Origin of the sequence: Roseomonas aerilata DSM 19363, assembly GCF_000711725.1 — a bacterium.
GTDB lineage: Bacteria > Pseudomonadota > Alphaproteobacteria > Acetobacterales > Acetobacteraceae > Roseomonas > Roseomonas aerilata.
Genome location: NZ_JONP01000011.1, coordinates 55,882 through 113,552 on the forward strand (window position 1 = coordinate 55,882; position 57,671 = coordinate 113,552).

Below are 57,671 nucleotides of genomic sequence, written 5' to 3' on the forward strand. Positions count from 1 at the left end.
GCGCCGTCCCTCCCTACCCCTCCTCCTGGCCCCGCTCCTTCTGACCGGCACGCTGCTGACGGCCGCGACGCCGACCCTCGCGCAGGGCGTCGGGCGCAGCGCGCCGCCGCCGAGCGCGGGCCCCGCCAGCCGGCCGCCCCCGCCGGCCCTGCCCGGCCTCGCCGCCCGCCGCGCGCCGGAGCCCATCCCGGCCGAGACGCCCGCGACCAGCCTTTCCCCCAACGCCGCGCTATTCGACGCCATCACCCGCGGCGACCTTCCCGCCGCGCGGGAGGCCATGGCACGGGGCGCGGACCTGAACGCGCGCAACCAGCTCGGCCTCAGCCCGATCGATGCGGCGGTGGACCAGGGGCGGAACGAGATCGCCTTCTATCTTCTCTCCGCCCGCGGCAGCGTCGGCGGGGGCCCCACGACCGAGCCGGCCGAGCCGGCGCCGCCCGCCGCGGCACGGCGCGGACGGGGCGGGCGCGAGGTTCCCGCCGCCCGCGCCCCGGCGCTGGACGAGGAGGCGCCGCCCACCCGCGCCGCCGGGCTGCTCTCCGATCCGCCGCGCCGCGGCGCGCCCACCGCCCCCGTTGCCCTGCGCGCCCGGCTTTTCGCGGGGGATGGCGGCTCACCGCGGCCGGAAGTCGGCTTCCTCGGCTTCGATGCCGGCCGGCCCGACGGCGCCGAGCCGCTGCCGGAGGGCGTGCAGCGGCAGTCGACCGGCGGTGCGCGCCACCGGACCGTCCGCGGCCGCCACTGAGGCCCGGCCGCCGCACAGCGCGCCCGCCCGAAGCCGTCGAACACCGATGACGCCGCCCTCCGCCGCCGGCCTGGTGCTCTTCGCCACCGGAGGCGCCGTCTGCGCCCTGCCGCGCGAATGCGTCCGCGCCCTGCTGCCCCTACCGCGGCTCGATGCCCCGCCAGGCCTGCCCGGGCCGCTGGCCGGGTTCCTTAACCTCGGCGGAACGGCGGTGCCGGTGGTGGAGCTCGCCCGGCTTCTCGACACCCCCCCGGGCAAGCCCCATCCCTACCGGCACCTGATCCTCCTGAACGAGGACGCGGGCCGCGGAGGCGATCCTCTCGCGCTGCTCGTGGACCGGGTGCTGGACGTGCTGCCGCCCGGCGCGCCGCTCCGGCCGGTGGCGCCGGAGAGCTCGCTCAACGGGCTCATCCTCGGCAACCTGGAGGTGGGGGACCTCACCGCCTCCCTTCTGGACCCCGACCGCCTGCTGCTGGCGGAGGAGGCGGCGGTGCTCGGCGCGGTCACTGCCCAGGCGCGGGCGCGGCTGGCGCGCTGGGCCGTTCCCGGGACCGAGGGCGGTCCCACGAGCGGCACGTGAGGCTTGGCGGACAAAGCCGCTTGAGCGCGCATCCATGAGCGCCCCCCGCGAGCGCGCGCCCCTGGGCAAGGCGCCCCTGGACGGTGCCTTTCCCGCGCTGAAGCGCCTCGTCATCGCGCGCACCGGCCATGCCTATTACGAGGACAAGGATGGTGCCCTCTGGGAACGCCTGCGGCGGCGCATCCGGGCGACGGGCACGGGCGATTCGGCCGGCTATCTGGCCCTGCTGGAAGCGGACGAGGGCGAGTGGGCCGTCCTCGAATCCGAGGTGACGATAGGGGAGACCTTCTTCTTCCGCGACGCCGCCCAGTTCGAGGCGCTGCGGGAGGTCATCCTCCCCGGCCTCATCCGGCGCCGGGCGGCGGAGCGGCGGCTGCGCATCTGGTCCGCCGGCTGCTCCACGGGGGCGGAGGCCTATTCGGTCTCGATCCTGCTGCGCCGCCTGCTGGGACCCGCCTATCCGCAATGGGCCATCGGCATCCTCGGCACCGACATCAGCGAGGCGGCGCTGGAGGCGGCGCGCGCCGCCCGCTTCAGCCCCTGGGCGCTGCGCGGCATGCCAGCCGTCGAGCGCGAGCGGGACTTCCTGGCCATGGAGGAGGGCCGCGCCTTCCAGCTCCGCCGCGAGCACCGGAGCGGCGTGCGCTTCGAGTACGGCAATCTTCTCTCGCTCCTCGACGGCACCATGCCGCTCGGCATGAGCGACTACGACCTCATCCTCTGCCGCAACGTGCTCATCTATTTCGACCGCGCGGCGGTGCCGTCCATCGTGCGCGCCCTCGGCGAGAGGATGGCGCCGCACGGCTGGATGCTGCTCGGCCATTCCGAGCCCGACCCCAGCTTCGGCAGCTTCCTGCAGCCGGTTTCCCTCCCCGGGACAACGGCCTGGCGGCCCCTTCCCCTCCTCCTGGGCAAGTTGCCCGAGCCGCCCCCCTCACCGGCCGCACCGGCGGCGGCCGAGACCGCCCCGCTCCAACAGGCGCCGGAGGAGGAGTCAAAGATGCCGACGGAACCCGACTCGCCGCCGGAGGGCGGCACCCCGCGCCTCGCGGCCGACCGGGCCCGTGCCGAGGCCGATGCGGGTGCGCTGGAGGCGGCGCGGGCTACGCTGCGCGCCGGGCTGCGCGACCATCCGATGAATGCCGCCCTGCACCACCTGGACGGGCTGGTCGCGCGCGGCATGGGGGAGGATACCGCGGCGGAGGCGGCGCTGCGGCGCGCGGTCTATCTCGACAGCGGTTTCGTCGCGGCGCACTACCATCTCGGCCTGCTGCTGCTCGACCGTGGCGCGGTGGAGGCCGGGCGGCGCAGCATCGCCAACGCAGCCCGCCTCGCCCGCGCCCTGCCCGGCGAGACAATCCTTGAGGAGGGCGACGGCATGACGGCGGAAACCCTGCTCGGCCTGGCAGGGCAGCACCTGGCGGAGGGCCGGGGCTGATGGCCCTGCGCTTCCTGCCCGACCCCGGCATCCTCGGTCAGCTCGGCGAGACCCGCGCGGCGCGCCTGCTGGAGGAGCGCACGCGCCTTCTTGCCCGCCGTGGGAAGGGCCCGTCCGCGCCCCCGGCGGCGCCCGTGTTGGTGGTCGCCCTGGGCGAGGAGCTGCTCGGCTTGCCGCTCGCGCGCGTCGCCGCGGTGCTGCCGGCCGAAGCGGCAAGCCCCCTGCCCGGCAGCCCGGCCGAGGTGCTGGGCCTCCGCGCGCGCGCCGGGCGGATCCATGCCGTGCTCGACCTCGCCTGGATGCTCGGGCTGGAGGGCGAGGCGGGCGAGCACGACGTGCTGCTGCGGCCGCTGCCGACCGCCGGAGCCCCCTCCACGGGTGGGCGCCGGCTGGCGCTTCGCGTCGGCCGCGCTCTCTCGGCCGTGGCGCCCCTGCCGCTTCCGCCCGAACTCGGCCCACAGGGCGCCGCCGGGGTCATCGCCTTCCGAGCGACCATCCCCGGCGCCGGGGCCGAGGATGCTCGCCGCATGGTCGGGGTGCTCGACCTTGACCGCCTCCTGCTGCCCTACGCCGCCCCCTTGCCCGGAGCCTGAACCCGCGTGTCGATCACCAACCGCGCCCTGCTGGGCTTCGTGACGCTGACGCTTCTGACCATCGCGCTCGGCCTATGGTCGCTCGACCAATTCGAGACGGTCCGTAACGCGAGCCAGTCCGTTGCCACCCGTGATATTTCCGTCTCGCGTCAGGTGGGGCAGGTGCGCGATGCGCAGGCCGCGATGCGCGACGTGCGGGCGCGGATCATGATCAGCTATCTCGGGCGCCACGCCGTGCCGGGCGCGGCCGTCTCGCCCCCGCTCACGCCGGAATGGCAGCGGGAGAGCGCGCGCATGGCGACGGCCCTCGGCCAGGCAACGGCCTCGGCGCAGGGCTTCTCGGCCCAGGCCATCCATCCCTCCCGACGGGAGGGCTGGATGCGCGTCCTGGCCGGGCTGAACGAGGTCGGCAGCCTGCTGGCCCGGCACCGCGACCGGGTGGAGGCGAAGCTCCGCCTCATGGAAGTCGACGACCTGCCGAGCGTGATGGCGGCCGAGCCGGGCGTCGCCTCCAGCGCCAACGAGCTGGACGCGGCGGTGAGCCGGGTGGAGCGCGCGATGGAGCAGCTCGCGGCCGCCGGGCAGCAGCGGGTGGATGATGTGTCGAACAACGCGCGCACCCTCATCCTCTCTGGCATGGGGGTGGCGGTGCTGCTCGCGATCGGCGTCTCGGTGCTCGTCCGCCGCGCGTTGGCGCGGCCGCTGGAAACGATGATGGAATTCGTGCAGCGCATCGGGCGCGGCGAGCTGGCCGGCGCCCCCGCCCGCGAGGGGCGCGATGAGTTCGGCCGCCTGGGCGCCACGCTGAACGTCATGGTGGAGGGCCTGCGCGAGCTGGCCGTGCAGAGCCGGGACGCGACGCACCAGCTCGATGCTGCGACGGCCGAGATCCGCGCGAGCACGCAGCAGCAGGCCGCGAGCGTCGAGGAGCAGCTCGCCGCCGTGCAGGAGACGGCGGCGACGGTGGACGAGATCACCCATTCCGGCAGCCAGATCGGCAAGCGCGCGCAGGAGGTGATCGCCGCCGCGCAGGCGACCGTCCGCACCAGCGGCGAGGGGTTGCGCGCGGTGGCCGAGACGGTGGCCGCCATGGACAAGATCCGCGAGCAGGCGGAGCGCGTGGCGGAGAACATCGTGGCGCTGAGCGAGCGCACGCAGGCGATCGGCGAAATCACCGCGACGGTGAACGACATCTCCGAGCGCAGCCACCTGCTGGCGCTGAACGCCGCCATCGAGGCGGCGGCGGCGGGCGAGGCCGGGCGCAGCTTCGCCGTGGTGGCGGCCGAGCTGAAGTCCCTGGCCGACCAGGCGAAGGAGGCGACGGCGCAGGTGCGCGCCAATCTCGGTGACATCCAGCGCGGCATCAACGCCTCCGTCATGCTGACGGAGGAGGCGGTGAAGCGGGCCGCGACGGGCCGCGAGCGCACGACGGCCAGCCAGGAGACGATCCGCGAGATCACCGCGCGCGTGCAGGAGGCGGTGCAGACCTTCCAGCAGATCGTCGCCAGCACGAACCAGCAGCAGCTGGGCATCGAGCAGGTGATGGGCGCGCTGACCAATATCCGCCAGGCGAGCGAGCAGACGGCCTCCGGCACGCGCCAGCTCGACCAGGCGGCGGCCAACATGGCGGGGCTGAGCCAGGGGCTGGTGCGCCTGGCCGACCGCTACCGCCTCTAGCCCCGCCCGCGGCGCCCCCTGGCGATGCCCGACTTCCGCGCGGAGCTGCTGGCGGCCTTCGCGGCCGAGTATCGCGAGCATCTCTCGGCCATGCGCGCCGCCCTCTCGGCGGAGGATGCGAGCGGGGCGGTGACGCTGGAGCCGGCCGCGCTGCGCGAGGTGTTCCGCCGCGCCCATTCCCTGAAGGGGGCCGCGCGCGCGGTGGACCTCGCGGGCGTGGAGGCCCTGGCGCACCGGCTGGAGGGACTGCTGGCGCGCGAGACGGACGCGGCCGCCGGGGGCGAGGCCCGCCTGCCGGCACCGCTGGTAGCCCTGTTGCAACGTGGCTTCGATGCCATCGAGGCCCAGGCGGCCGCCATGGCCGCGGGCGCGCCCCTGCCGCCGCTGGACGCCGTGCTGACCGCGCTGGACGCAACGCCCGGAGGGGACGGCGCCCCGCCAGCGCCGGCAGCCGCGCCTCCCCCGGCGCCGCCCGCCGCGCCCGAGACGCCCGCCCCGGCCGAGGGCTACCTTCGCGTGGAGGCCGCGCGGGTGGAGCGGCTCTCGGCCGCCAACCTCCGGCTGAAGGCGCTTCTCGGGCGCGGCGGCACGGCGGCCGGGCTGCGCGGCATGGAGGCCGAGTTGCGCGCGCTTCGCCGCGGCTGGGAGGGATTGCGCACCGCCCTGCCCGCCGATCCTGCCCTCGCCCCCCGCCTGCGCGGCTTCGAGGCGGCGCTGGGGGAGGTCACGCGCCGCGTCGCCGCCCTCGCGCGCGAGGGGCGCGAGACCGCGGACGCGCTCGACCGCGCCTCCAACGCCCTGCGCGAGGAGGTGGAGGCCATCGCCCTCGTCCCCGTCGGCAGCGTGCTCGGGCCGCTCGCCGCCGCGCTACGGGAGATGGCGCGCGAGGCCGGGCGGGAGGTGACGGTCCGGACCGAGGGCATGGAGGCCCAGGCAGAGCGCCGCGTGCTCCAGGCGCTGAAGGATCCGGTGCTGCACCTTCTCCGCAACGCCCTCGGCCACGGCGCCCCGCGGGACGGGGGCCGGGCGGAGATCCTTCTCCGCGTGGAGGCGACGGAGGCGGGGCTGACCGTCACGGTGCGGGACAACGGGCCCGGCCCCGACCTTGCGGCCATCGAGGCTGCGGCCTTGCGGGCGAAACTCCTGGTGCCCCGGCCGTCGGGCGCGCCACCGGTTCCGGCGGACGACCTCCTCGCCCTCGTCTTCGCGCCCGGCTTCTCGACGGCGGGGGCGGTGGACAACCTCTCGGGGCGAGGAATGGGCCTTTCGGTCGTGGCGGAGGCCGCCATGGCCCTGCACGGCGCCGCCGCGTTGCGCCCCGCGCCAGGGGGCGGCGCCGAGGTGGTGATCGCCCTTCCCCCCTCCACCGGACGCCGGCCGCTGCTGCTGGTGGAGGCGGGCGGGCAGGTGCTCGGCCTTCCCGGCAGTACGGCGCTCATCACGGTGGGGCCGGCGCTGCGCCTCGATCCCTCCGCCATGACGACGGCGGAGGGCCGGGCGGTCGCGCGGCTGGCCCTACCGGGCGGGGAGGGGCTGGTGCCCGTCGTGCCGCTCGCGGCCCTGCTCGGCCGGGAGGCGGAGCCGGCAGGGCCGGGGCCTCGGCCGGCGGTGCTGCTCGGGCGGGGGACGGCGCGGCTTCTCCTCACTGTGGCGGCGCTGCACGACGCCCGCAGCCTCGTCGTGACCGAGGTGGATGCGCCCGGCCTCGACGCCGGGCTCGTCTCAGGCGCCGCGCTGATGGAGGACGACGCGGTCGCACTCGTGCTGCGGCCGGGGGGGCTGCTGGATCGTGGGCTGCGCGAGGCGTCGCGCATCGGCCCCGCCACCGTGCCCGCGCCTGCCGCCACCGCCCGGCGGCACGTGCTGGTGGTGGACGACAGCATCACGACACGCACGCTGGAACGCAGCATCCTCGAATCCGGGGGCTACCGCGTGACCCTTGCGGTGGATGGGGCGGATGCGCTCAACTCTCTGCGCGCGCCGGGTGCAGTGGTTGACCTCGTGCTCGCGGACGTTGAAATGCCGGTCATGGACGGGTTCGGCCTGCTCGAGGCGATCAGGGCGGATCCGTCGTTCACGGGGCTTCCCGTGATCCTGATGACCTCCCGCGACAGTCCCGGCGACGTGCAGCGCGGCATGGAGCTGGGCGCGAGCGCCTACCTGACAAAGCAGGGCTTCGACCAGCAGGCGTTGCTGGCGACGATCGCCCAGCTCGTCTGATCCCGCGCGTGAGAGTTTGCCGGTGACAAGCCCTGAGGCACGCCCCGTGCGCGTGATGATCGTCGAGGACAGCGCGGTGGTGCGGCACCTGCTCGCGCATCTCGTCTCCCGCGACCCGCGGCTGGAGCTCGCCGCCGCCGTCGCCTCGGCCGAGGAGGCGTTGGCCGAGATCGAGCGCGTCCGGCCCGATGTTATCTCGATGGACATCCGCCTGCCGGGCCTCGACGGGCTGGAGGCGACGCGGCGGATCATGGCGGAGCACCCCACCCCGATCGTCGTGATCGCCGATGCCGTGGAGGAGCGCGGGCTGCGCATCTCCATGAATGCGCTGCGCGCCGGCGCCCTCACGGTGGTGGAGAAGCCGCTGGGACCGGGGCGCGAGGGCTGGGAGGCCGTGGCCGAGGCGATCTGCACGCAGCTCTTCATCATGAGCCAGGTGCCGGTGATCCGGCAGCGCGGCATCGGCGGGATGGGCGCGGGCCCCGGCCGCGCCGCCTCCGCCCGCGCCGGCGTGCCGCCATTCTCGCGTCCCTCGATGGTCGGCATCGCCGCCTCGACGGGCGGTCCTCCGGCCATCGCGCGGGTGCTCGGCGCCTTGCCTGCCGATTTCGCCGCGCCCATCCTCCTCGTCCAGCACATGGGGGCGTCCTTCATGGAAGGCTTCGCCGCCTGGCTGGACGGGCTGGTGGCGCCCCGCGTGCTCATCGCCCGGGATGGGATGCGGCCGCAGCCGGGGCAGGTGCACGTCGCCCCCGGCAACCGCCACCTCTCGCTGACCCCGGCCGGGCTGTTGCGGGTGACCGATACGCCGCCCGTGGGCGGGCAGCGCCCGGCAGCGGACGTTCTGTTCGACAGCATGGCCCGTGCGCTCGGCCCGCGCGCGATGGGCATCCTGCTGACCGGAATGGGCGAGGACGGGGCGCGCGGCCTCGTCGCAATTAATTCCGCCGGCGGAATTACTCTCGCGGAGGACGAGACGACCGCTATCGTCTATGGCATGCCCGCGGCGGCGGTTCGTCTCGGTGGCGTGAGCGCCTCTCTGCCGCTGGATGGAATCGGCCCGCGGCTCCTCAGGGCGATCGGGGGGACATTGGAGGCGACAGGCGGGCAGTGAGCGCGGAAACGGCATGGCAGGCGACCGGCGCATCACCGCGCATCCTGCTCGTCGAGGATTCCGAGACACAGGCCCTCCAGCTCCGCCGGATGCTGGAAACGGAGGGATTCCTGGTCAGCCGCGCCGGCAGCGCCGAGGCCGCGCTGGAGGCGCTGAACGGCCCCCTGCCCGCGCTGGTGATCGCCGACTACCACCTGCCGGGCATCAACGGGGACGAGCTGGTCCGCCGCATCCGGCTGAACGTTCGTGCCCGCGCGCTGCCCGTGCTCATGCTGACCGATGCCCAGGGCGGTGACCTCGAGCGCCAGGGGCTGGAGAGCGGCGCCGACGCCTATGCCCCGAAATCCGCCGGGCGGGAGTTGATCCTGCTGCGCCTGCGGGCGCTGCTGCGGCGGGGAGAGGGCGAGACCGATCAGGGTTCCGAGTCGCCCGGAGCCGGCTTCCGCCCCGCCCGCCTGTTGCTCGTCGATGACGGACCCACCCATCGCCTCTGGCTCGCCAGCCTGCTGGCGGCCGACGGGGACCGGGTTGAGACGATCGGCAGCGCCGGCGCGGAGTTCACCGCGCGGACGGATGGCCCCTGGGATGGGGTATTGGTGAACCTCGCCGGCATGCCCACGGGGGGCCTGGACCTGCTCCGCCAGTTGGAGGCGCTGCGCCAGGCAGGCGCCGGATTCCGGATCGTCGCGCTGGAAGGGAACCGCCCTGCGGCCGCCTTCGAGGCCGGCGCCGACGACGTGCTGCCGGCGGAGGCCGGGGCAGAGGTGATCCGGCTGCGCGTGCGCGCCCTCGTGCGGCGCAAGCTGCTGCGCGAGGAGAACCGGCGGATCGAGAACGCCATGCGCGAGCGGCTGCGCGAGGTGGAGCGGGCGCGGGCGGAGGCGGCCTCGGCCGAGGCGCGGGCGGCCCTTTCCGGCGCGCTCGCCCGGGCGAATGCCGAACTGGAATCGACCAACCAGGCATTGCGCGACACCCAGGGCAAGCTCGTTCAGGCCGCGAAGATGGCCTCGCTGGGCGAGCTGGTGGCGGGCATCGCGCACGAGATCAACAACCCGCTCGCCTTCATTCTCGCCCACCAGGGCACCGTCTCGCGCCTGCTGGCGCAGGTTGCGCCGCGCGTGGCCGGTGACGAGGAGGCGGCACGGCTGCTGGACAAGGCGACCGCCCGGGCGGACTCCATGTCCATGGGACTTCGCCGAATCCAGGATCTCGTGGGCAACCTGCGGAAGTTCTCCCGCCTGGACGAGGCGGGGGCGCAGGAGGTTGACGTGCCGGAGGCGATCGGCACCGTCCTCGTGCTGCTGACCCACAAGCTGTCGGACCGCATCCTGGTGGAGCGCGACCTCGCGGCACCGCGCATCCTTCGCTGCTCCCCAGCCCTGCTGAACCAGGTGGTGATGAACGTGGTCGGCAATGCCGCGGACGCGATCGAGGGGCAGGGCCGCATCCGCCTCGCCACCTTCACGGAGGGTGGCGAGTACGTGATCGCGGTGAGCGACAGCGGGCCCGGCGTGCCGGAGGCCATCCGCAGCCGCATCTTCGAGCCCTTCTTCACCACCAAGCCGATCGGCGCGGGCACCGGTCTCGGCCTTTCCATCGCCTATGCGGTGGTGGAGGCCCATGGCGGCAGCATCGCGGTGGACGACGCGCCCTGGGAGGGCGGCGGCGCGCGCTTCACCATCCGCGTCCCGCTGGAGGGCGCGGCGTGAACGACGGCCTCAGCGATGCCGCCGGCGAGCGCGGGGACGGGTTCCGGGCGGGCGGGCGCGCTGCGATCCTTCTCGTGGACGACGAGGCGGAAATCCTCACCGCCCTGACGGACCTGCTGGAGGACGGCTTCGAGGTCACCACCACCACCCGGCCGGAGGAGGCGCTGGCGCTCCTCGCGGGCGGGCTGCGCCCGGCGGTCATCCTGTCCGACCAGCGCATGCCGGGGCTGACCGGCGACGCCTTCCTGGAGCGCGCGCGCGCCTATTCGGACGCCGAGGCGCTGCTTCTGACCGGCTATGCCGAGTTGGACGCGGTAGTGGGCGCGCTGAACCGCGGGCGGATCGCGGGCTATGCCGCCAAGCCCTGGGAACCCGCGGCGCTGCTGGCGATGGTGGCCGCGGCGCGGGACCGGCACGAGTTGCGCCGCGCGCTCGAAACCGAGCGCGCGCTGATGCGGGGCCTGCTGGAGAACCTGCCGGAGCAGCTCTCCTTCAAGGACGCGGCGGGACGCTTCATCCGCCTCAACGCCGCCAAGGCCGCGGCGCTGGGATCGAGCGTGGCCGCCTGCCTCGGCCGGCGAGAGGAGGAGTTCCTGCAGCCGGAGGAGGCTGCGCGCCTGGCCGAGGCGGAGCGAGCGGCCCTCGCCGAGGGAACGGTATCGGAGGTGACCGAGACGGCCGCGGGCCCCGACGGGCTGCCGCGCTGGCTCCATGTCAGCCGGGTCGCGCTCGGCGGCGGCGTGCTCGTCACCATCGCGCGGGACGTGACGGAAGCGCGGCGCCTGGAGGCGCGGCTGCGCCAGGCCGACAAGATGCAGGCGCTGGGCACCATGGCGGGCGGAGTCGCGCACGACTTCAACAACCTGCTGACCGCCATCCTCGGCAGCCTGCATCTGGCCGGGAAGCGAGTGCAGGACGAGCCGGGGCTGCAGCGGCTGATGCGCAACGCCACCATGGCCGCCGAGCGCGGATCGGCCCTCACCCGGCGGCTGCTCTCCTTCTCCAGGCAGAACGAGCTCGCGCCGCGCAGCGTGGCGGTGAACCGCCTCATCCTCGGGATGGGGGACCTGCTGGCGCGGACGCTGGGCACCACGTCAGGCGGCACGCTGGAACTGCGGCGGGACCTGCGCGCCAACCCCGGCACCACCCGCGTGGACCCGGACCAGCTTGAATTGGCCCTGCTCAACCTCTGCATCAACGCGCGGGACGCCATGCCCGGCGGCGGCACGATCACCCTGGCCACCACGGAGGTCAGGGTGGGAGCGGACGAGGTGCCGGAACTTTCGGCCGGGCACTATGTCCGCATCTGCGTCACCGACACGGGCAGCGGCATGTCGCCGGAGGTGCTCGCGCGCGTGCTCGAGCCCTTCTTCACCACCAAGGAGGTCGGCAAGGGCACCGGGCTCGGCCTGCCGATGGTGTATGGGCTGGTGCGGCAGTCCGGCGGCGGGCTGACGATCGAGAGCGCGCCAGGCCAGGGAACGCGCGTCGCGCTTTTTCTTCCGGCCGATGCCGGGGAGGGTGATGCCGAGGCTCCGGAGGCGGGCGATGCCGCCCAGGCGCGCGCGCCGGCGCGGGTGCTGGTGGTGGACGACGACGTCACCGTGCGCGAGGTGACGGCCGGCTTCCTCTCTGATCTCGGGCACCAGGTGATCGAGGCGCCCGACGGGGAGGCCGCGCTCCGGATGCTGGAAGGCGATGCGGCCGTGAACCTCATGGTGGCGGACTTCGCCATGCCGCGGATGAACGGGGCGGAGCTGGCCGAGCGGGCAAGGACGCTTCGGCCGGGGCTCGCGGTTCTGCTCGTTACCGGCTACGCGGAACTGGGGACGATCTCGCCCGACATCCCGGTGCTGCAGAAGCCGTACCGTCAGGTGGAGCTGGCAGATCGGGTGGCGGCGTTGCTGGGCTGAGGCAGCCGCTTCAGCGGGCCATCCCGCTGGCGCCGGCCTCTGCCATGCCATAAGGCAGGCGGGCGGATTGCGCTTCGGAGACATGGGCGAGCGGGGCGCCTTGGGACAGGGCGGAGCCGGCGAGGGCCGCGATCTCCCGCAGGGCGGCGAGGGTCAGCGGAACCTGCGTCATGGCGCCGCCGTCGCCTTGCAGTTGCAGGGTAAGGCCCGTGGGATCCTGCATGAGGGCGACGGAGTGGACCGGCGGGAGGAACCGCGGCTGGATCGAGCGGGAGGCGCGGCGCGAGGGGTTGGCGGAGGGGGACACGGCAGGGGACCTTTTCCGGGGTGGGTGCCGGATCTTCCGGCCCGCACAGCATTCCAGCGCCAGCGTGAAGAAAAAGTGAACAAACCCCGCCCGGCGGAGAAATCGTTGCGATTTCACAACGCCTGAAACCGCCAGCCGCATCCGACTCACGGGCAACGCGGTCCATTCCGAGGTCACAACATGAGAAGGGCGCTAGGCAGCGGCCTTGTTGACGTCTAAGGGGCGTTTTGGAACGCCCGCGTGCGATGGGCCGAAAAGGGAGACGAAGATCCGATGAATCGACGCCGCTTTGTCGCGGGGGCGCCACTGGCCGCTGCCGCTGCGACGACCCTTGCTGCCCCCGCACTCGCGCAAGCTATGCCCGAGCTTCGCTGGCGCATGGCCTCCTCCTTCCCGAAGAGCCTTGATACGATCTATGGCGCGGGCGAGCATGTGGCCAAGCGGGTCGCGGCGCTGACGGACAACAAGTTCCAGATCCGCGCCTTCGCCGCCGGCGAGATCGTTCCCGCCTTCGGCACGGTGGATGCCGTGCAGCAGGGCAATATCGAGTGCGCCCACACCGCTTCCTACTACTTCGTCGGCAAGGATCCGACCTTCGCCTTTGACGGCACGGTTCCCTTCGGCATGAACTTCCGCCAGCTCAACGCCTGGCTGAACGCCGGCGGCGGTCACGAGGTGATGCGCGAGTTCTTCGAAGGGTACAATATCGTCTCCCTCCAGGCCGGCAACACGGGCGCGCAGATGGGTGGCTGGTTCCGCAAGGAGATCCGCAACGTCGAGGACCTGAAGGGCCTGAAGTTCCGCATCGGCGGCTTCGCTGGGAACGTCATCCAGAAACTGGGCGCGGTGCCGCAGCAGATCGCGGGCGGCGACATCTACGCCTCGCTCGAGCGGGGGACGATCGATGCCGCGGAATGGATCGGGCCCTATGACGACGAGAAGCTCGGCTTCAACCGCGTCGCGCCCTTCTACTACTACCCGGGCTGGTGGGAGGGCGGGCTCAACCTGTCGCTTCACATCAACAAGGCGAAGTACGACGAGCTTCCGCAGGTCTACAAGGACGCGCTGAACAGCGCCTGCCGCGACGCCACGGTCGAGACGATCGCGAAGTACGACGCGCAGAACCCGCCGGCGCTGCGCCGCCTGCTGGCCACCGGCACGCAGCTCCGCGCCTTCCCGCGCGACGTGATGCAGGCCTGCTACCGCGCCACCTTCGAGCTCTACGACGAGACGGCGGCGACCAATCCGCGCTTCAAGAAGGTCTACGACCACTTCAAGGCCTTCCGCGACACCCAGCTGCAGTGGTTCCGGGTGGCGGAGAACTCCTACGACAGCTTCGTCTACCTCATGCAGGCGCAGGAGCAGCAGGCCCCGGCCGGTGCTGGGGCGGGGGCTCAGCCCCGGCGCTGAGGCCGGGCCGGTAAAGGATACAGGTGACGATGAAGCCCCTGCTCGCGTTCAGCCGCATGGTGGACAGCGTGAACGCGGTGTTCGGTCGCGCGGCGGACTGGATGACGTTGCTGGCCTGCGCGATCAGCGCCGGCAACGCCACGGTGCGCTACGGCCTCTCCTACTCGTCCAATGCCTGGCTGGAGGTGCAGTGGTACCTCTTCGCCGGGATGGTGATGCTGGGGGCCTCCTACACGCTGTTCCGGAACGAGCATGTCCGCGTGGACATCCTCTACGGCAGCTTCGGGCCACGGGCGCGGCTCTGGGTCGATATCCTGGGCATCATCGTCTTCCTCCTGCCTGCCATGATCCTGCTGACCTGGATGACCTGGCCCTTCTTTCTCGACAGCTGGCAGCGGGGCGAGGGCAGCCAGAACGCGGGCGGGCTGATCCGCTGGCCGGTGAAGCTGATCCTGCCGCTCGGCTTCCTGATGATCGCGCTGCAGGGGGTGTCCGAGCTCATCAAGCGGATCGCGCTGCTGCGGGGCCTGAAGCCCGAGGGGGAGGCGGTTGTGGAATACGAGCGGCCGCTCCAGTGACCCACCAGACCCTGACCGGACGATCCTTCCCATGAACGCGGACTACATGCCGCCGCTGATGTTCGGCGGCCTGGTGGTGTTTCTCCTGATCGGCTTCCCCGTGGCCTTCTCCCTGGCCGCGGTGGGGCTGTTCTTCGGCTTCATCTCGATCGAGCTCGGCTTCTTCACGACCGACTACCTGGGCGTGCTGCCGCTGCGGGTCTTCGGGACGCTGTCGAACGACCTGCTGCTCTCGATCCCCTTCTTCACGCTGATGGGCGCGATCCTCGAGCGCTGCGGGCTGGCGGAGGACCTGCTGGAGGGCACCGGGCAGTTGTTCGGGAAGATCCCGGGCGGCCTCGCCTATGCCGTGATCCTGGTGGGCGCGGTGCTCGGCGCCATCACGGGCACGGTCGCGGCCTCGGTCATCGCCATGGGCATGATCAGCCTGCCGATCATGATCAAGTACGGCTACGACATGCGGATCGCGACGGGCGTGATCGCGGCGTCGGGCACCATCACGCAGCTCATCCCGCCTTCCCTCGTGCTGATCGTCCTGGGCGACCAGCTCGGGCGCTCGGTGGGCGACATGTACGCGGGCGCGATCGGGCCCTCGATTCTGCAGATCGTCCTGTTCATCCTCTTCATCATGGGCGTCTCGATCTTCGCGCCCCATAAGGTGCCGCCGCTGCCGGATGAGGCGCTGGGCACCCGCGGCTGGCCACTGATCTGGCGCGTGGCGAAGGGCATGGTTCCCTCCATCGTCCTCATCTTCCTCGTGCTCGGCACCATCTTCATGGGGCTAGCCACGCCGACCGAAGCGGGCGCCATGGGCGCGGTGGGCGCGGTGATCCTGGCCATCGCCAACGGGCGCTACACCTGGGCGCTGTTGCGGGAGGCCATGGGCAACACCATGCGCATCACCGCCATGGTGATCTTCATCCTGCTCGGCGCCACCGTCTTCTCGCTCGTGTTCCAGGGCGTCGATGGTTCCATCTGGCTGGAGCACATCCTGTCCGGCCTGCCGGGCGGGCAGATCGGCTTCCTCATCTTCGTCAATATCTTCGTCTTCTTCCTCGCCTTCTTCCTCGACTTCTTCGAGATCGCCTTCATCATCGTGCCGCTGCTGGCGCCGGTGGCGGCAAAGCTGGGCATCGATCTCGTCTGGTTCGGCGTGCTGCTCTGCATCAACCTGCAGACGAGCTTCATGCACCCGCCCTTCGGCTTCGCGCTGTTCTACCTGCGCGGCATCGCGCCCAAGACGGTGCTGTCGCGCGACATCTACTGGGGCGCCATTCCCTGGTTGGTGCTGCAGGTGGTGCTGGTGGGGGTCGTGATCCTCTGGCCCGAGAGTGTGACCTACTGGATCGACAAGGGGACTGGCGTGGACCCGAGCACGGTCCGCATCGAGGTGCCGATGCCCGATACGGGCGAAGAGGAGCCGCCGCCCTTCAACTTCCGCTAGGGCGCCGGTGTCGGGCTTGCTTGGAAAGGCCTGGGGGGCGCTTCGCGGCGCCCTCCCAGGCCTTTCTCGCTCGAGGGCGGTGGCGGCGCCGGACTGGGCGGCCGACCGCGGGCGGATCCTGCTTGTCGGGCCAACAGGGGCGGGGAAGAGCACGCTGGTGAATGCCGTCCTCGGCGACGGGACCGCGTCGGCCGGTGCCGGCGCGCCCGTGACGGAGGGAACGACCTGGTACGGGGAGGCCTCTCCCCTTCCCCTCGCGCTGGGCGACACGCGAGGGCTGGAGGCGGCGGAGAGCGCCGCGCAGGTGGCGGCGTTCGAGGCCTCGTTGGCCGCACTGTCGGCAGAGCGGCGGCCGCATCTCGTCTGGCTGGTCATCAACGCGGAAGGCGGGCGCTCCTTCGCAGGGACGGGGACGTTGGCGGGACTGGCGGCCTCAACCGGTGCGGCCGGGATGCCTTGCCTGGTGGTGCTGACCCATGCGGAGCCCGGCGCTGAAAGCCATGCGCGGCTCCGCCAGCGGATCGCGGAGACGATGCCGGGGGTAGCGATCGCCGCCGTGAACAGCCGGGCGCTGGTGGGGGAGGATGGAGCGGTCCTGCTGCCGGCCCATGGCGTGGAGGAGCTGCTGGACCTCTCGCAGCCCTTCCTGCCGGAGGGGCCGTAGCGGCGCCCTACAGCCCCATGCCGATGCCGCGGAAGGGCAGCAGCAGCAGCTCCCACCAGGCCATGTGGGCCACGCCGTAGAGGCCGGCCTTCCACATGAGGGCCGAGCGGAAGCCGAACATCACCACCAGCATAGGCAGGAGGCCGAGCGCCGCCGTCCAGAGGAGTTCCCGCCGCACGGCCTTGCCGAGGGCATCCGCCAGGGCGAGGGCCACGCGGTCGCGGTCGTCCTGGTAGACGAGGCGCGCGGCGCGGAGGCCGAGGCGGGGGATGAGGGAGGCGGCGCGGCCCACCTCCTCCATCTTCGTCTCCAGCATCGTGATCGCGTGGCGGGCGAGGACGAAGAGGGCGAAGCGGAAGACCGGCGCGCCGCGCAGCAGGAACAGGGCGCGGACGAGCGGCCAGGTGGAAATCACCCCCTGCGCGAAGTGCAGGAGGTACCAGAGGAGCACCGCGCCCGCCGCCGCAATGGCCCAGCCGACGCTCGGCAGGAGGGGCGCGATGGCCGCAAGGACGAAGAAGACGGCGGTGACGGAGATGGCGACCAGCGCCTCCTCCGCCACGTAGCGGAAGACAGCGTTGCCGATGAAGGCCTCCACCGCCGGTTCCAGCTCCGCCGCCAGCTCCGCCTCGCTGCCGGCCAGGAGGGCGGCGATGAGGGAGGCGCTGCCGCCCTCGTGATCGGGGGCGTGGAGCGCGGGTGGGGGTTGGACGGAAGGGGACATGCCGGGCAGAGTCGTCGTGATGTCCCGCAAGCCCGTCAAGGCCGACCCCATCGCCGTCGCGCTGGAGCACGCCCGCCGCGCAGTGGCCGGGGGCGACCCGCTGCCTCTCCTGCTGCTCTGCACCGGGGCCGAACGGGCGGAGATCGCCGCGGCCGCGGGGCTGTCCGACCCCAGCCCCCTACCGCTCGCGACGGCCCTGCGGCCGATGCTGGTGGAGGGGGCAGACGCGGCGCCCGGCCTGCTCGCGCTACTGACGGCGCTGCGGGTGCGGAAGCTCTCGGCGCTGGGTGACCGGGCTGCGGTGGTGCGGGGCTTCACCCGCCCGGCGCCGCGGCGCGGGACATGGCTCGGCCGGCTGCTCGGGCGGGGCACGACCCTGCTGGACGACGCGGTGGCGGCGATTCCCGGCGTGGAGGACCGTCTGGCGGGAATGCAACGCTGCAACGTGCTGCTGGCCGGGCGATCCGGGGCGGGCAAGAGCACCCTGGTGAACGCGGTCTTCGGCCGCGTCGTGGCGGAGGCGGGGGAAGGCGCGCCGGTCTCGTCCGCCGCCACCTGGTATCGGCACCCCTGCGCGCCGCTGCACCTGGCCGATACGCGCGGGCTGGAGCCGGGTGCCTATGGCGAGACGCGGGAGGCGGTAGAGGCGGAGCTGGCCCGCCTGTCCGCCCTGCCCGAGGAGGAGCGGCTGCACGTGGCGTGGCTCTGCGTCGATTCGGCGGGGGAGCGGGTGGAGCCGGCGGACCGAGACCTAGCGCGCCTGCTGGCGCAGGGCGGGGTTCCGGTAATCCTCGTGCTGACCAAGGCCTGGGGGGAGGACCGGCTCTCGGAGGCCGCGAGGGCGCTGGTGCCGGAGGCCACGGCCGTGCTGCGGGTGGTGGCGGCCCCGCGCCTGTTTCCAGGCGGCGCGAAGGTGGAGGCGCGCGGGCTGGAGGAGTTGGTGGCGGCCACCGTCGCGGCCCTGCCAGCGGGGCGGCGCGCGGCGGCGGCGGCAGCCAATCTTGTTGCCCTCGCGCCGAAGATCGCCGAGGCGGAGGCGGCCATTTCCGCGCATGCGAGGGCGGCCGCTGCCCTGTCGGCCACCCCCCTGCCCTTCGCCGATGCCGCGCTGCTCTTCGGGTTGCAGGCGAAGATGATCGTGGACGTGACCGTCCGCATGGGCACGCCGGCCGAGGAGATGCCGCTGAAGGCCGTCGCCGCCGCGCTGCTCGGCCCGGCCGCGGCGGGGATGGGCGGAAGGGTCGCGGCCCGGGCCCTCGGCACGCTGCTGAAGTTCGTGCCCGGGGTCGGCAGCATCGCGGGTGGGGCGATCAACGCGGCGGTGGCCTATGGGCTGACGACCGCGCTGGGCAATGCCTACCTCGCCTTCCTGAGGGATCGCTGGGCGGTGCTGCACCGTCCACCGACCCTGCAGGAGGTCGTGGCCTTCCTCGGGCGCTTTCGGGGGTAGCGGCTACCCCACCGCCCGGCGGCGCAGCGGCGCCGGCGTCACCTCGTTGTGCACCTCCGCCAGCTCGCCGAGGAGGCGGATGAGGGTGGCGCGGTCCGCCGGCGAGAGGGGTGCCAGGATGCGTTCCTGCACGCGCCGCACCGCTGGCTCCACACGGCGAAGAAGGCCCTCGCCTTCCGGCGTCAGGCGCAGGCGCTTAGCGCGGCGGTCGCCCTCGGCGTGGGAGCGCTCGATCCAGCCCTTTGCCTCCAGCCGCTCGAGGACGCCGCCGAGCGTGGAGCGGTCGAAGGCGATGAGGGCGGAGAGGCGCGTCGCGTCCACATCCGGGTTCTCGCGGATGGCGTAAAGCGCGCCGAACTGCACCGATGTGAGGTCTTGCGCGGCCACCTCCTCGGCGAAGAGGGCACTGGAGATCTGTTGAGCCCGCCGGATGAGGTGCCCGGGCATGGCGTAGAGTTCGTGCATCGGGTGCGGGTTCCGTGTTGTTCTGTCGGCTGATCTTCCGGGCGACGGTCGGCTGCATTGACGGTATGCTGAAAGAACGCATACTGCCTTTTCAAGGGAATGGGGAGGTCCGCCGCTCGGTCCACCCCTCGAAAGGGATGGAGACACCGGCTTGAAGCAGGACCTGCACAGCTTGCTGGGCGACCTCGTGATCGCCAACCGCATCCTCGCGCATGAGGACGTGCTCGACGACTTCGGGCATGTCGCGGTGCGCCACCCCGATCGGGCGGACCGCTTCTTCGTCTCGCGCTCCCGCTCGCCCGAGATCGTCACGCGCGACGACCTACTGGAGTTCACGCTCGACGGCGTTCCCGTCGATCCCAAGGGCCTGCGCCCTTACCTCGAGAGCGTGCTGCACGCGCGGATCTTCGCCGCGCGGCCGGACGTGCAGGCGACGGTGCACCATCACTCGCCGGCCGTGCTGCCCTATACGGTGATCGACGAAGTGCCGCTCCGGCCCGTGTTCCACATGGGTTCCGTGCTGGGCGGCCCGGTGCCGGTCTGGGACAGCCGCGACGAGTTCGGCGACACGAACATGCTCATCGACGACGTGCCGAAGGCCGACAGCCTGGCGAAGGCGCTCGGCGGCGGCACCTCGGTGCTGCTGCGCAATCACGGCGCCACCTGCGCCGCCCAATCCCTTCCGGCGGTGGTCTTCGTCTCCGTGCGGATGAAGGACAACGCGGAACTGCAGTCCCGCGCCATGGCGATGGGCAAGCCGCGCTACCTCACCGAGGGCGAGACGCGCATGGCCGGCGAGATGCTGATGGGCGAGCGGCCGCTGGAGCGCGCCTGGTCCTACTGGCGGGCGCGCGCCGGCTATGGCGGCATCTAGGAGGGAGTGGGCATGAACATCAGCCGTCGAAGCTTCGGGGCCGCTTCGCTTCTCGCGACCCTTCCCGTCGCGGCGCGCGCGCAGCGGCGGCCGGTGCGCATCGTCGTGCCGGCGGCGCCGGGCGGGGCGATCGACATCATCGGGCGCATCTACGCCACGCGCCTCGGCGACCTGCTGGGCTCGACCTGGGTGGTGGAGAACCGCTCCGGCGCGAGCAACACACTCGGTGCGGCGGAGGTGGCGCGCTCGGCGGCCGACGGGCTCACCTACCTCGTCAACGCCGACATCCAGCTCATGGCCAAGCACGTGATGCGCTCCGTGCCCTATGACCCCGTGGGTGACTTCACGCCCATCTCGCGCCTGGCGACCGCGCCCATGGTGCTTGTGGGCAACCCGCGCAGCACGCCGGAGGGGGGCATCGCCGCGCTGATTCCGGCGATGAAGTCGCGACCCGACCGCTTTACCTTCGCGAATTCCGGCCTCGGCTCCATGGGGCACCTAGCGACGGAGGGCTTCAAGCGCGAAACGGGCCTCGACAGCCTTGTCGTCACCTATCGCGGCACCGCGCCCGCCCTGACCGACGTCGTCTCCGGCAATACCGCGCTGATGGTGGCCCCGCTGGGCTCGGCCCTGCCGCAGATCGAGGATGGGAAGCTTCGCGCCTACGCCATCATGGGTCCGCAACGCTCGCCCCGTGCGCCGGCGATCCCGACCATCGCCGAACAGGGCATGCCCTCGCTCGACTTCACGCTGTGGTACGCGATGTGGGCGCCGAAGGGCTTGGCCGACGCCGAGGCCGACCGCGTGAACACCGCCGTGCAGACGATTTCCCGCGAGCCAGACATCCGCGCGCGCCTCGCCGAGCAGGGCGCGGAACCGGTGACGGAAGACCGCGCCACCTTCACCCGCTTCATCGCGACCGAGAACGTGCGGAGCGCGAAGATGGCCGAGGTGGCGAAGATCGAGCCGGAGTAGAACCTCTCTTCGTCACTGCCGCCTTGCTGGCCCCGGAGAGGGCGCTGCCCTCTCCGTACCTCCGGGCGAACGCGCAGCGTTCGTCCCGCGCCCGCCAAGGGCCTGAGGCCCTTGGATTTCCATCTGGCTGGCGCGGATGAATGATGGGAGCCGGTTCTTTTCCCGGCGCCCTTCCCGCACGTGCAGTCGCCTCGGGTCCACGACCCGAGGCTCACCGGCCGCTCAGCGATTCCAAACAGATAGAAGAAGATGATGGTGAGGGGTTCGGGGAGAGGAAGAATTCCTTCTTCCTCTCCCCGCAGTCACCAGCGTCGCCCCATCAGGCGTTGCCGCGGTCCTCGCGCCAGAGGTGCAGCGCTTCCTGCACCGGGCGGTCGGAGAAAGAGAAAAGGACGCTCTCCTCCGCCGCCTCGTGGCGAACCTTCTTCCAGGAGGGGACGACGAAGACGTCGCGCTTGCCCCAGTCCACCACGAAGTCGTCGCCGATGATGCTGCGGCCGCGGCCCTCCATCGGCACGAAGACGGTCGCGTCGGTGGAGCGGTAGGCGGCGGTGGAGAAGCCTTTCGGCAGGAGCTGGATGAAGGTGCCCATCGTCGCCATGGCGTGATTGCCGGTGACAGGGTTGGTGTAGCGCATCTTCAGCCCGTGGCAGGGATCCCAGGCCTCGGCGCGGCGCATGCGCTCCAGCGCGTCGCGCGTGCGGGCGTAAGGATAGTTGAAGACGGGCGAGCTGCCGCCGCTCGGCTTGTGGTCCACCGGCATGAGGTTGGCGCCGAAGCGCGCGTCGCTGTCGCCGAGCGGGCGCGTGACGGGCTGCTCGTCCTGGCCGAGGTGTTCCGCGAAGGAGGCGTCGAGGAGCTGGACTACGGGGATGTCGAGACCGTCGAGCCAGAAGATCGGCCGGTCGCTCTCGTTGCCGTGGTCGTGCCAGGACATGGGGGGCGTGATGATGAAGTCGCCCTCCTCCATGATCGTGCGCTCGCCGTTCACGGCGGTGTAGGCGCCGCTGCCCTCGAGCACGAAGCGCAGCGCGGTCTGGGTGTGGCGGTGCGCGGGCGCGACCTCCCCGGGCAGGACGAGCTGCACGCCGGAATAGAGCGAGGTGGTGATGCGGGACTGGCCGCGGAGCCCGGGGTTCTCGAGCACCAGCACGCGGCGCTCGGCCTCCTTGGCGGTGATGAGGCTGCCGGCCTCCATCATCGCGGCGCGGATCTCGTCGAAGCGCCAGCTGGCCGGGCGGCAGGCGCTGCGCGGCTCGGGCGTGACGAGCTCGGCGAGCGACAGCCAGAGGGGCGTCAGGTTCTGCTGGCCGATGCGGCCGTAGAATTCCTGGCGCTTCGCCTCCACCGCTGCGTCCTGCGTGCCGGGCGCGGAATTCACGTTTGTGTCCATCGTCGCCGTCCCTCCTTTGCTGTTTGACCGTATACGGACAATCCGTGTAGGGTCAATCCTGTTAAGCTGCCCCGTTCGGGTTGCGGCGGGGGATGTGGTCGTTCCCACCACCCTCTCCCAGCCCCCTCGGCGGCCGACCCTGAACGGCCGCGACGAAGCGAACGCCGACAAGAAGACCATGCACCCGGAGGACCAAGGATGACCACTCGCCAGGAGAAGCCGATCCTCATCGCCGGTGGCGGCATCGGCGGGCTGGCCGCGGCCCTCGGGCTCGCCCGCGCCGGCTTCGACGTGACGGTGTTGGAGCGCGCACCGGTGCTGGGCGAGATCGGCGCAGGCATCCAGCTCGGCCCCAATGCCTTCCAGGCCTTCGACCACCTGGGTATCGGCGACGCGGCGCGGGCCATGGCCGTCTACGTGGACCAGCTTCGGTTGATGGACGCGCTGACGGCCGAGGACATCGCCACCATCGACCTGAAGGAGCCCTTCCGCCGCCGCTTCGGCAACCCCTACGCCGTCGTGCATCGGGGCGACCTGCACGGCGTGTTTCTCCGCGCCTGCGAGGCGAGTCCGCGCATCACGCTGCGCACCGGCTGCGCGGTCATGGATTACGAGCAGGATGGCAGCGGCGTGACGGCCCTTCTGCAATCCGGCGAGGCGGTTCCGGGTTCCGTGCTGATCGGAGCGGACGGATTGTGGTCTCGCATCCGCACCCGCGTCGTGGGCGATGGCCCGCCGCGCGTGACCGGCCATACCACGTATCGTTCCGTCATCCCGACCGAGCAGATGCCCGAGGACCTGCGCTGGAACGCGGCGACGCTCTGGGCCGGGCCGAAGTGCCACATCGTCCACTACCCGCTCTCCGGGTGGAAGACCTTCAATCTCGTCGTCACCTACCACAACGACGCGCCAGAGCCGGTGGCCGGCCTACCCGTGGAGGAGGAGGAGGTGATGCGCGGCTTCGAGCACGTGCATCCTAAGGCGCAGAGCATCATCCGCCACGGGCGGGACTGGAAGCTTTGGGTGCTCTGCGACCGCGATCCCACGGAGAGATGGGTGGATGGCCGCGTGGCCGTGCTGGGCGACGCCGCACATCCCACGCTGCAATACCTGGCGCAGGGCGCCTGCATGGCGATGGAGGACGGCGTCTGCCTCGCCCAAGAGATGGCGGCGCATCCCGGCGATGCGGAGGCGGCGCTGGAAGCCTATCGCCGTCGCCGCGTGCTGCGGACAGCGCGCGTGCAACTCCAGTCCCGCGCGGTGGGGGACCACATCTACCACCCGGCTGGCGCACACGCGGCGCTGCGGAACAGCATCATGTCCAGCAAGAGTCAGGAGCAGTGGTACGACACGATTCACTGGCTCTACGGCGATACGGGACTGGGGGATGCACCGACCGCAGCGCGGGTGACGGCTGAGGTTTGAGGACAGCCGGTGCTGGTGACTCCGGGGAGAGGAAGAAGGAATTCTTCCTCTCCCCGGCCCCCTCTCCATCATCTTCTTCAAGTTTGAGGTAACCTCGCGACCGGTGCGCCTCGGATCCTGGATCCAAGGCGACGGCACGCCCAGGAAAGGGCCCCGGGAAACAGAACCGGCCCTTCATCACCGCATCCGCGACAGCCAGATGCGGGTCCAGGGGCCTCAGGCCCCTGGCGGGTGAGGTCTGGAGAGGGCAGCGCCCTCTCCAGGGCCATCAGCGCCGGACAGTTCAGATCACTACCCGAAGGCCCCGCACTCCAGCGACACCACCGCGCTCGCCTCGCGCACCATCGCGAAGAGTTCCCGCAGTGGTTCCATAAGCTCCGCGTGCTCCCTCCCATAGCCGCCGTAGCGGGGCGAGGGCGGTTCGCCATAGTCCAGCGAGGCGCTGGGCGGTTCGTGGGCGGGGAAGACGCCATCCAGGAGTTTCGCGGCCTCTTCCACGTCCAGGCGCAGCAAGCGGCGAAGCAGGCCGTCGCGCGTCACGCCGTGACGGGGGGAGAACTCCGGGATGTTTACGGCGCGCATCCAGATCCGGTGTATCAGCAGCAGCCGCAGGGCGTGCACGGCGAAGAGGCGGTCTGACATGCGAGGCGCCTCCCCTTCCGCGGGCCATGCGCGGCGCAGGGAGGTCTGGTCGGCGAGCAGGCTGCGAAAGACGCGGCGGACGGGATCGCCCAGGCCCTGCTCCTCCAGGGCGGTTGCGACAGCGGAGAGGGAGGCGGCGTTCGCGGGTGTGCGGGCATTGGCCGCGCGGTCGAGCCACATGCCGGGATCGACGGTCGCGACGTAGCCACGCAGCACGTCAGGGTCCGAAAGGGAGAGGCCGGCGCGAGCGAAGGCCATGGCGCCGGCGAAGCGGGGGGATCTGCGGAGGAGCTCCGCGAAGCCCTCCGGCTCGCGCGAGGCGTTGGCGCCGAGGCCGTGGGTGAGGTTGGCCAGGAAGCCGAGCTGCTGCAGCACGGCATTGTTGGGGATGGCGCGAAGCTCGCGCGCGTGGCGGATGGTGGCGGGGCCGCCGGTGTCGCTCTGCCGGGCGACGGGGCGGGAGCCGGTGCGGTCCAGCAGCGCGGGGCCGAAGCCGCCAAGCAGGCCGGCATAGCCGGGGTCGTCCACCAGCGCGCCCATGGCGCTGCGCATGCCCGCAAAGAGGTCGGCGGCGAAGCCGGCCTCGGCATAGACGGGATCAGTTACCTCGCCCGGCGGAGGCGCGAACGCGTGCTCGGCGATGCGCGCGACGACGGCATGGGCGAGGGCCGGCGTGCCAAAGAGCTGGTAGCCGTCGCCACCCTGGAAGCTCGTCTCGATGCGCGTCGGGATGCGGGCGGCGGCGAAGGCGGCGCGGACGGCGGGCGGGTCGAGGTAGTCGAGGCGCGCGGCGAGGCCGTCGGGATGGCCGCCGCGGCCGAGGCCCTCGCCATGAGTCTCGAAGAGCACGACCTCCAGCGCGCCCAGGCCGTGGCGGGCGAGAAGGTCGGCGACGCGGAGCTTCAGGCGCTCGATGAGGTGGCTGGCCGCGGGCTGGCCGATATAGCGGCCGGAATCCGAGTAGCCGAACTGCAGGCAGAGCCGGCCGATGCCGCGGAGGTACTCGCGCCAGTGCGGGGAGCGGAGCGCCTCCTCGATCACGCGCTCGCCGCGGCGCTCCAGGGCCTCCGCTGTCTCGAAGAGGGGGCTGATCTCGACGTGCCGCTCCACGCCGCAGAGGCGCGCGAGAAAGAGGGCCGCCAGGAGGGTGAACCCGCTCTCGGTCTCCGCAACGAGGAAGCGCACGGGCTGGGAGGCGTCCACGTGCTTCGTAATCTGGGCGACCGTCATCATCAGGCGCATGGCGCTCGACGACTCCGCGAGGAGGCCGCCGGTGTCGACCGGCTCGGGCCTGGCCTCGTCCAGCGCCGCGTTGATGGCGCCGAAGAGGGCGCGGCGGCGTGCGGCGTCGTCGGGCGCGCCGCCGAGGGCGGGCACGCGCAGCCGCGCGGCGTTGTGGAGCTGCGCCGAGTTAAGGCGCGTGTGGGTCTGGGCGAGCGACAGCCCGTGGGCCGCGAGCCCCGCGCGGGCGACGCAGAGGGCGAGGCGTGCCTGATCGTCGGGCGCCGCGTCGATGGCGGCGCCGAAGAGCTCCAGCAGGGGCTCGGGCGTGGTCAGCGCCTCCTCCCGCCGGCCGACGAGGAGCCTCGCGAAGCGCTGGGCCGCCTCGGGCTCCGGTGTGCCCGGCGGCGGGCAGGCCATGATCTGCGCGCGCACGGCGTCCAGCGCGGTAGCAAGGCGGTCCAGCAGCGGTTGGGTGGCATCGAGGGCGAGGGCGGCGATCTGCGCCTCCAGCCGGGCGAGGCCAAGTTCCTTCATCCGCAGGCGCAGGCGCAGCGTGTCCTGCCAGCCGATATCGGTCCGCCCATCCGTGTCGTAGCCGACCCAGGAGGAGAGGAGGACGGGAGCGGGCATGAGGGTTCGCCAACGGTCCTGCCAGGTGTCGCGCGCGACCGCCAGGAAGGCGGCGGCCAGACGGTCCAGCGCATCCCGCCCGTTGGCGATGGCGGCAACGGCCTGGGTGAACTCCTCCTCCAGGTCGGGCGGCACGGGGCGCAGCGGCAGGCCGGGGGGCGGGGGCGTGCCGCAGGCGGCCTCGGCCAGGGCGCGATTGGTGTCGCGCGGCAGGGAGAAGGTTGGGTGGGCGGTGAAGACGGCCGCGGCGCGCGGTCGCTCGCAGGCCTGGCGGAAGGCGGCGAAGGGAACGGGGCTGTCGGCGGGGTCCGGGCGCGCGGTGCGACTGGCGACCGCGATGAGGGCTGCGTCGGTCGCTCCGGCATCGGTGCCGCCGAGCTTGCGGGCAAGGGATGCCGCGCGGTCGGCGAAGGCGAGGTCGCCGATGTGCCGCAGCGCCGCGCGCAGGTCGGGCAGGGTCAGCTCGCCGTCATCCAGGCGGCGGCTCAGGGACAGGGCCATGGCCAGGACGGGCGCGCCGAAGGGATCGCCCCGGCCCTGCGCGCGGGCCTTCGCGGCCATGGCGAGAAGGTCGGGACCGGGGACGGCCGCGCGATGAGGGTCGGGCGCCTCGGCGGAATGCTGGTCCATCGTTCTGCTCTCGCTCCGTGCCGGGGCCCATCGCAAGAACGGGCGCCCCTCAGAGGGTGGGGGCGGCGACGGCTCTGGCAAAGGCCTTGCGTGTGCGGCGCAGCACGCCGGCAAGGGCCGGGGGCGTTTCGTGGAGGCCGAAAGCCTGCGGGTTCTGCTGGTGGATGCGGATGCGGATCGGGCGGCTCTGGTCTCGTCCGGGCTGGAGGCGGCGGGCTACGAGGTGGTCGCGCTGGTCTCCGACACGGCGGACCTGACGCGGCTGGCGCGTGAATCGGGGGCGGAGGTCATTGTCTGCGACCTCGATGACCCTGGCCGCGACGCGCTGGAGAGCATGCGCGCCCTCAACCGTGACGAGCCGCGGCCCGTGGTGCTCTTCGCCGAGCGCGGCGAGCCCGAGCAGATCGAGGCCGCGCTCGAGGCTGGGGTGGCCGCCTATGTGGTCGAGGGGCTCGCGCCCGGCCGGGTGCGCCCGGTGATCGAGGTGGCGATCCGCCGCTTCCGCGCGCACCACGCCATGCGGATGGAGTTGGAGGCGACGCGGGCGACGCTGGCCGCGCGCACGGTGATCGACCGCGCGAAGGCCCGACTGATGGAGCAAGGGCGGCTGACCGAGGAAGAGGCGTATCGGCGCCTGCGACGGGCAGCCATGGACCAGGGGAAGCGAATCGCAGATGTCGCCCAGGCTTTACTGAACAATATTTAAGCATTCGGCACGTTATACGTGCTTATTCGCCGCACTTCTAACAAGACTGCCCGCAGGAGCAGCAATTTTCCTCTTGCCGTGCTGCGCCGCGATATGGTGATTGAGGGCATGGGGATGGACTGCAACGGCGTAGTCCCCTGCCCTCCCCGATCAGCCAACCGGCGGTCCAATGGCGGCCCGCCTCCCGGTTCCCCAGGGAACCCCGGAGCGCGCGTGTCGGAAACCGTCCTGCGTCTTGGCTATGTTCCCCTGACCGATGCCGCGCCGCTGATCGTGGCGGATTCGCTGGATCTTTTCGCGCAGCACGGGGTTCGGGTCGCACTCTCCGAGGAATCCGCGTGGGCGGCGGTGCGCGACCGGGTGGCCTACGGGCTGCTCGACGGCGCGCATATGCTCGCGCCGATGCCGATCGCGCTCGCCTGCGGGCTGGGCGGGGTGCGCGCGATGCTCTCGGTCGGTGCCGGGATCGGCCGCAACGGCAACACCCTCACCCTTTCGCCGGCGATGACGGAGGAAGCAGGGCTCGACGCAGCAGGGACTCCGCTGCGGGCAGATACCTTCGCAAAAGCGGTGCGCCGCCGCGCCGCCGCGGGGCGGCCGATGGTGCGGCTGGCGGCGGTGTTTCCCTTCTCCTCCCACCATTACCTGCTGCGGCACTGGCTGGCCTCCGGCGGGCTGGACCCGGACCGTGACCTGCGCCTGGTGGTGGTGCCGCCGCCGCGCACGGCTTCGGCCCTGGCGCGCGGCGAGGTGGACGGCTTCCTCTCTGGCGAACCCTGGGGCAGCCACGCGGCCGCGCTCGGCGTGGGGCGGGTGGCGCTGACCGGCGGCGACATTTGGCCGGACCATCCGGAGAAGGTGCTCGCCTTCCGTCCCGGCCTGCCCGCCTATCAGGCGGTGGCGGTCACCGCCGCCGTGATCGCGGCGGCGCGCTGGCTCGACGATCCCGCGAACCGCGACGAGGCCGCCCGCCTGATGCACGAGCGGGTCTTCCCGGCCATGGACCGCGCAACGGTGCGGCTGGCGCTGAATGGCCTGATCCCGACCGCGAACGGCACGCGCGCCCTGGCCGCACCGATGCGCTTCCGCGAGGCGACTCTGGCCCGCCCGGAAGCCGCGGCCTGGTGGCTGCGGCAGATGCGTCGTTGGGGGCACGTGCCCGAGGCCGTGCCCGATTCCGATGCCCTTGCCGCCTATGGCGACGCCACCTGGCGCGCCGCCGCCGCCCTGCTGGGCGAATCCGAACCCGAGACCGTCACCCTTCCCAAGGAGATCGCCGCGTGACCCTTCATCGCAGGCAAGCCATCGCCGCCACGGCGGCGCTCTTCGCCGCCGCGCGTGCCACGACGCCGCGCGGCGCCTTCGCGCAATCCGCCACCACGCCTGAGGTGAGGAAGGCCACGCTCGGCTACATCGCGCTGACGGACGCGGCGCCGCTGATCATCGCGAAGGAGAAGGGCTTCTTCGCCAAGCACGGCATGCCCGAGGTGGAGGTCTCCAAGCAGGCGAGCTGGGGGGCCACGCGCGACAACCTCGTTCTCGGCGGCGGCGCGGGCGGGATCGACGGCGCGCATATCCTAACGCCCCTGCCCTATCTCATGCACACCGGGCGCGTGACGCAGAACAACCAGCCGGTGGCGATGGCGATCCTCGCGCGGCTGAACACAAACGGCCAGGGACTGTCGGTCGCCGAGAAGCACAAGGGGACGGGCGTGCGGCTCGATGCCGCGCCGCTCAAGCGCGTGCTGACGGCCGAGAGCAAGGTCGCCATGACCTTCCGCGGCGGCACGCACGACCTCTGGATCCGCTACTGGCTGGCCGCCGGCGGCATCGATCCGGATCGCGAGGTGCAGACCATCGTCGTGCCGCCGCCGCAGATGGTGGCGAACATGAAGGTCGGCACGATGGACGCCTTCTGCGTGGGCGAGCCCTGGAACGACCAGCTGGTGAACCAGAAGATCGGCTTCACCGCCGCCGTGACGGGCGAGCTGTGGCGTGACCACCCGGAGAAGTCGTTCGCCATGCGCGCCGACTGGGTAGCGGCCAACCCACACGCGGCCGAGGCGCTGACCGCCGCCGTGATCGAGGCGCAGCGCTGGTGCGACGCGGATGCGAACCGGCAGGAGATGTGCACGATCATCGGCCGCCGCGCCTGGTTCAACGTGCCGGTCGCCGACATCATCGACCGCACGCGCGGCAACATCGACTACGGCGACGGCCGCAAGGTCGAGAACTCGCCCTTGCTGATGAAGTTCTGGCGCGATCACGCCTCCTATCCCTTCCGCAGCCACGAGGCGTGGTTCCTGACCGAGGATATCCGCTGGGGCGTGCTGCCGGAGAACACGGACACGGCGAAGCTCATCGGTGAGGTGAACCGCGAGGGGATCTGGCGCGCGGCCGCGGCCCGCGCCGGCGTGCCCAACGCCGAGATGCCGAGCGGCACCTCCCGCGGGCGCGAGACCTTCTTCGACGGCAAGGTCTTCGATCCCGAGAACCCGGCGGCCTATCTCGCCTCGCTTTCCATCAAGAAGATCGGAGCGGCCTGAGCATGAACGCGACCGTCCAGACCCCGGTGGCGGCGGCGCCGGCCGTCACCCAGTCCGCGCCGATGCCGGCACCGAGCCTGGGCGCGCGCATCCGCCCCCTTGCCGAGCGCGTGCTGCCGCCCCTTGTGGTGGTGCTGGCGCTCGTCGGCCTGTGGGAGGTGGTGGCGAGCGGCCCCGGCGCCACGCTGCCGCCGCCCTCCAAGGTGTGGACGGACGCGCATGACCTCATCGTCGATCCCTTCTTCGATCGCGGCGGGCTGGACAAGGGGCTGTTCTGGCACCTGCTGGCCAGCCTGCAGCGCGTGGCGGTGGGCTTCGCGCTCTCGGCCGTCATCGGGATCGCGGTGGGGCTGCTGATCGGCACCTCGAAGCTCGCGATGCGGGGCCTGGACCCGATCTTCCAGGTGCTGCGCACCGTGCCGCCGCTCGCCTGGCTGCCGCTCTCGCTCGCCGCCTTCCGCGAGGCGCAGCCCTCGGCGATCTTCGTGATCTTCATCACCTCCGTCTGGCCGATCATCATCAACACGGCCGTCGGCGTGAGGAACGTGCCGCAGGACTACCGCAACGTGGCCGCCGTCATCCGACTGCGCGGGCCGGCCTACTGGGTGCGGATCATCCTGCCGGCGGCGGCGCCCTACATCTTCACCGGGCTCCGCATCGGCGTCGGGCTCTCCTGGCTCGCGATCATCGCGGCGGAGATGCTCATCGGCGGCGTCGGGATCGGGTTCTTCATCTGGGACGCGTGGAACTCCTCCAACCTGTCCGACATCATCGTGGCCCTCACCTATGTCGGCCTTGTCGGCTTCGCGCTGGACCGCGCCATGGCGCTGGTCGGGCATCTCGTCACCCGCGGCACGGCGACGGTCTGAGGAACGGCACCCATGGCAACCCAGCCCTTTCTCGACATCTCCGATGTCACCGTCGCCTTCGGGCGGTCCCGCGTGCCCGTGCTGAACGGGATCGACCTGAAGGTCGCACGCGGCGAGTACGTCTCGGTCATCGGCCATTCCGGTTGCGGCAAGTCCACGCTGCTGAACGTGGTGGCCGGGCTGCTGCCGGCCACGGGCGGCGGCGTGGTGCTGGACGGCAAGGAGGTCTCGGACCCCGGCCCGGACCGCGCGGTGGTGTTCCAGAACCATTCGCTGCTGCCCTGGCTCACCTGCTACGAGAACATCAAGCTCGCGGTGGACCAGACGCTGTCGAAGATCATGTCGCGGGCCGAGCGGCATGAGTGGACGATGCAGAACCTGGCGCTGGTGCGGATGACGCACGCCAAGGACCGCCGGCCGAACGAGATCTCCGGCGGCATGAAGCAGCGCATCGGCATCGGGCGGGCGCTGGCCATGAAGCCGAAGGTGCTGCTGCTGGATGAGCCCTTCGGCGCGCTGGACGCGCTGACGCGGGCGCACCTGCAGGACCAGGTCATGCAGATCCACGCCGATCTCGGCACCACCGTGATGATGATCACCCATGACGTGGACGAGGCGGTGCTGCTCTCGGATCGCATTGTGATGCTGACCAACGGCCCGAACGCACGCATCGGCGAGATCCTGGAGGTGGACCTGCCGCGGCCGCGCGACAGGCTGGCGCTGGTGGCCGATCCGCGCTTCATCGCGGCGCGCGCGGCGGTGCTGGAGTTCCTGCACCACCGCCACACCGCGCCTGGGCTGGCCGCGGCATGAGGGTTCTCGTCGTCGGCGCCGGTCCGGCCGGCACGCGCTGCGCGCTCCGGGTCGCCGGGCGCCTGCCCGGGGCCGAGGTGGTGCTGGCGGGTGCCGAGGCGGCCCTGCCTTACGACCGGGTGGCACTCTCGAAATATCTCGCCGGCGACGTGGCGCAGGAGGCGCTGGTCACGCATACGCTCGCCGATCTGAAGGCGGCTGGCGTGCGCTACCGGCCCGCGATGCCGATCGCCTCGCTCGACCTCTCGGCGCGCGCGGCCGTCACGGGGCGGGGCGAGCGCATCGATTACGACCGGTGCGTGCTGGCGACGGGCAGCCGGTCCTTCCGCCTGCCGCTGCCGGGCGCAGACCTGCCGGGCGTGATCCCCTGGCGCGACCTCGCTGAGACGCGGCAGATGATCGGAGTGGCGCGCGAGGGCGGACCGGCTGTCGTGATCGGCGGCGGGCTGCTGGGGCTGGAGACGGCGGTTGGCCTTGCCGCGCGCGGGATGAAGGTAACGGTTCTGCACGCCGTCGGCTGGCCGATGGAACGGCAGCTTGATTACGACGCGGGCACGCTGCTGGCGAACCGCCTCCGCGCCCGCGGGCTGACGCTGCACATGCCCGTGGAGACGGTAGCGATCGAGGGAACCGACCGCGTGAAGTCGGTGCTGCTGAAGAGCGGCGAGCGCATCCCGGCGCGGCTGGTCGTGATGTCGGTCGGGGTGCGGCCAAACACCGACCTTGCGCGGGCGAGCGGGCTGGATGTCGGCCGCGGGATCGTGGCCGATGGCGCGATGCGCACGAGCGACCCGCACGTGCTGGCGATCGGCGAGTGTGCGGAGGTGGGGGGACGAACGATCGGCCTCGTTGCCCCCGCGCTGGAGCAGGCGGAGATCGCGGCGGCGACGATCGCGGGGGAGGCCGCGGCCTGGGCACCACGCGCCGACTCCGCCGCACTGAAAGTCTCCGGTACGCGTGTCTGGTCCGGCGGCGAGGTCGCGCCGTCCGATGCGGAAGCGGTAACGCTGCGCGCGGGTGAGAGCTACCGCCGCCTGTGGTGGCGCGGCGAGCGGCTCGTGGGTGCCGTGCTCTACGGCGATACGGCGGAGGCCGGGTTCTACCAAAACCTGATCGCGAGCGGACAGCCCGTGGCATCGCGCGCGGACGCGGCGCTCGGCCAGGCCTGGCTCAAGGATGCGGCGTGATGAGCGAGTTCTCGGCGGAGCAGCAGAACTACCTCAAGGGCTTCATGGCGGGCGTCGAGGCCCGCCGAGGTACGCTCTCCCCCGGCGGTGCGGCCGCGGGTGGGGCGCCGACGGACGCGATGCGCGCGGCGCAGGACGCGGCGGTGGCGGCCGGCGGCAAGCTGACGGCCGAGGAACGGATGAAGCGGGAGAAGCACCCGCTGGACCGCTGGGACGAGGTGGAGGCGCGCGCCCAGGCCGGCAAGTTTCCACATGGGCTGGAGAACCTGGCGACGCGCTGGCACGGTCTGTTCTATGTTGGGCCGACGCAGGATTCCTTCATGTGCCGGCTGCGCATTCCCGGCGGCATCCTTTCCTCCCATCAGGCGTGGGGGATCGCCGACATTGCGGAGGAGTGCGGGGGTGGCTACGTGGACGCGACCACCCGCAACAACCTCCAGATCCGCGAGATCCCGGCCGGCAGGGGCGTGGAGCTGATTGAAAGGCTGGCGGATCTCGGCATCGTGCCGAAGGGCACGGGCGCGGACAATATCCGCAACATCACCGCCTCCCCCACGGCGGGGATTGATCCGGACGAGCTGATCGACACACGCGCCATCGTGCGCAAGCTGCACCACCACATCCTGAACACGCGCGATCTCTTCGGGCTGCCGCGGAAGTTCAACATCTCGCTCGACGGCGGCGGGCGCGTGGCGGTGGTGGAGGACACGAATGACATCGCCTTCACGGCGGTGCGCGCGGGCGGGCAGGTGCTGTTCCGCCTTGCCCTCGGCGGCATCACGGGGCATCGGGACTTCGCGCGCGGCACAGGGCGCGTGATAGCGCCGGAGGACGTGGTGCGGGTGTGTGACGCGATCCTGCGCGTCTTCCTCGCGCATGGGGATCGGACGGACCGACGCAAGGCGCGATTGAAGTACCTGCTCGATTCATGGGGCCTGCCTCGCTTCATCGAGGCGGTGGAGGCGCAGCTCGGTTCCCCGTTGCGCGAGGTCGATGGCTTTGAGACGGCGAGGCCGCCCGAGAAGCACGGGCATCTCGGCGTGCACGACCAGCGGCAGGCGGGGCTGCAATATGTGGGCGTCTCCCTGCCGGTCGGGCGCATCACGGTGGAGCGTCTGCGCGGGCTGGCGCGCATCGCGGATACCTTCGGCAGCGGCACGCTTCGGCTGACCGTGTGGCAGAACCTGCTCCTCTCCGACATCCCGCGCGAGCGGATGGGCGAGGCCTGCGTGGCGATCGAGGCGCTTGGCCTCGGCACGGCGGCGAGCCATGTGCGGGGCGCGCTGGTGGCCTGCACGGGGGCGGCGGGGTGCAAGTTCGCGGCCGCGCACACGAAGCAGCACGCGGCCGAACTGGCCGATTACCTCGATGCGCGGATCGCGGTGGCCCAGCCGGTCAACATCCACCTGACGGGCTGCCACAACTCCTGCGCGCAGCACTATATCGGCGATATCGGCCTGATCGGCGCGAAGGCGGAGCGCGGCGAGGAGGAGGTGGAGGGCTACGACCTGCATGTCGGCGGCGGTGCCGGTGTCGAGCAGGGGATCGGCCGCCTCGTTCTCGCGAAGGTGCCGCATGACGAGGTGCCGCCGCTGGTGCTCAACCTGCTGCGCGCCTGGCAGGAGCGTGCGCCGGAGAGCAGCTTCCAGGACTTCACCGCCCGCTACGACGAAGCCGCGCTGCTGGCCATGGCCGGACGCGAGACCGCGGATGCTCACGCATGAACGCCATCTCGCCCATTCCCGGCGCTTTCCCCTCGCCCGCGCCCGTGCCGCTGATTCCGGAAAGCGCGCCTTTCTCAGCGGAACAGCGCGCCTGGCTGAACGGCTTCCTGGCCGGGCTCTACGGCGGCGCGGCGGGGGGTGCAGCGCCCGCCGCGGAGCCCGAGCCCGAGCCCGAGCCCGAGGAGGATTTCCCCTGGCACGATCCCGCGCTCGCGCTCGACGAGCGGCTGGCGATGGCGGCGGGCAAGCCGGCCTCGCGCCGGTACATGGCGGCGATGGCGCAGCTCGACTGCGGGCAGTGCGGGTATGTCTGCAAGAGCTACGCGGAGGCGATCGCCTCGGGCGTGGAGGCTTCGCTCTCGCTCTGCGTTCCTGGCGGCAAGGCCACGCAGAAGGCGTTGAAGGCCCTTGTGGCGGAGGCGCCCGCCGTGGCGGCACCGGCCGCAACGCCGAAGGCGAGCGGGCCGGCGATGGTGCCGATCAGGATGCTGGCGGCGCACGCACTCTCGGGCGAGGGCTCGGCGAAGGACGTCCGCAATGTCGTGCTGGATCTCGAGGGCAGTGGGCTGCGCTACGAGCCCGGCGACAGCCTCGGGCTTCTCACGCCCAATGATCCGGCGCTGGTGGAGGGCTGCCTCGCGATCCTGGGCGCCACAGGCGAGGAGCCGGTGACCTGCCCGGACGGCGCGGCGAGGCCGGTCCGTGAGGCCTTCCTCTCGCATCTGGCCATCGCGCGGCCGCTGGACCGCACCTTCGACCTTCTGGCGGGCGCCGCGCGCGACGCGAAGGAGGCGGCCATGCTGCGCAAACTCGTGGACGGGGATGACGACGCGCAGCCACAGGACGCGGACCTGCTCGACCTGCTGGAGCACTTCCCCTCGGCGCGGCCCGCGCTCGCGGATCTCGCGGCCTCGCTGCCGGGACTGAAGCCGCGGCTCTACTCGATCGCCTCCTCGCCACTGGCGGTGCCGGGCAAGGTGGAGCTTTGCGTCTCCGTGGTGAAGGCGGAGCGGCGCGGGCGGGTGCGCCAGGGCGTGGCGTCTTCCCATCTTGGGTTCCGGGCACTGACCGAGGGCGGCGCGCATACGGTGCCGGGCGACCGGGAGCGGGCGCTGGCGGCGGCGATGCCGGCCTATATGCAGGTCAGCCATTTCCGCCTGCCGGAGGACGCCGCCACCCCCGTGATCATGTGCGGGCCGGGCACGGGGATCGCGCCCTTCCGCGCCTTCCTGCAGCACCGCGCGGCGTTGGGCATCAAGGGGCGCACCTGGCTCTTCTTCGGCGACCAGCGATCCTCCACCGACTACCTCTTCCGGCCTGAGATCGAGGGCTGGCTTGCGGATGGCACGCTGGAGCGGCTGTCGCTCGCCTGGTCGCGCGATCCGGGCGCGAAGAAGACCTATGTGCAGGATCGCATGAAGGAGCAGGCGGCCGATCTCTGGCGCTGGTTCCAGGACGGCGCGCGCTTCTACATCTGCGGCGATGCCTCGCGTATGGCGAAGGACGTGGACACGACGCTGCGCGGCATCGCGATGAGCGAGGGGCGCATGGACGCGGATGCGGCGCGCGACTGGATCGTGGCCCTCGCCCGGCAGAACCGCTACCAGCGCGACGTTTACTGATGGACGCGCTGCCCTCTCCCCCCGGCCTTACGCGCACCACCTGCCCCTATTGCGGCGTCGGCTGCGGGGTTCTCGCGGCGCCGGACGGGCGCGTGGCGGGCGATCCGGATCATCCCGCCAATCGTGGGCGGCTGTGCAGCAAGGGCACGGCGCTGGGCGAGACGCTGGACCTGCCCGGGCGCCTGCTGCACCCGGAGGTCCGCGGCAAACGCGCCTCCTGGGACGCGGCGCTGGACGCGGTGGCGGAGGGGTTCCGCCGCGCGCAGGCGGAGCTCGGGCGGGACGGCGTGGCGCTCTACGTCTCAGGCCAGCTTCTGACAGAGGATTACTACGCCGCGAACAAGCTGGCCAAGGGCTTCCTTGGCACGGGGAACATCGACAGCAACTCTCGCCTCTGCATGGCCAGCGCGGTCGCCGCGCATCGCCGGGCCTTCGGCGAGGACGTGGTGCCGGGAATCTACGAGGACCTGGAAGCGGCGGACCTGATCGTGCTGGTCGGGAGCAACCTAGCTTGGTGCCATCCGGTGCTGTTCCAGCGCATCGCCGCGGCTCGCGCGCAGCGGCCCTCCACGCGGTTGGTCATCGTCGATCCGCGCCGGACCTCCAGCGCGGAGGGCGCGGACCTGCATCTGGCGATCCGGCCTGGATCGGATGTCGCTCTGTTCAACGCGCTGCTCGCACATCTGGACGCCGGTGGCTTCCGGGATCCGGCCTTCGTGGAGGCGCATACGGAGGGACTGGACGCGACGCTGGCCGCCGCCCGCGCCGACGCCGCCGATGCCACGGCGCGCACGGGCCTCGACCCGGCCGATCTCGCCACTTTCCTTAATTGGTTCGCGTCGACGCCGCGCGTCGTCACGCTCTGGAGTCAGGGAATCAACCAGTCCGAGACGGGCACGGACGGGGCGAACGCGATCATCAACGCGCATCTGCTGACCGGGCGCATTGGCAAGGCGGGCGCCGGGCCCTTCAGCATCACCGGTCAGCCCAACGCGATGGGCGGGCGCGAGGTGGGGGCACTGGCGAATATCCTCGCCGGGCATCTCGACTGGTCCGTGCCGGGAGAGGCCGATCTCGTGCGCACCCACTGGAACGCGCCGAATCTGGCGGCGGGGCCGGGGCTGAAGGCGGTAGACCTGTTCCGTGCGGTCTCAGCCGGGTGGATTGGTGCGCTCTGGGTCATGGCGACCAATCCCGCCGTCTCCATGCCGGATGGCGAGGCGGTGCGGAACGCGCTCGCGCGCGCGCGCTTCCTCGTCGTCTCAGACTGCATGGCGACGACGGATACGATGCCGCACGCCCATGTCCGCCTGCCCGCGCTCGGCTGGGCGGAGAAGAGCGGCACGGTGACGAATTCGGAGCGTGTGATCTCCCGCCAGCGCGGCTTCATGCGCCCGGCGGGCGAGGCGCGGCCGGACTGGTGGATCATCGCGGAGGTGGCGGCGCGGTTGGGATGGGGTGCGGATTTCGCGTGGAACGGGCCGGCCGCGATCTTCCGCGAGCACGCGGCGCTGACCGGGCTCGGCAATGGCGGCCAGCGCGCCTTCGACATCTCGGGCCTCGCAGGGATGACTGACGCGGAGTACGACGCGATGGTGCCGACGCGCTGGCCGGTTCCTGCCGCGGGCGCGGCCCCCGCGCGCTTCTTCGGCAACGGCGCCTTTCCTGCGGGCCGTGCACGCCTCGTGCCCGTGTCGCACCGGGCGAGGGCTGAGGATGATGGCCGACTGACGCTGCTCACGGGTCGGCTGCGCGACCAGTGGCACACCATGACGCGCACCGGCGGCGTGCCACGGCTGATGGCGCACGCGCCGGAGCCGGTGCTGGCCGTCCACCCCGCCGATGCCCGGGGGATCGAGGATGGGGCCTTGGCCCGCATCGCCGGCCATGAAGGCGCCAGCGCGGTGCTGCGGCTGCGCCACGATGCCGGGCAGCGGCGCGGCACGGTCTTCGCGCCAATGCACTGGACGGCGCAGGCAGCGCCCGCCGCGCGCGTGAACGGCACGGTGCCGCCGGCCTTCGATCCCGTGAGCGGCCAGCCGGCGCTGAAGTCGGCGCGGGTAGCGCTGTCGGCCTTCACCCCTGCCTGGCACGGTTTCCTGGTGGCGCGTCGCGACCTCGGACCAGGGATCGCGGATTGGGCCGCCGTGGCGCTGGCGGGCGAGAACGTCTGGCGGCACGAGTTGGCGGGTGCCGAAGCGCCGGCAGAAGCCTTCGCGCGGATCGCCGCCCTGCTGCCGGTGGAGGGCGCGGAATGGGCGCGGCTGGAGGACCCTGCGGCCGGTCTGTATCGCGGCGTGCTGTTGCGCGGCGGGCGGGCGGAGGCAGCGCTGTTCCTCGGGGCGCAGCACCGGTTGCCGCCGCGGGACTGGCTGGCCGGGCTGCTGGCGTCGGGCGGATCGGCGCCGGTCGGTGCGCTGCTTGCCGGGCGGCCGGCGGACGGGCCACCGCCCTCCCCCACGCTCTGCGTCTGCCACGGCGTCTCGCAGGAGGCGGTGCGCGGCGCGATCCGGGGCGGGGCCTGCAGCTTGGCGGCCGTGGGCGAGGCCACCCGCGCGGGTACGGGTTGCGGCTCCTGCCGCCCGGAGATCGCCGCCCTGCTAGCTGCCGTCGAGCCGGTGCCCGTCTGATCCTGGCGGGCACCCTACCGCTCGGAGCGGCGAAGGAAACCCCGATGGCATGAGGCTTGCTGCGGCTGCACGGCGGCCCAGGTGCCGTCCCGCGCGGGACGGACGACTCGGGCTGGCCAAGAAGCCGGAGCCCTCCCCTCGTGTTCCAAACTGTCCTCATCGCCAACCGCGGCGAGATCGCCGTCCGCATCGCGCGCACCCTCAAGGCCATGGGCATCCGCAGCGTCGCCGTGCATTCGACGGCGGACCGCAACAGCGCGCATGTCACGGCCTGCGACGCGGCGGTGGAGCTGCCGGGCTTCTCGGCGGCGGAGACCTATCTCCGGCGCGACCTGATCATCGCCGCGGCAAAGGCCGAGGGGGCGCAGGCGGTCATCCCCGGCTACGGCTTCCTAGCGGAGAACGCGGATTTCGCGGAGGCCTGCGAGGCCGCCGGGCTGGCCTTCGTCGGCCCCACCGCGCAGCAGATGCGCGACTTCGGCCTCAAGCACGCCGCGCGCGCCATCGCCGAGGAGGCGGGCGTGCCGCTGACGCCCGGCACCGGCCTGCTGGAAAGCCTGGACGAGGCGCGGGGGGCGGCGGCGCGGCTCGGCTATCCCGTCATGCTCAAGAGCACGGCGGGCGGCGGCGGCATCGGGCTGACGCGCTGCGCCGACGAGACGGCGCTGGAAGCGGCCTGGGAGGCGGTGCAGCGGCTGGCCGCGAACTTCTTCAAGGACAGCGGCGTCTTCCTCGAGCGCTGCATCGATGACGCGCGGCACGTCGAGGTGCAGATCTTCGGCGATGGCCGCGGCAAGGTCGTGGCGCTGGGGGAGCGCGACTGCTCGCTGCAGCGGCGGAACCAGAAGGTGGTGGAGGAGACGCCCGCGCCGAACCTGCCGCAGGCGGTGCGCGCACGGCTGCTCGACTCCGCGGCGCGGCTGGGCGAGGCCGTCGGGTACCGCTCCGCCGGCACGGTCGAGTACATCTACGACCGCGCGCGGGAGGAGTTCTACTTCCTCGAGGTCAACACGCGGCTTCAGGTCGAGCATCCCGTCACGGAATCCGTGCTCGGCATCGATCTCGTGGAATGGATGATCCGCACCGCGGCCCGCACGCCGCCCTCGCTCGACGTGCTGCCCGAGCCTAAGGGCGCCTCGATCGAGGTGCGGCTCTATGCGGAGGATCCGGCGCACGGGTTCCAGCCCTCCCCCGGCACGCTGACGGAGGTCCTCTTCCCCGCCGATGCGCGGGTGGACGGGTGGGTTTCCACGGGCACCGAGGTCTCGCCCTATTACGACCCGATGCTGGCGAAGCTGATCGTTCATGCCGAGGATCGACCGGCCGCCATTGCGAAGCTGCGCGCGGCCCTCGACGCGACGCGGCTGGGCGGGATCGCGACGAACCTCGACTACCTCCGCCAGGTGGTGGCCTCCGCGGATTTCGCGGCTGGCGATGTTTCCACGCAGGCGCTCTCGCGCTTCGCCTATCACGCCCTGGCGGCGGAGGTGCTGGAGCCCGGCACCTTCAGCACGGTGCAGGATTATCCCGGCCGCGTCGGGCACTGGGACGTGGGCGTGCCGCCCTCCGGTCCGATGGACGACCTCGCCTTTCGTTTGGGCAACCGCATCGTCGGCAACCCGGAGGATGCGGCAGGGCTGGAATGCACGCTGGCTGGCCCGACGCTGCGCTTCCACACGGATGGCGTGGTCGCGCTCACCGGCGCGCCGGCGCCGGCGACGCTGGACGGCGAGCCCGTGGCGTGGTGGGCGCCCGTGACGGTGCGCGCGGGCCAGGTGCTGGCGATCGGGCGCGCGACGTCCGGCTGCCGCAGCTACCTCGCGGTGCGCGGGGGCTTTGACGTGCCGCTCTATCTCGGCAGCCGCTCTACCTTCGTGCTCGGGCAGTTCGGAGGACATGCGGGGCGCGTGCTGCGGGCCGGCGACATGCTGCCGCTTGGACGCCCGGCCGCCAACGCGCCCGCGCCGGGCGCGGCACCGTTGGCCCTGGTGCCCGCCTATCCCACGGAATGGGAGGTGGGCGTTCTCTACGGGCCGCACGGGGCGCCGGACTTCTTCACCACCGAGGCCATCGAAGGGTTCTTCGCGGCCGCCTTCGAGGTCCACTACAACTCCAACCGGCTGGGCATCCGCCTGATCGGCCCGAAGCCGACATGGACGCGCAGCGACGGCGGCGAGGCGGGGCTGCATCCTTCCAACGTGCATGACTGCGAATACGCGATCGGCAGCGTGAACTTCACCGGCGACAGCCCGGTAATCCTCACGCGGGACGGGCCAAGCCTGGGCGGCTTCGTCTGCCCGGTGACGATCGCCAAGGCCGAGTTGTGGAAGGTGGGGCAGGCCAAGCCGGGCGACCGTATCCGCTTCCGGCCCATCCCCTTCGACACGGCACTGGCGCTGGAGCGCGCGCAGGATGCAGCGATCGCGTCGCTTTCCGCGCCGGATGTAGTTGCGATGCAGGCGCCCTCCCTCGCGCCGGAGGGCACCATCTCGGCCTGTGTGCTGGCGGAGTTGCCGGCGGAGGGCGACCGGCCGGAGGTGGCCTATCGCCAGGCGGGCGACCGCTACATCCTGCTCGAATACGGGCCGCCGGTGCTCGACCTGCGCTTCCGCTTCCGCGTGCACGCGCTGATGGAGGCGCTCAGGGCCGATCCGGTGCCGGGCATCCTGGAACTCTCCCCCGGCGTGCGCTCGCTGCAGGTGAATTACGACAGCCGCGTGATCCACCAGCGCGCGCTGCTGGACGCGCTGATCGTGCTCGAGGCGAAGCTGCCGCCGGTGGCCGCCATGAAGGTGAAGACCCGCGTGGTCCACCTGCCCATGGCCTTCGAGGACAGCGCGACGCTCGGCGCCGTGGACCGCTATCGCGAGACGGTGCGGGCCAGCGCGCCCTGGCTGCCGAACAACGTGGACTTCATCCAGCGCATCAACGGGCTGGCCACGCGGGAGGAGGTGAAGAGCACGATCTTCGCGACGAGCTACATGATCCTCGGCCTCGGCGACGTGTATCTCGGCGCGCCCTGTGCCGTGCCCGTCGATCCCCGCCATCGGCTGCTGACCAGCAAGTACAACCCCGCCCGCACCTTCACTGCCGAGGGCACGGTCGGCATCGGCGGCGTCTACATGTGCATCTACGGGATGGACAGCCCGGGCGGGTACCAGCTGGTCGGGCGCACGCTGCCGATCTGGAACAAGTTCCTCCGCAACCCCGTTTTCGCGCCGGGCGAGCCCTGGCTGCTGAAATTCTTCGACCAGGTCCGCTACTACGAGGTGAGCGAGGCGGAGCTCGACCGGCTGCGCGACGACTTCCGCGAGGGCCGCGCCACGATCCGCATCGAGGAGGAGGTCTTCGACCTCGGCGCGCACGAGGCCTTTCTGGCCGAGCAGGCCGAGAGCATCGCCGCCTTCAAGGCCCGCCAGGCCGTCGCCTTCGAGAAGGAGGTGGCGCGCTGGCGCGAAGAGGACACGCAACCCGCCGCTGAGGTCGTGGAGGCGCCGCCAGAGGAGGAGATGGACGGGCGGAAGGTGGCCGCTGACATCCATGGCAGCGTGTGGAAGGTGCTGGTGGAGGAGGGGCAGATCGTCTCCGCCGGCGATGCGGTGGTCATCCTGGAGGCGATGAAGACGGAGTTGCGCGTCTCCGCCCCCATCGGCGGCACCATCCGCAGCATCCGCTGCCGGCAGGGGCGCCCCGTGACGGCCGGGGAAACGCTGCTGGTGATGGAGGAGGCCTAGGAAAGCCCCAGGCTTCGCGCCGCCCCCAGGCGCGACAGGAGGGCGAGCAACCCGAAGGCACTGCCCGCCGCAATTCCGACCAGCGGCAGGCCAACGGCCGCCGAGACCTGGCCCGACATGGCCGAGCCCGCGACATCCCCCATGTTCAGGGAGGCCATGAAGAGAGCGAAGCGCGTGGCCGCCGCGGGGCCGAGGCTGGCCTGCATTACGGCGGGCGCGAGGGCGACGAAGAGCAGCGCGGGCATGACGGTGGAGAGGCCGAGCGCCAGCGGCCCCGCCGCCGCGGCCCAGCGGGGGTCCGACAGAAGGAGCAGGGCGGCTGCGCCAACATGCGAGACGGCGCAGAGGGCGAGTAGGATCGCCAGCGCGCGGGAGGTGCCCTCGCGGTCTGTCCACCACCCCACCAGCAGGGCGCCGACCGTGCCGGTGACAAGGGCGGTCGCGGCCTGGAAGCGTGACAAGGCCTCCGCTTCCCACCCCCGGTGCTGGATGAGTTCGACGGTCAGCGGAAGGCGGAACAGGGCGCCCGCGTAGTCGGTGGCGAAGCAGATCGCGAGCAGGATGAGGGTGGTGCCGCCGGAGAAGCTGGCCGCCAGGCGCCGCAGGAGTTGGAACAAGGTTTCGCCGGCCACCTGCGCCGGGGCGGGGCGCAACGAGAGTACGGCATCCTCCACCCGTTCGCGCACAATGAGGGGCAGAAGCAGCGCGAGGACGCCGATCGCCAGCAGCACGATGGCGGAGGCGTGCAGGCCATGGGCCGGCAGCATCCAGGCGAAGAGCGCGGCGCCGAGCGCGGCGCCGCAGACGAAGCCGACGCGGGTAATTGCGTTCGCGGTTCCCAGACGCTCGGCGGGCACGTTGTCGATGATCATGCCGTCGGTCGCCGTGTCCGTCAGGGCGGCGAAGGCGCTCTGGACGAGGAAGACGGCGCTGACGATGGGCAAGCCCGCCACGCTCTCGTCCTCCACCAGCAACAGGCGGGCGAGGGCGAGCAGCGAGAGGGTAAGCGCCGCCACCACCCAGAAGCGGCGCCGGCCCATGGCGAAGCCGCCGAAGCGGTCCACCACCGGGCCCCAGAGGGGTTGCAGGATCCAGGGCAGGCCGACGGTCGCGACATGCGCGCCGACCGCCGCCGCCGTCGCGCCCATGGCCGCGTAGTGGTTCGGCAGGGCGGTGAGGGCGAAGCCGGCGACGAGACCCTGATAGGCGTAGAGGCCGCAGATGACCGCGTAGCGCCAAGCGGGCGCGGCGATCAGCGGGCCGGCGGTGTCAGCGCGCATCGGGCGCGGCCGTGAGGACGCAGAAGGGAATGGCGAGCAGCAGCCCCGCGAGGGCAGGCAGCCCGGCCAGCACGGCGAAGGCGGAGCCGGAAGCGGCGAGCAGGGAGAGGATGAGCAGGCCTGCCAGGGTGTGCGGCCAGAGAAGCACCGCGGCCTCCCGCCAGGAGACGCGACGCTCGGCGCGATGCTGCGCGGCCCAGGTGCCGCGGCGCAGGCCGAGGGCATGGGCGAGCACCGTCAGCGTCTTGTCGAAGGCCGCGATGGGATCGAAGAGGAGGAGGAAGAGGCTCTCGGCCAGGGCGGTGCGGAAATAGGGCCAGCCAGCGCCCTGGAGGAGCGCGACGGCGTGGCCGGCCAGGCGCGGCAGGTGCAGCGCCGCGTAGCCGAGGACCAGCAGCAGGATCAGCGCGCCGCGCGGCGTTCCCTCCCCGTCCGTCGCGGCGTTGATCGCGGCCAGCGGCAGCATGGCGAACCAGAGCGGACCGAGGACGTAGTGCAGGATGGCCTGCAGCATCTGGAACCGCCCGAGCGCGCCGAGGGAGGGATCGCGCAGCAGGTGGCGGTACTGCAGGTTGCCCGCCGCCCAGCGGCGGTCCCGCACGAGGAACTCCGGCAGGTTCGGCGGGTGGGATTCACGCGATCCCGCGCCCTCTGGTGATGGGTCTGGCAGCACGCGCACGGCCCAGCCGGCCGCGTGCAGGCGCGCCGCCTCCACATGATCGTGGGAAAGAATATGGCTGCCGTCCGGCAGCGGCGACAGGCGACAATGGGTGCTGAACGGCGCGATGCGGAGGAGGGCATTGTGCCCCCAGAAGGGCCCCTCCGCCCCCTGCCACCAGTCCTGCCCGACCGCCCAGGTAAGCGAACCCGGACGATGGCCGGCGCCGAGGAGGCGGCCGAAAGGCGCCGCGGCCGGGCGGCCGGAAATGGTGGACTGGAGGATGGCGAGGTGAGGGTCGGCCTCCATCGCCCGCACCATGCGCAGAACGGCCTCGGGCGTCATCTCGGAATCGGCGTCCAGCAGCAGTATAAGGTCGAAGCCGGCCGAATGGCGGTCGAGAAAGTCCATCACGTTGCCGGCCTTGTAGCCGGTGTTCTCCCCTCGCCGGCGGTAGATCACGGCCCCATCCGGACGGCCCGCGACGAGGCGGCGGACGGCGGCACCCTCCGCCTCGGCGTGGCAGGGATCGGCCGTGTCGGAGAGGATGGCGAGGGCGAAGTGGCCTCCATGGCCCCTCGCCGCCAACCCGTCGAGCAGGCGCGCGAGGGGCGGGAGCACGGCATCCATGTCCTCGTCGCGGATGCAGACGGCGAGAAGAGTGTGGAGCACGAGGGGCCCGCCGGCGGGCGCGGGTGCCTCGGCCTGACCGCGAAGCCGAATGGCGGCGCCGAGGATGCCCGTTGCGGCGGAAAGGCCCAGCCAGGGCGCATTGGCCAGCAGGCATAGGAGAAGCAGCACCTCCCAGACCGTCCAGCCGCCGGGGGCAAGCACCCGGAACCCGAGATCAACCAGCACCAGCGCGACGAGGGCGACGAGGACGGCGAAGAGCCGGCGGCGCTCCGCGGTCACCTCCACGGGTGGGCGTTCACGCTGGCGCGCCGCGGAGCAGGGCGGCGGCCTCGTCGAGCACGGCGGCGATCCGGGCGGGGATGGCCGGGCTGGTGCAGACATAGGTCGGGCTGGGATGGGGCATGGCCAGCACGGGCAACGCGGCACGGGCAGCATGGATCACCGGCTCCGCCGCGGCAGCGAAACGCCCGGCCAGCACGGCGACGCGAAGCTGCGGCATCAGCTCCAGCAGCGCGGGCAGGAAGCCGAGGCCGGTGCGCAGCTCCGCCATCCGCGGCGCGCGGTTGAGGGCGCCGGGCGCGTGAATGATCCAGGGCACGGCGTTCCAGATCAGCGTATCACCCCGCGCGATGCCGGCGGCGCCGAGGAAGCGGCGGAGGTTGGCACCGGTGCCGCCGGACTTGTCGCGCGAGACGATGGCGTGCTCGTGCGACATGCGCGGACCCGGCGTCTCCAGCAGGAGGAGGAGCCGCGCCTCCACGCCGCCGTCCAGCGGGTCCGGGTCGGGCACGGGGCGACCGGTGGCCTCGCGGATGCGGTGGGCGAGCGCTCGGACGGGGGCCGTATGCGGCGCGGTTTCCAGCAGGATCTGGCGCGCCTCGAGTTCCACCGGGTTGGACAAGGCACCGGCGTAGGGGCCGCGCGGCATCAGGCGGCCCGGGTCAGTGCCGGCGCGTGGCCCTGGGCGCGCGCCATCTCCTCCCCGCCCGTCGCGGCCAGGGCGCGGGCGAGGCCGGCGGGGCCGCCGAACTGGTAACCGAGCTGGGTGGCATAGGCCGCGCAGGCGGCGTGCTTCGCCGCGGGGTCCGTGGGCAGCGCGGCCTCGGGGAAGCGGGAAAGCATCGCCTCGAAAGGGCGGTGGGGCGTGTCGGCGCGCGTCGTGTAGGGGAAGTCCCGCCACCAGAGGATGGGCAGGCCGGGATCCACCATCTGGATCGCGCGCACGGTGAGGACGTGGTCCACATGCCCGCCGATGGCCTGCGGGGCGAGGAGCAGGTCCGGCCGCAGGGTGGCCAGCAACCGCTCGATCGTCTCGGCGGCGTCGAGATGCGCCATGTCGTCCGCGCGCGGCGTGGCGAAGAGGGCGGCGGCGGAGGTGTAGCCGCGATGCGGGGCCTCGCGCAGCGGCAGGTGCAGCGGGCGGACACGAAGGGCGGCGCAGGCTTCCCGGTCCTCCGCCCGGCGGATCGCCATGTAGTCGGCATCCGGCGGCAAGCCCTTGTCTGTCTGGCAGGCGAGGGCGAAGCCGCTGGGGTGGGGCACGGTCGCGGTGAAGATCGTGGCCACCACCACTTCCCAGCCCTCCTGCGCCAGGCGGGCAAGGGCCCCTCCGGCGGAGAAGGCGGCGTCGTCGAGATGCGGCGAGAGGGCGAGGGCGAGCGGCATCCGGCAGCAGCGTCAGAGCAGGTGCGGGGTTGCGCGGAAGCGGCAGTCGGAGACGGGCAGAACGGGGTCGAAACCGGTATCGGGCCGCATGCCCCGCACCTCCTCGTAGACGCCCATGATCTGCCGCCCCACCGCCTCCCAGGAATAGGTGCGGCGGCACTCTTCCAGCGCTGTTGCCGCGAGGCGGGCGCGAAGCGGGGCGTCCTGGATGATGCGGCGGAGATTCGTGACCAGGGCCGGGATATCGCCGGGATCGGAGAGCAGCCCGTTCCTCTCGTGGCGCAGGCAGTCCACCACGCCGACGGCGTTGCAGGACACTGTGGGCAGCCCGCTCGCCATGGCTTCGAGCACGGTGTTCGAGAAGCCCTCGGCATAGGTGGGGGAGACGAAGACGTCAGCCTGCCGGTAGAGGGCGGGCGCGGCCTCGTAATCGGCGTAGCCGGAGAAGTTCGTGCCGAGCTTCAGCGCGGCGTCGCGCTCGCGGCAGGCGTCGAGGTCGGGGCCGATGCCGCTGATGGTGGCGGCGAAGGGGACGCCCTCGTCGCGCAGGACGGCCAGCGCGTCGAGCATGTCGAGCGCGCCTTTCCGCCGGTCCACGCGGCCGTGGTAGAGCAAGCGGACCGGGTCCTCCGCGTCGCCGGGCCGGTGGCCGGAGCCAGGGTGAAAGCGGTCCACCTCCACGGCACCGGGAACGATGGTGAAGCGCTCGCGCGCCACGCCGAGCCGGTCCACCACTTCCTGCGCGAAGCTGTCGCAGCCGATCAGCAGCCGGTCCGCATGGTTGAGGACGCGGAGCATCGCCTGGCGGTGCGTCTCGCAGCAGGAGCCGACCCAGTGACCGTCGCCGCCCTGGATGGAGACGACAGTCGGCACGCCGATGCGCTGCGCCGCCAGCAGCACGGCCCAGCCGTTGGGATAGCCGTATTGCGCGTGCAGCACGTTGAAGGGCTTCCTCGCGTGCTCCGCCAGGATGGTGCTCACCATGTCCTCGACGTCGCGCTCGAAATCCGCGCCGCCGGGCTCGGTGAAGGCTTCCTCGCCCAGCGACCGACGGCCAATGACCTTCACGCCCGGCACCTCCGGCGGCGGGCCGCCGCCATAGACGCGAGTGCCCGTGGGGTCGCCGCGATACTGGCTGACCATCGTTACGTCGTGCCCGGCAGCCACGAGCTGTCGCAGCAGGTTGATGGCGTAGACGCTCATTCCCGAGATGGCCGGGAAGAAGCGGCGGGAGAGGAAGAGGACCCTCATGCGCCCCTCTTCAAGCAGACCGGCAGGCGCGCAGCCAGGCGAGGGATTGCGGGATCATGCTGTCGGCGCGGTGGCTCTCGCGGGAGAGTTCCACGCAGACGAGGCGCTCGAAGCCGATCGCCTCCAGCGCATCGAGGCAGGCGGGAATATCCATGTCGCCCTCCCCAAAGGGAAGGTGGATGTGCGTGCCACGCGCCATATCCTCGATTGCGACAGTGCCCAGATGGGGCGCGAACTCGTGCACGGCCTTGGCCGGGTCGCGCTCGCCCGTGACCAGCAGGTGGCCGAGGTCCAGTGCGAGCCTGAGGCCGGAAAGGTCGAGCGCGGACCAGTCGTCCACGGTTTCCACGAGCATCCCGGGCTCGGGCTCGAAGGCCGCCGTAACGTTGCGGGCGGCAGCGTGCTCGAGCACGCGGGAGACGCCCTCACGCAACCATGCCAGCGCCTGCCCGCGCTCCACCCCCGGGCGCGGCACGCCGGCCCAGAAGGAGACGGCCTCCGCGCCGAGGATCGCGCCGATGTCGATCGCGCGGTTGAGGAAGGCGACGCGGCGGTCGCGACCCTCCGAGGTCGGTGTCAGCAACGTCGGCTCGTGCTTCGCGCGGGGGTCCAGCAGGTAGCGCGCGCCGGTCTCGATGACGCAGCCGAGCTTGCGGGCGGAGAGATCGCGCGCCAGTGCCTCGGCGCGGCGCTCCCAGCCCTCTTCCATCGGGTCGAGGTGGTGGTGGTCGAGGGTAAGGGCCACGCCGTCGTAGCCGGCATCGGCGATGAGGGTGACGGCATCCGCCAGCCGGTGGTTGGCGGCGCCGTTTGTGTTGTAGGCGAAACGGAGCGTCATGCCGGCACCGCCTGCCCGCGGCGCTGCGCGAGGACCATCTGCGCCGCGAAGGTGCCGGTCTCGCGATACATGGGATAGAGGCGGCCGACGAGGCGGTCGGCCAGCGCGCCGTCGAACCACGCGGGGCCGCCGGCGCGCTCCTCGTCCTCGGGGCGCAGCAGGACGCGCTTCGCGCCCTCGCGCGGGGCATCGAGGATCAGCGGGTCCCTCCGCGCGCGCAGGCGGCGCACGCCACGCCAGCCGATACGGTGATAGCTCATCGTCTCGATCTCGAGCCCGGGCACGATGACCTTCACCGCGCGCACCGCCTCCCCTGGTGGGGAGGCATCGACGTAGAGGATTTCGAGGCCTTCCGCCGACAGCCGCTCCGTCAGCAGCGCGAGGCGGGCTTTGGAATCCGCGACGGCAGCTGCCGGCATGGTCGGCAATTCCGAAAGCCGGCGGTGGCTGCGCGCGGCGAAGACGCTGCTGGCGAGGCGAGAGCGCAGTCCATCGGCGTCCTGGCCCATCCACTCCACCATGGCGTCGAGGGCGCGCGGCTCCTCCTCGTCCAGCATGGCCACCTTCATCTGCCGCTCGACGTAATCGAGCGGCAGGGCCTCCCTCAGCATCGGGATAGGGCCGTGCGTCGCAGCCTTGCGTGCACGGGAGCCGCAGAATTCGAGCAGTGCCTTGCGCAGCGTGCGGTCGCGGTCGGGATGCACGGCCTCCCCGCAGGAGGTGACCTGGATGGGGGCGGTGGGCTGGCCACGATCGTCGCCGACGACGTAGAGATTGGACATGCCGAAATCCTCGGCTGCCAGCTTAACGGTCACGCCGATGCCCAGCGACTTCAGGTGGTCCAGCAGGCCCCTCACCTGCGCGTCCGGCACGGCGTCCGGCTCCACCACCACGCCTTGGTCGAGCGCGCGATAGGCGGTGACGTTACCGTCGCGCTGCAGCGCCTCCATGATGCCGTGGGCGATGGCGTGCTCCAGGTCGAAGCCGGCACCGAGGCCGTTGGTGATCGGCGTGATCAGCCGCGGCTTTTCGTCGCCGAGCTGGTAGGGATAGGCTGCGACCCATTCGCGCGGCACGAGGACTGTCTCGCCCGAGGGCCAGCGCCGCGCCTCGACCCAGGTCAGCGACATGTCCGGCGTGTAGTCGGAACCCGCGGAAAGGCAGAGGGTAAGCGGGTCCACCACGGCGCGCGTGCGGGCGAGTTCGGCGTAGCTGCCCTCCGTCCGCGGTGCGCGTGCGACCCAGCGCCCAACATGCACCTCCTCGCAGAGCTCACCCAGCGCACCCACCTCCGCCTCGATGGGGGTGAAGCCGTAGCCGTAACCGGTTGTGGCAGGATAGTTCTCGACGAGGAGATTTGCCTGCACCACGGGGATGCCCGTGCGGTCGAGATGATCGATGCGGAAGGTGGAGATGTGGGCGTGCTTCGGCATGGTGGCGCGGAAGGCCTCGGCCACGCGATGCAGTTCGTCGCTCATGCGCTTCTCGTCCCCGCGCGACGGCGGAGCTCCTCCATAGGAATATGGCGCACGCCCGGCGGGCCGCGCAGCTGGTCGTCCAGCACGGCCAGCGCGATGGCGGTGGTGATACCGCGTGCGTGCTCGAAGGGCGTGCAGACCGTATCGAATTCGACCGCGCCGATCACGTCGCGGTACTTCCGCACCTCGTTGGGCGAGAGCGGGATATCCTTGTGAAAGGCCTTGTGCGTGGAGACCGCGAGGTTCTCGCCCGCCGCTCCCTGGTCCACCTTGAAGGCATCGCCGCAGAACAGCGTCCGCCGCGCCTCGTCGTAGAGCACGGCCTGACCCTCGTAATGGCCGCCCACATGCATCAGCGTCTGGCCCGGCCGCAGTTCCAGCGCCTCGTCGTAGGGCCAAGTGACGCGGAAGGCCTTGGTCATCCGCAGGTCGTCCTTCTGGATGGCCATGACCTCCGGCTGGAACACGTCCTGCAACTGCCACAGCGCGCCGTAGCCGTGGCAGTGCGAGGCCGCGAGGAAGCGGATACCGCCCAGGCGGCGGATCTCCTCCAGCATCTCCGGCGTGTAGTAGGGCGCGGCCTCGAAGGCGGTGTTTCCATCGGGGTGCAGCAGCAGCCAGCCAGTGCCGTTCAGGCCGAAGGGTGGCGCGGTGCTGAACGCGACCATGTCCCGGTCGAGTTGCCGCCAGGAGCCGGTGAGCCGCGCCGCCACCTCATCCTCGCGCAGGAAGTGCCAGCCGTCATGCGGCAGGTCGTTGCGCGTGTCGTCGCAGACAGGGCAGGAGCGCGGCTCGAAATGCTTCTGCCAGAAGCCGCAATTCGCGCAGGCCCAGGGTGTCAGCGGCATGCGGGATCCCCCGTGTAGGCGCGGTGGAGAAGCCGCATGGTGTGCAGGTCGCGGGATGTACTGAACGTCTCGCGGTCGCCACTGGCCAGGGCAAGGGCGAAGGCGGCCATCTGGCGGGCGAAGGGGGAAGCTTCCGCGTCGGGCACCGGCAGGCTGCGGCTGCGGCCCAGGGCATCCGTGTGCGTCACGCGGCCGCCGGCGTCCTGGCCCATGCTGTTCTCCGCCAGAAGTTGCCCGGCCGAGCCGAGGATTTCCAGGCGACGACGCGGCAGCGCGTCCGGGCAGTTATAGGCGACATGCAGCTGCACCAGCGCGCCGCCACCCGTGCGGCCGATCAGCAGCGCACCATCGTCCACGGGATAGGGCTGCACGCGGCGCTGGGTGAGAGCGGCGATCTCCTCGATCGGCTCGCCCAGGAGGTAGTCGGCGAGGTCAATCCCGTGTGGCGCAAGATCCATGAGCGCGCCGCCGCCTGCCCGCGCGGGATCGGCGCGCCAGTTGTCGCCCTCGCCCGTCACGCTCCAATCAGGGCCGAGCCAGCAGGCATAGGCGATGCGGATGACGGTGGGCGTGCCGATCAGCCCGGCGGCAACGGCCGCGCGCATGGCCGCGTGGGCGGGGTGGTGGCGCTGGTCGAAAGCGGTGCCGAGAAGGATCCCGCCACGCGAGGCGGCCGCAACCATCGCTTCGGCATCGGCGATCGTCGCGGCCATCGGCTTCTCGCAGAGCACCGCCTTGCCCGCCGCGGCGGCCGCTTCCACCGCCGCGCGGTGCAGGTGATTCGGGGTTGCGACGTAGATCGCGTCCACTTCCGGGTCCGTCAGCAACGGTCCCAGATCGGCATGGGCACCCGCTGTCGGAGAAAGTGTCGCGAGCGCCGCCCCCCGAGCAGCAGGCGACGGATCGCAGACCGCGCGCACCGTATGGCCGGCCGCGAGGATGGCGGGCGCGGCATAGTCGCGCGCGACCCAGCCATAGCCGACGATGCCCCAGCCCAGCTCCCGGGCGGCGAGAGCCGTCACCATCGCTCCGGCAGGTCCAGCAGCTCGCGCCGCAGCGCCCAATCCGCCGTGGCGGCGGTGGCAACTGCGTGCTCAGGGCAGTCGGTGCGGGCGGGATAAGTCGCGCGAGGCCCGTATTCCCGTGCGTAGCGCTCGGACGGCCAGGCGATTTCGCCCGCGGCATAAAGCGGGTTGCGACGCAGGAAGGCGCCCTCGGGCGGCAGGGAGAGCGCGCCCGTCACGGAACGTGCCGGGATCGCCCCCGGCCCTGCCACCACGGAAAAAGCTTCGGCGCCGCGCAGGGCCGGAGGCGGTGCCGCACGGGGAGTACGTCGCTCCACCGCCGCACGGGTGAGTTCGGCATCATCGTAGGCGATGCCGTCAGGAAAGAGAGCCGACAGCTCATCCGTCGTGACCGCCGCGCCGGCTGAAAGGTTCGGCCATTCGCGGTTATGGACATGCCCGATGGCAAGCCATCCCCCCTCGCCCGCCATCGCGCGCAACCCCGCAAGAATCGGGCCCTTGGGCTCCAGGAAATAGAAGGCGTCGTGGCACGCAACGAGATCGAAGCGGCGGTCTTCGCCGATGGGCCAGGGTTGCATCGCGGCGTCGAGGCAGATGAGCTCCGCCTCCGGCGCCACCCAGTGACGCGCGACCCAGAGCTTCGCGAAGACGACATCCGCACCCGTCGCGGCCACGCCGCGCTGGGAGAGGGCGCGCAGGTATTGGCCGATGCCGCAGGCGAGCTCGAAGGCGCTGCGCGGCGCCGTCCAGTGCGCCTCCATCAGCGCGAGGCCGGCGAGGAAGGTCGGGTCGCTCCAGCGATGCGCGAAGTAGTCGCCCACAGGTCCCCAGGAGAGATGCTCCATGGCCTGGCGCAGCGTGAGGCTCGCGCGGTTCGCGACCAGGGCGCGCAGCGCCGCGACATCGGCCGTGGGGCCGCGCCACCAGTCGTCCTGATCGGCGAGCAGCAGCACCAGCGCGCCGTCGCGATCCCCGGCATCAAGACGCGCCAGCGCCTCGGCCGCCAGTTCCGGACGCGAGGCCCGCGCGAAGACGATGCCGTCGATCACCGGCCAGCGGCGCCCGGCGGAATCCGCCACCGAATGGGGCGTGTCCGGTGTCATGCGGAGAGCCCGACGGCGGCGAGCAGCCGGTCCTGGAAGGGCTTCACCGGCCCCTCATGGACGAGCGCCATGTCGTTCAGCACATAGGACATGCTCGCCTTGCCCGCGCGCAGGTGCTGCTCGATCTGCAGCACGCGGTCGAGCGTGTCGGCCGCGTGGAAGGCGCGCCCCTCCGGCGTCCCGGCGTCGGGCAGGATGGCGCGGGCCTCGCGCGTCTGGGCGGCGAGGTCAGGAGGAAGCTCAGCCAGCGCCATCTCCGTCGCACGGGCGAAGGCGGGCTCAAGGTGCTCGCCCAGCAGCACCTCCCCCGCGAAGCCGGAGTCCGGAATCAGCGCGTTATGCAGGTGGTGCGCGAGGGAGGCGAGAAACACGACCTCCGGCCGCGCGCCGTAGACCGGGCAGAGAAGCACGCCGTAGACCGCAACCATCACGCAGTGCTCGGCGTGGTTCTCCGGCGGTTCCAGCAGAAGCCGCGGGCGGCCGGGGCAGGTGACGCCGGCGCGCGGCTGGCGCGCCAGCAGGGCGACGAAAGGCGGTGCCGGCCCTGCCGCCTCGGCGGATGGCGCGTTGCGCAGCATGGCGCGAAGGCCGGGATCCACCTCCTCCATCGCCTCCTCGGTCGCGCGACTGAGGATGGACTGGGCCTCCGCAGCCGAGACGCCAAGCGTGCCCAGCACGCGCCGGTCGATGTCGCCCAGCCGCGTCGCGGCGAGGGCGGCGGCCACCGTCGCGCGCCAGGCCTCCGACACCGGACGCCCGCCGCAGAGCGCCGTCCAAGCGGCCGCGAACAGCCGATCTGCGATGGATCCATCGCGCCCCGCGGAGCGGATGCGCTTCAGCTCCCCGAGTTCGCGGAAAAGCTCAAGGATCCGTGCCGGCGGCGCTTCCACCACCGGCACAATCCCGTCCGTCACCGGCAGGCGCTCACTGCGGCGCCCCGAGCCAGTCCATCAGCATACGCTCCTGCGCATGGAAGGCGTGCTCGGGCGCGTGGCCGTTGGCCACCATGGGCGCCTTGAAAAAGATCGAGAGCTGCTCCTGCACCCCGCCGTCGCCGCGCTGCTGGGCGAGATCGAGCACGCGCGCGATCTCGAGCGCGAGCGGCGCCGCGAGCACGCTGTCCTTGCAGAGGAAGTTCACCTTGATCTGCATGCGCTGGCCGAGGAAGCCGGAGATGTCGATGTTGTCCCAGGCCTCCTTGTCGTCGCCGCGGGGACGGTAGTAGCGGATGTCCACGAGGTGGTCCTCGACATGGTAGCCGAGAATGCTGTCGAGCACGTTGCCCTTGGTGTCGAGCTTGGACTGCAGGCTGCCGGGATCGCGCAGCGCCTCACCGTCGCGGTTGCCGAGGATGTTGGTGCTGAACCAGCCGTCCACGTGCAGGGCGCGGGCCTTCAGCGCGGGCGCCAGCACGGTCTTCATCATCGTCTGCCCGGTCTTGCCGTCCTTGCCGGCGACGGGGACGTTGCGGGCCTTCGCGAATTCCTTCAACGCCGGTGCATCCGCCGCGAGGGAGGGCGTGAAGTTGCCATAGGGCACGCCGCTCTCGATCGCAGCGTAGGCGTAGAGCATGGCCGGCCCGATCGACGGATCGTCGCGATCCAGCGCTCGCTCGAAGGCGTCGAGCGAGTTCAGCGCCTCGTCATTGCCGGGCGTGCGCTCGGTGGAGGCAAGATTGATCATGACGATGCCGTCGGCGCCGCTCGTCTTACGGAAGCGTCGCAGGTCGGACGCGATGGCCTCGACGGCCGCGCGGTGGCCGGGCGCCTCGTGCTTGTTCGCGCCGGTAACGCCGCGGCAGAACTCGCCGCTACCGACCGCGGGCCATGGACGGATCGCCGAGAGAGCTTCGCCCGTCTCGTTCAACTGCGCATCGTTGAGCACCCGGTGGTTGCTCGCAGCGGAGGCAAGGTCGGAACCATCGAGGTCCCAGCCGCCGAAGACCATGTCACGGTAATCGACCAGGCCAGGCGCCGACACATCGGCTAGCGGCAAACCATCAAGCCGGTTCGCGCCGCGCCGGATCACTTCGATCCCGGCGACGGCCGTGGTGGCGACCGCGCCGCCGAGGCCTACGACCGCGACACCTAGTTTCCGCCCAGATTGCGCTAACGACATTCTATAACCTCAGGAAGCCCGGGAGGTAAAATGGATCGTGGCTACAGACCGCCAATCACGAACCGGTGTGGCTGTTGGCAACCCTTGCACAACGTTGTGCATCAGCGGCTTGCAGATCCTCATTGACGCAACCCTAGGTACAGCGTACCCAGGTTTTTGCATACGTATGCAATGGAGGAGGAGACAGCATGCCGCGGCACCTGAAACAGGGACGAGACCCCGGTGCCATCGCGGAGGACGACGCGCGGGTCCGTGCGACCGTAGAGGGCATTCTGGCCGATATCAGCACCCGCGGCGACGCCGCCGTGCGCGAGTATTCGGTGCGGTTCGACCGTTGGGACCGCGCGGACTACCGGCTCACCGACAAGGAAATCCGGGAATGCCTTTCGCAGCTTTCGCAGCGCGATATCGAGGACATCCGCTTCGCCCAGGAGCAGGTGCGGAACTTCGCCCAGCACCAGCGCGACGCCATCCGTGATATCGAGGTGGAAACGCTCCCTGGTGTCGTCCTGGGGCATCGTAACATCCCGGTGAACTCGGTCGGTTGCTACGTTCCCGGCGGGAAGTACCCGCTGCTCGCCTCCGCCCATATGTCGGTCATCACCGCGAAGGTCGCGGGTGTCGGCCGCATCGTCACCTGCGCGCCGCCCTACCAGGGGCGCCCCGCCCCAGCCATTGTCGCAGCACAGCACATGGCAGGTGCCGATGAAATCCTCTGCCTCGGCGGTATCCAGGCCGTCGGCGCGATGGCGTTGGGGACGGAAAGCATCAAGGGCGTGGACATGCTCGTCGGCCCCGGCAATGCTTACGTCGCGGAGGCAAAGCGCCAACTCTACGGCCGCATCGGCATCGACCTCTTCGCAGGTCCGACCGAGACGCTCGTGATCGCGGACGAGTCGGTGGACGCCGAGATCTGCGCGACGGACCTGCTGGGTCAGGCCGAGCACGGGCCGAACTCGCCGGCGGTCCTGCTCACCACCTCCGAACGCCTGGCGCGGGAAACGATGGCGGAGGTGGAGAGGCTTCTCGGCGTCCTTCCCACCGCCGAGATCGCCCGCAAGGCCTGGGAGGACTATGGCGCGGTGATCGTTTGCGATTCCGACGACGAGATGGTTCGCGTGGCCGATGACATCGCCTCCGAACACGTGCAGGTCATGACGCGCGACCCCGACTACTTCCTCAACCACATGACGAATTACGGTGCGCTCTTCCTCGGACCGCGCACGAACGTCTCCTTCGGGGACAAGGTGATCGGCACGAACCACACGCTGCCCACGAAGAAGTCGGCGCGCTATACGGGCGGCCTCTGGGTTGGGAAGTTCCTCAAGACCTGCACCTACCAGCGCGTGCTGACCGACGAGGCCTCCGCCATGATCGGGGAGTACTGCTCGCGCCTCTGCATGCTCGAGGGCTTCGTGGGCCATGCGGAGCAGGCGAATGTCCGGGTTCGCCGCTACGGCGGGCGCAACATCCCCTATGGGCAGGCGGCGGAGTGATGCTGCCGGTCACACCCTCCTTCCGGCTGGACGGGCGGCGCGCGCTGGTCACGGGCGCGGGGCGCGGCATCGGCCTCGCCGCCGCGGCGGCGCTGGCGGGCGCGGGGGCACATGTCACGCTCGTCTCCCGCAGCAGCCATGAGATCGAGGCCGCCGCGGCCGAGATCCGCGCGCAAGGCGGCGGCGCGGAGGCGATAGCGCTCGACGTGCTGGACGTGGCGGCCGTGCAGGACGCGATCGCCGCGGCGGAACCCTTCGACATCCTCGTGAACAACGCGGGCACCAACCGCCCGAAACCCTTCACCGAGGTCCTGGTGGAGGATTTCGACGCGATCATGGACCTCAACCTCCGCGCCGCCTTCTTCGCGGCGCAAGCGGTCGCGCGGCGGCTGATCGCGGCAGAGCGGCGTGGCTCGATCATCAACATGTCTTCGCAAATGGGGCATGTCGGCGGGGCCAACCGCACGGTCTACTGCGCCTCGAAAGCCGCGATGGAGGGGATGACGAAGGCGATGGCCGTCGATCTCGGCGCCCATGGCATCCGCGTGAACACGATCTGCCCGACCTATATCGAGACGCCGCTCACCAAGCCCTATTTCGAGGACGCCGCCTTTCGCGCCTCG

Annotated in this window: 46 protein-coding genes (2 of these 46 only partly in view); 29 read left to right on the forward strand and 17 right to left on the reverse strand. The window is 71.6% G+C overall.

Going from position 1 to position 57,671, the window contains the following annotated elements:
- The 9 genes in view from BO39_RS29955 to BO39_RS14315 are tightly spaced (at most 55 nt apart) and all read left to right on the forward strand, a layout consistent with a single transcriptional unit that may run on beyond the window.
- On the forward strand, positions 1-745 hold the 3' portion of the coding sequence (locus BO39_RS29955; RefSeq protein ID WP_052402087.1) for an ankyrin repeat domain-containing protein. The gene continues 2 nt to the left of window position 1, outside the view; only the last 745 of its 747 coding nucleotides appear in the window; its start codon straddles the left edge of the window (only 1 of its three bases is visible, at position 1); its stop codon occupies positions 743-745.
- Between the two features lie 46 nt (positions 746-791).
- Positions 792-1,325 carry a chemotaxis protein CheW gene (locus tag BO39_RS14280; RefSeq protein ID WP_052402088.1) on the forward strand — a complete coding sequence of 178 codons (534 nt, stop codon included), beginning with the start codon at positions 792-794 and terminating at the stop codon, positions 1,323-1,325.
- Positions 1,326-1,359: 34 nt separating this feature from the next.
- The gene (locus tag BO39_RS14285; protein ID WP_052402089.1) at positions 1,360-2,763 is read left to right on the forward strand and encodes a CheR family methyltransferase; all 1,404 of its coding nucleotides are present in this window, start codon (positions 1,360-1,362) and stop codon (positions 2,761-2,763) included.
- Positions 2,763-3,356, forward strand: coding sequence for a chemotaxis protein CheW (locus BO39_RS29960; RefSeq protein WP_052402090.1), 594 nt, complete (start codon positions 2,763-2,765; stop codon positions 3,354-3,356). Before BO39_RS14285 ends, BO39_RS29960 begins: the two co-directional genes overlap by 1 nt.
- 6 nt (positions 3,357-3,362) lie before the next feature.
- On the forward strand, positions 3,363-5,033 hold the full coding sequence (locus tag BO39_RS14295) for a methyl-accepting chemotaxis protein (protein ID WP_043834416.1): 1,671 nt from the start codon (positions 3,363-3,365) through the stop codon (positions 5,031-5,033).
- A 24-nt stretch (positions 5,034-5,057) separates the two neighbouring features.
- The gene (locus tag BO39_RS14300; RefSeq protein ID WP_043834418.1) at positions 5,058-7,253 is read left to right on the forward strand and encodes an ATP-binding response regulator; all 2,196 of its coding nucleotides are present in this window, start codon (positions 5,058-5,060) and stop codon (positions 7,251-7,253) included.
- Positions 7,254-7,308: 55 nt separating this feature from the next.
- The gene (gene cheB / locus BO39_RS14305; protein ID WP_043834662.1) at positions 7,309-8,367 is read left to right on the forward strand and encodes a chemotaxis-specific protein-glutamate methyltransferase CheB; all 1,059 of its coding nucleotides are present in this window, start codon (positions 7,309-7,311) and stop codon (positions 8,365-8,367) included.
- Positions 8,364-10,076, forward strand: coding sequence for an ATP-binding protein (locus tag BO39_RS14310; protein ID WP_043834420.1), 1,713 nt, complete (start codon positions 8,364-8,366; stop codon positions 10,074-10,076). The genes cheB and BO39_RS14310 overlap by 4 nt, the downstream gene beginning before the upstream one ends.
- Complete coding sequence (locus BO39_RS14315) at positions 10,073-11,989, forward strand: response regulator (protein WP_245615169.1); 1,917 nt, start codon at positions 10,073-10,075, stop codon at positions 11,987-11,989. The genes BO39_RS14310 and BO39_RS14315 overlap by 4 nt, the downstream gene beginning before the upstream one ends.
- A gap of 10 nt (positions 11,990-11,999) precedes the next feature.
- Here BO39_RS14315 and BO39_RS14320 read toward each other — a convergent pair whose 3' ends face one another.
- Positions 12,000-12,296 carry a hypothetical protein gene (locus tag BO39_RS14320; protein WP_043834422.1) on the reverse strand — a complete coding sequence of 99 codons (297 nt, stop codon included), beginning with the start codon at positions 12,294-12,296 and terminating at the stop codon, positions 12,000-12,002.
- A 273-nt stretch (positions 12,297-12,569) separates the two neighbouring features.
- Between BO39_RS14320 and BO39_RS14325 the strand changes: the two genes are divergently transcribed.
- The 4 genes from BO39_RS14325 to BO39_RS14340 are packed head-to-tail and all read left to right on the forward strand — an operon-like array spanning position 12,570 to position 16,392.
- On the forward strand, positions 12,570-13,706 hold the full coding sequence (locus BO39_RS14325; RefSeq protein ID WP_052402091.1) for a TRAP transporter substrate-binding protein: 1,137 nt from the start codon (positions 12,570-12,572) through the stop codon (positions 13,704-13,706).
- 29 nt (positions 13,707-13,735) lie between these two features.
- Positions 13,736-14,284, forward strand: coding sequence for a TRAP transporter small permease subunit (locus BO39_RS14330; RefSeq protein WP_043834425.1), 549 nt, complete (start codon positions 13,736-13,738; stop codon positions 14,282-14,284).
- Positions 14,285-14,315: 31 nt separating this feature from the next.
- Positions 14,316-15,728, forward strand: coding sequence for a TRAP transporter large permease (locus tag BO39_RS14335; protein WP_043834428.1), 1,413 nt, complete (start codon positions 14,316-14,318; stop codon positions 15,726-15,728).
- A 16-nt stretch (positions 15,729-15,744) separates the two neighbouring features.
- On the forward strand, positions 15,745-16,392 hold the full coding sequence (locus tag BO39_RS14340) for a GTPase (RefSeq protein WP_169742763.1): 648 nt from the start codon (positions 15,745-15,747) through the stop codon (positions 16,390-16,392).
- 7 nt (positions 16,393-16,399) lie between these two features.
- On the opposite strand, the gene BO39_RS14345 is transcribed toward BO39_RS14340, so the two are convergent.
- Entirely contained in the window at positions 16,400-17,116 is a 717-nt protein-coding gene (locus BO39_RS14345; protein ID WP_043834433.1) for a hypothetical protein, read from the reverse strand.
- On the opposite strand from BO39_RS14345, the gene BO39_RS34975 reads away from it, so the two are divergent.
- On the forward strand, positions 17,115-18,566 hold the full coding sequence (locus BO39_RS34975; protein ID WP_052402092.1) for a GTPase: 1,452 nt from the start codon (positions 17,115-17,117) through the stop codon (positions 18,564-18,566). The two genes, BO39_RS14345 and BO39_RS34975, sit on opposite strands and share 2 nt — an antisense overlap.
- A gap of 3 nt (positions 18,567-18,569) precedes the next feature.
- Here BO39_RS34975 and BO39_RS14355 read toward each other — a convergent pair whose 3' ends face one another.
- On the reverse strand, positions 18,570-19,031 hold the full coding sequence (locus tag BO39_RS14355) for a MarR family winged helix-turn-helix transcriptional regulator (RefSeq protein ID WP_043834435.1): 462 nt from the start codon (positions 19,029-19,031) through the stop codon (positions 18,570-18,572).
- A gap of 151 nt (positions 19,032-19,182) precedes the next feature.
- Between BO39_RS14355 and BO39_RS14360 the strand changes: the two genes are divergently transcribed.
- Together BO39_RS14360 and BO39_RS14365 are read left to right on the forward strand one after the other, a co-directional pair.
- A complete protein-coding gene (locus BO39_RS14360) occupies positions 19,183-19,905 on the forward strand; it encodes a class II aldolase/adducin family protein (protein WP_043834437.1) in 723 nt (240 codons plus the stop codon).
- A gap of 12 nt (positions 19,906-19,917) precedes the next feature.
- A complete protein-coding gene (locus BO39_RS14365; protein ID WP_043834440.1) occupies positions 19,918-20,880 on the forward strand; it encodes a Bug family tripartite tricarboxylate transporter substrate binding protein in 963 nt (320 codons plus the stop codon).
- Between the two features lie 319 nt (positions 20,881-21,199).
- Here BO39_RS14365 and gtdA read toward each other — a convergent pair whose 3' ends face one another.
- A complete protein-coding gene (gene gtdA / locus BO39_RS14370; RefSeq protein ID WP_052402093.1) occupies positions 21,200-22,273 on the reverse strand; it encodes a gentisate 1,2-dioxygenase in 1,074 nt (357 codons plus the stop codon).
- A gap of 198 nt (positions 22,274-22,471) precedes the next feature.
- Between gtdA and BO39_RS14375 the strand changes: the two genes are divergently transcribed.
- A complete protein-coding gene (locus tag BO39_RS14375) occupies positions 22,472-23,698 on the forward strand; it encodes a 3-hydroxybenzoate 6-monooxygenase (protein WP_043834443.1) in 1,227 nt (408 codons plus the stop codon).
- A gap of 291 nt (positions 23,699-23,989) precedes the next feature.
- On the opposite strand, the gene BO39_RS14380 is transcribed toward BO39_RS14375, so the two are convergent.
- Positions 23,990-26,824, reverse strand: a complete 2,835-nt coding sequence (locus tag BO39_RS14380) for a phosphoenolpyruvate carboxylase (RefSeq protein WP_043834445.1) — start codon at positions 26,822-26,824, stop codon at positions 23,990-23,992.
- Positions 26,825-26,954: 130 nt separating this feature from the next.
- On the opposite strand from BO39_RS14380, the gene BO39_RS14385 reads away from it, so the two are divergent.
- From BO39_RS14385 to uca, 10 genes are all read left to right on the forward strand, one after another.
- Positions 26,955-27,530 carry an ANTAR domain-containing response regulator gene (locus tag BO39_RS14385; RefSeq protein WP_043834447.1) on the forward strand — a complete coding sequence of 192 codons (576 nt, stop codon included), beginning with the start codon at positions 26,955-26,957 and terminating at the stop codon, positions 27,528-27,530.
- A 213-nt stretch (positions 27,531-27,743) separates the two neighbouring features.
- A complete protein-coding gene (locus tag BO39_RS14390; protein ID WP_043834450.1) occupies positions 27,744-28,814 on the forward strand; it encodes a CmpA/NrtA family ABC transporter substrate-binding protein in 1,071 nt (356 codons plus the stop codon).
- Positions 28,811-30,076: a CmpA/NrtA family ABC transporter substrate-binding protein gene (locus BO39_RS14395; protein ID WP_043834452.1), complete on the forward strand. Its 1,266-nt coding sequence runs from the start codon at positions 28,811-28,813 to the stop codon at positions 30,074-30,076. The genes BO39_RS14390 and BO39_RS14395 overlap by 4 nt, the downstream gene beginning before the upstream one ends.
- 2 nt (positions 30,077-30,078) lie before the next feature.
- Positions 30,079-30,945 carry a nitrate ABC transporter permease gene (gene ntrB / locus BO39_RS14400; RefSeq protein ID WP_084698116.1) on the forward strand — a complete coding sequence of 289 codons (867 nt, stop codon included), beginning with the start codon at positions 30,079-30,081 and terminating at the stop codon, positions 30,943-30,945.
- 12 nt (positions 30,946-30,957) lie between these two features.
- The gene (locus BO39_RS14405; protein WP_043834457.1) at positions 30,958-31,758 is read left to right on the forward strand and encodes an ABC transporter ATP-binding protein; all 801 of its coding nucleotides are present in this window, start codon (positions 30,958-30,960) and stop codon (positions 31,756-31,758) included.
- On the forward strand, positions 31,755-32,945 hold the full coding sequence (locus BO39_RS14410; RefSeq protein WP_052402094.1) for an NAD(P)/FAD-dependent oxidoreductase: 1,191 nt from the start codon (positions 31,755-31,757) through the stop codon (positions 32,943-32,945). The genes BO39_RS14405 and BO39_RS14410 overlap by 4 nt, the downstream gene beginning before the upstream one ends.
- Positions 32,945-34,669, forward strand: a complete 1,725-nt coding sequence (locus tag BO39_RS14415) for a NirA family protein (RefSeq protein WP_245615170.1) — start codon at positions 32,945-32,947, stop codon at positions 34,667-34,669. The genes BO39_RS14410 and BO39_RS14415 overlap by 1 nt, the downstream gene beginning before the upstream one ends.
- Positions 34,666-36,291: a sulfite reductase subunit alpha gene (locus BO39_RS14420; RefSeq protein WP_052402095.1), complete on the forward strand. Its 1,626-nt coding sequence runs from the start codon at positions 34,666-34,668 to the stop codon at positions 36,289-36,291. Before BO39_RS14415 ends, BO39_RS14420 begins: the two co-directional genes overlap by 4 nt.
- Positions 36,291-38,921 (forward strand): nitrate reductase, encoded by a 2,631-nt coding sequence (locus tag BO39_RS14425; RefSeq protein ID WP_043834462.1) that lies wholly within the window; start codon positions 36,291-36,293, stop codon positions 38,919-38,921. The genes BO39_RS14420 and BO39_RS14425 overlap by 1 nt, the downstream gene beginning before the upstream one ends.
- Positions 38,922-39,061: 140 nt before the next feature.
- Entirely contained in the window at positions 39,062-42,655 is a 3,594-nt protein-coding gene (gene uca / locus BO39_RS14430; RefSeq protein WP_043834465.1) for an urea carboxylase, read from the forward strand.
- On the opposite strand, the gene BO39_RS14435 is transcribed toward uca, so the two are convergent.
- Genes BO39_RS14435 through BO39_RS14490 form a run of 12 tightly spaced genes read right to left on the reverse strand, consistent with a single transcriptional unit; the run spans position 42,652 to position 55,552 of the window.
- Positions 42,652-43,935, reverse strand: coding sequence for an MFS transporter (locus tag BO39_RS14435; RefSeq protein ID WP_052402096.1), 1,284 nt, complete (start codon positions 43,933-43,935; stop codon positions 42,652-42,654). The genes uca and BO39_RS14435 overlap by 4 nt on opposite strands.
- Complete coding sequence (gene mdoH, locus BO39_RS14440; protein WP_052402097.1) at positions 43,925-45,511, reverse strand: glucans biosynthesis glucosyltransferase MdoH; 1,587 nt, start codon at positions 45,509-45,511, stop codon at positions 43,925-43,927. The genes BO39_RS14435 and mdoH overlap by 11 nt, the downstream gene beginning before the upstream one ends.
- A 10-nt stretch (positions 45,512-45,521) precedes the next feature.
- Positions 45,522-46,154, reverse strand: coding sequence for a uracil-DNA glycosylase (locus BO39_RS14445; RefSeq protein ID WP_043834467.1), 633 nt, complete (start codon positions 46,152-46,154; stop codon positions 45,522-45,524).
- Complete coding sequence (locus BO39_RS14450; protein ID WP_043834469.1) at positions 46,154-46,891, reverse strand: PIG-L deacetylase family protein; 738 nt, start codon at positions 46,889-46,891, stop codon at positions 46,154-46,156. The genes BO39_RS14445 and BO39_RS14450 overlap by 1 nt, the downstream gene beginning before the upstream one ends.
- Positions 46,892-46,903: 12 nt before the next feature.
- A complete protein-coding gene (locus BO39_RS14455; RefSeq protein ID WP_043834471.1) occupies positions 46,904-48,142 on the reverse strand; it encodes a glycosyltransferase family 4 protein in 1,239 nt (412 codons plus the stop codon).
- Between the two features lie 10 nt (positions 48,143-48,152).
- Positions 48,153-48,980, reverse strand: a complete 828-nt coding sequence (locus BO39_RS14460; protein WP_043834474.1) for a sugar phosphate isomerase/epimerase family protein — start codon at positions 48,978-48,980, stop codon at positions 48,153-48,155.
- Entirely contained in the window at positions 48,977-50,458 is a 1,482-nt protein-coding gene (locus BO39_RS14465; RefSeq protein WP_043834476.1) for a YcaO-like family protein, read from the reverse strand. Before BO39_RS14465 ends, BO39_RS14460 begins: the two co-directional genes overlap by 4 nt.
- Positions 50,455-51,306, reverse strand: coding sequence for an MBL fold metallo-hydrolase (locus tag BO39_RS14470; protein ID WP_043834479.1), 852 nt, complete (start codon positions 51,304-51,306; stop codon positions 50,455-50,457). The genes BO39_RS14465 and BO39_RS14470 overlap by 4 nt, the downstream gene beginning before the upstream one ends.
- On the reverse strand, positions 51,297-52,331 hold the full coding sequence (locus BO39_RS14475; protein ID WP_043834482.1) for a Gfo/Idh/MocA family protein: 1,035 nt from the start codon (positions 52,329-52,331) through the stop codon (positions 51,297-51,299). Before BO39_RS14475 ends, BO39_RS14470 begins: the two co-directional genes overlap by 10 nt.
- A complete protein-coding gene (locus tag BO39_RS14480; RefSeq protein ID WP_052402098.1) occupies positions 52,325-53,434 on the reverse strand; it encodes a class I SAM-dependent methyltransferase in 1,110 nt (369 codons plus the stop codon). Before BO39_RS14480 ends, BO39_RS14475 begins: the two co-directional genes overlap by 7 nt.
- Positions 53,431-54,348 (reverse strand): HD domain-containing protein, encoded by a 918-nt coding sequence (locus BO39_RS14485; protein ID WP_211257456.1) that lies wholly within the window; start codon positions 54,346-54,348, stop codon positions 53,431-53,433. Before BO39_RS14485 ends, BO39_RS14480 begins: the two co-directional genes overlap by 4 nt.
- A gap of 10 nt (positions 54,349-54,358) precedes the next feature.
- On the reverse strand, positions 54,359-55,552 hold the full coding sequence (locus BO39_RS14490) for an inositol-3-phosphate synthase (protein ID WP_043834484.1): 1,194 nt from the start codon (positions 55,550-55,552) through the stop codon (positions 54,359-54,361).
- 188 nt (positions 55,553-55,740) lie between these two features.
- Here BO39_RS14490 and hisD point away from each other — a divergent pair, with 188 nt between their 5' ends.
- Positions 55,741-57,048, forward strand: coding sequence for a histidinol dehydrogenase (hisD, locus tag BO39_RS14495; RefSeq protein WP_043834487.1), 1,308 nt, complete (start codon positions 55,741-55,743; stop codon positions 57,046-57,048).
- Positions 57,048-57,671, forward strand: the 5' portion of a protein-coding gene (locus BO39_RS14500; protein WP_043834489.1) for an SDR family NAD(P)-dependent oxidoreductase. Its footprint extends 138 nt past the window's final position; only the first 624 of its 762 coding nucleotides appear in the window; it begins with the start codon at positions 57,048-57,050; its stop codon lies off the right edge, out of view. The genes hisD and BO39_RS14500 overlap by 1 nt, the downstream gene beginning before the upstream one ends.

Coding starts and splice junctions, on each gene's coding strand:
- BO39_RS14365 (WP_043834440.1), top strand. CDS start 19,918: ATGAACATCAGCCGTCGAAGCTTCGGGGCCGCTTCGCTTCTCGCGACC.
- BO39_RS14475 (WP_043834482.1), bottom strand. CDS start 52,331: ATGGTGACGGCTCTCGCCGCCCGGGAGCTGGGCTGGGGCATCGTCGGC.
- BO39_RS14410 (WP_052402094.1), top strand. CDS start 31,755: ATGAGGGTTCTCGTCGTCGGCGCCGGTCCGGCCGGCACGCGCTGCGCG.
- BO39_RS14380 (WP_043834445.1), bottom strand. CDS start 26,824: ATGGACCAGCATTCCGCCGAGGCGCCCGACCCTCATCGCGCGGCCGTC.
- hisD (WP_043834487.1), top strand. CDS start 55,741: ATGCCGCGGCACCTGAAACAGGGACGAGACCCCGGTGCCATCGCGGAG.
- BO39_RS14405 (WP_043834457.1), top strand. CDS start 30,958: ATGGCAACCCAGCCCTTTCTCGACATCTCCGATGTCACCGTCGCCTTC.
- ntrB (WP_084698116.1), top strand. CDS start 30,079: ATGAACGCGACCGTCCAGACCCCGGTGGCGGCGGCGCCGGCCGTCACC.
- cheB (WP_043834662.1), top strand. CDS start 7,309: ATGATCGTCGAGGACAGCGCGGTGGTGCGGCACCTGCTCGCGCATCTC.
- BO39_RS14285 (WP_052402089.1), top strand. CDS start 1,360: ATGAGCGCCCCCCGCGAGCGCGCGCCCCTGGGCAAGGCGCCCCTGGAC.
- BO39_RS14280 (WP_052402088.1), top strand. CDS start 792: ATGACGCCGCCCTCCGCCGCCGGCCTGGTGCTCTTCGCCACCGGAGGC.
- BO39_RS14415 (WP_245615170.1), top strand. CDS start 32,945: ATGAGCGAGTTCTCGGCGGAGCAGCAGAACTACCTCAAGGGCTTCATG.
- BO39_RS14435 (WP_052402096.1), bottom strand. CDS start 43,935: ATGCGCGCTGACACCGCCGGCCCGCTGATCGCCGCGCCCGCTTGGCGC.
- BO39_RS14470 (WP_043834479.1), bottom strand. CDS start 51,306: ATGCCGCTGACACCCTGGGCCTGCGCGAATTGCGGCTTCTGGCAGAAG.
- BO39_RS34975 (WP_052402092.1), top strand. CDS start 17,115: ATGCCGGGCAGAGTCGTCGTGATGTCCCGCAAGCCCGTCAAGGCCGAC.
- BO39_RS14465 (WP_043834476.1), bottom strand. CDS start 50,458: ATGAGCGACGAACTGCATCGCGTGGCCGAGGCCTTCCGCGCCACCATG.
- BO39_RS14490 (WP_043834484.1), bottom strand. CDS start 55,552: ATGTCGTTAGCGCAATCTGGGCGGAAACTAGGTGTCGCGGTCGTAGGC.
- BO39_RS14480 (WP_052402098.1), bottom strand. CDS start 53,434: ATGACACCGGACACGCCCCATTCGGTGGCGGATTCCGCCGGGCGCCGC.
- BO39_RS14425 (WP_043834462.1), top strand. CDS start 36,291: ATGGACGCGCTGCCCTCTCCCCCCGGCCTTACGCGCACCACCTGCCCC.
- BO39_RS14455 (WP_043834471.1), bottom strand. CDS start 48,142: ATGAGGGTCCTCTTCCTCTCCCGCCGCTTCTTCCCGGCCATCTCGGGA.
- BO39_RS29960 (WP_052402090.1), top strand. CDS start 2,763: ATGGCCCTGCGCTTCCTGCCCGACCCCGGCATCCTCGGTCAGCTCGGC.
- BO39_RS14355 (WP_043834435.1), bottom strand. CDS start 19,031: ATGCACGAACTCTACGCCATGCCCGGGCACCTCATCCGGCGGGCTCAA.
- gtdA (WP_052402093.1), bottom strand. CDS start 22,273: ATGGACACAAACGTGAATTCCGCGCCCGGCACGCAGGACGCAGCGGTG.
- BO39_RS14450 (WP_043834469.1), bottom strand. CDS start 46,891: ATGCCGCTCGCCCTCGCCCTCTCGCCGCATCTCGACGACGCCGCCTTC.
- BO39_RS14330 (WP_043834425.1), top strand. CDS start 13,736: ATGAAGCCCCTGCTCGCGTTCAGCCGCATGGTGGACAGCGTGAACGCG.
- BO39_RS14345 (WP_043834433.1), bottom strand. CDS start 17,116: ATGTCCCCTTCCGTCCAACCCCCACCCGCGCTCCACGCCCCCGATCAC.
- BO39_RS14375 (WP_043834443.1), top strand. CDS start 22,472: ATGACCACTCGCCAGGAGAAGCCGATCCTCATCGCCGGTGGCGGCATC.
- BO39_RS14335 (WP_043834428.1), top strand. CDS start 14,316: ATGAACGCGGACTACATGCCGCCGCTGATGTTCGGCGGCCTGGTGGTG.
- BO39_RS14445 (WP_043834467.1), bottom strand. CDS start 46,154: ATGCCGCGCGGCCCCTACGCCGGTGCCTTGTCCAACCCGGTGGAACTC.
- BO39_RS14420 (WP_052402095.1), top strand. CDS start 34,666: ATGAACGCCATCTCGCCCATTCCCGGCGCTTTCCCCTCGCCCGCGCCC.
- BO39_RS14300 (WP_043834418.1), top strand. CDS start 5,058: ATGCCCGACTTCCGCGCGGAGCTGCTGGCGGCCTTCGCGGCCGAGTAT.
- BO39_RS14460 (WP_043834474.1), bottom strand. CDS start 48,980: ATGACGCTCCGTTTCGCCTACAACACAAACGGCGCCGCCAACCACCGG.
- BO39_RS14325 (WP_052402091.1), top strand. CDS start 12,570: ATGAATCGACGCCGCTTTGTCGCGGGGGCGCCACTGGCCGCTGCCGCT.